Genomic DNA, 57546 nt, shown 5'->3' on the forward strand with positions numbered 1-57546 from the left:
CTCCCCCGGGAGCGTGCGCACCGAACCGCGACGCGTACGCAGGGTCCGCGCGCGAACTGCCGGTGCCTCCCTGCCGCAGCCGCGCCACCCGGACCGTCGACGCCGCCCCTTCGGGCCCCGCCCCGGCCCGCTCGGTACCGGACGTCGACGGCCTTGATGCCGGTGAATTCGACTTCGGGTTCGTCGGCACGTCCGCCGCTCTTGGAGTAGACCTCCGGGAATCCCACGGCGGTGCGGACCTGCGGTCTGCCAGACGGTCAGTTCAGGTCGAAGTCGTCGGGGTCGAAGGTGAAGTCGTCCGCGGTGAAGCCGCCGTAGGCGCCGCCGTTGAAGTACCCGGCGAGGGCCTCACCGATCACCTGGCGCACGTCGTCCTCGTTCTCGGCACGGGCCAGGGCGGCGGCCTGCTCGCCGGTGAGGTTGAGGTGGACGTCACGGGCCCGGACCGCGTCCGAGCCCTGGATCTCGAATGTCGTCGTGCGCCCGACGCGGGCGCCGATGCCGGAGATCGTCCCGCGCTGTGCCAGCTGCTTGGCCCTGCGCTCCCGGCCGCGCTCGGTCGTCTGCACCTCCAGTGTCTCGCGCAGCAGCTGCTGCTCGTGCTTGGAAGGGTTGCGGGAACCGTCGATCCAGCGCTGCACCGTCCGGGGTGAGACGCCGTACGCGGCCGCCATGGCCTTGGTGTTGCCGCCGTACTTGCGGTCGCGGACCTGCCCGGCTCGGGTGGTGGACTGCGCAGGGGCCTTCCGCGAGGGGAACAGCGCCTCGCGCACCGGTCCGAACATCCCCTGGAGCTTGCCGGCCATCAGTGACCGCCTTCCTGGTCGTCCTGCCCGGCGCCGACGCCTTCGGCGGCGGCCTGGTCCTGGTCGATGGCGGTGCCGTCGGTGGTGTAGTCGTGGGTCAGCCGGGAGGGGTGCTCCCGGCGGCCCATCGCCTCGATGGCGGCCTGGAGCGGGATCGAGGCCTCGTGCTTGTGGCTCCCCGGGGCGATACCCAGGCGCAGCGCACCGGGGACCGGGGTGCCGTCGTCCTTGACCGGCAGGAGCTCCAGCGGGGACGGGGCGTCGGTGGCGTAGAGGTAGGAGTCGACGTTGATCGCGAAGGGGGCGCGGCCGGTGAGCCGGAGGGTCTTGCGCAGGCGGCGGTGGGCGGCGATGCGGGCGGCGGCGATGATGTGGAAGCGGATCTCGGGGCGGTAGGACCAGGTGGCGGCGACCTTCTCCAGCCACTGCTCGTCGTCCAGGTGGCGGGCCGAGTCGGCCCACTTCCCGATCCCGCCCTTGTAGATGTTCTTGTAGAGCCCGGTCAGGGCCAGGGCGTCGTTGCGGGCGGGGTCGTCGCCGGCGTTCTTGTGGGCGGCGTAGGCGGCGAGGAACTCGGTCGGGCTCTGGCCGTCGACGAGGCCGAGGTCGGCGTAGGTCCGCTTGTACCCGGCCCGAAGGTGTCCGGTCCACTCCTTGAGCAGGGGCACCGTGTGGGTGGACAGGTACGCCTCGGTGATGGTGGCCGGGTCGAAGCCGTAGGTGGCGGCCATGTAGGCGACGGTCGGGGTGGCGTACCAGCCGGGCCCGGTCGGCGGGCGGCCGTGGAAGGTCGCCGGGTGCGGCAGCAGCTCGTCGACCTCGGTGGTGGTGAAGTCGCACCACCATAGGCCGGCGGTCTTGCCGCCGTTCCAGTCCGGGTTCTGCGCCTGCTCCAGCGGGCCGGAGGGCAGGCGCAGGGAGTCGGTGACGGACAGGTAGGAGGCGCAGACGTCGACCGCGACCGCCCACCGGCGTCCGGTCTCCTGCTCGGTGAGGTCGCGGGCCCACCACTTGTAGTCCTCCTCCTCGCACACCGTGCCGCCCGCGGAGAGCAGCGTGCGGGTGAGCGGGTGGCGGGCTCCGGCGGCCGGGGGCACGCAGAAGTCGCCCTTGGGGAGTGCGCCCTCGCGGGGGTGGGCGGACCACTCCCCCGTCGCCGCGTCCTTCACCCATTCCTCGCGCGGGCGCACCGCTTCCAGCAGGCCCATCCCGGTGGTGGCGGTCGTGGCGCCGGGGGCGACGCCGAGGTCGGTGGTGAAGGCTCGGAACCGGCGGGCGAACGTCGCCCCGTCGGTGGTGCCGTCGGGGGCGGTGGCGAGCGGAAGCGCGAGCGCGCTGGTGGCCTGCTGGCGGGCGTCGCCCTGGCCGAGCCAGGGTGCGACGGTGATGCTCAGCGAGGTCTTCCGGCCGCCGGCCGAGCCCTTGCGGCGGAAGGCGCGGAAGGTCGGCCCGATGTGTTCGGAGACTTCCATCCCGACCGTGGCGGCGGCCTTCGCCAGCTTGGCCTGGAGCGAGGCCAGGGCCTTCTCCGTGGCCGGGAGGGCGGCGGGCAGGCCGAGCTGCTTGAGCGCGGCGGCGGTCAGGCAGACCGTCCCGTCCCCGGCCCGGCCCGATGGGTGGGCCCGCTCGATCCGCAGCGGCAGGCCCGTGCCCAGCCACGCGAACCAGTCGCCCAGCTTCGGTCCGGCCGGGGCCGGGACCTGCGGGATGTCCAGCACCCAGGTCCCGTCCGGCGCGGCGTCCAACGCGACCACCGGCCACCACTGGGCGGCGGCCGATGCGGTGGCCGATGCGGTGGCCGCCCGGGTGGCGGGACGCGCCGCGGCGGAGCGGTTCGGGGTACCGGGCGTGGCCGGGCGCGGGGTCGGCCGGGCCGCCGGAGCCGCGGGCGTGGCGGCACGGGTCCGCGCCTCGGCGGCAGGAGCTGCCTCCGGCGCGGGCGCGGTGACCGGCGCCGGGACGGGTGTCGGCTGCTCGGTCCGGGGAGCGACGGGCGCGGGTGCCGGGGCGGCGGGGCGGCAGAAGCCGCCGAGGTGCATCGGGCGTCCCTGGGCGCGGTAGACCGACGGTTGGCCGCACTGCACGCACGGCGCGGCCTGGAACATCGCCGGCGAGCCGTCCGGGTTCTGGTCGAGCGTCGCCTGCCGGGCCACCGGCACGGCCTGCTGCTCGGTCGCGGCCGGCACCGGGGCGGCGGTGGGGTTCTGGGGCGCGGGGAACCGGGAGGCCAGGCCGTCGAGGAGCCGGTTGTAGGCGGGGGCGATGTCCGGGGCCGGGACCGCGGTCCCGTCCTCCCAGCCGCGCACCAGCGCCGAGTTCACCCGCAGCGCGACCGCCACCTGCGTGACCGTCAGACCGGCCGCCAGGCGCAGCCGCTGACGCTCCGCCGGAGCGGGCAGGCCGGTTCGCACGCTCGAGAGCAGGGCGTCGACCGAGTCGAGGATCTCGTCGGACATCAGGCGCTCCTCAGCGTCCGTTGGGTCGAGTCGGGCCGATCCGGGGATCACCGAACAGCGCGTCGAAGACCTGCTCGGTGGCGCAGGCGATCAGGCCCCGCTCGGCATGCCGCAGTGTGTAGCCGGCGCTGCGGCCGAGGTCGGCCCGTGCGATCGGGACCTGCGGGCGGTAGTAGAAGGTCAGTTCCCGGCCCGCGAACTCCGTCGGCTCCGCCGCTCGCTCGGCCGGACCGAACGGCAAGGTGAACTCGGGCAGGTCGGTCACGTCCGGCTCGTCCGCCAGGTGGAGTGCGCCGTCGTCGGTGGTGCGGAAGGCGACGACCAGGTCGACGCCGCCGCTGCGCCGGTCCCGCGGAAGACCGTGGCCCTCGAGAACCCGGCCCAGCTGGGAGGCGGACATGCCGGCCGCGACGCCCAGGGCGCGGCGGTTGGAGTAGCCGCCGGTGGAGTCCGCACGAGCCATCGCCACCTCCTTGAACACGGCCAGGTGCTGGGTGAGGCGGCTGGTGCGGGCCACCAGGGCGACCAGGTCGTCGAAGTCGACGGCCTGCGGCGGCTCCACCGGCTGGTCGCCGCGCAGCCCGGCGAGCAAGGCGGCGCCCAGGTCATCGGGCACCTCGACCTGCTCGCCGCCGATGCTGATCCTCACGAGCACACCCCCAAACAGTAGAACTTGACCAAATAGTAGAGGCGTTCACTTGGGGAGTCCAGGTGGGGAGGGCGCACGGCAGCGTACTGGTGCGCCTCCCACCGTTCTGCCGGACGGCGCCTGAGCCGCTGCCAGCGGGATGCCAGCGGTCTGCCAGCGGGGTGCGGAACCGTCGCGTCTGACGGGCGGTGCGCCGCGACCGAGGAGCGCCCGCGACTGCCCGGACCGTCGACGAAAGGACACCCGCGTGACTCCCACCTCCCCTCCCACCGGCCCGGCCGCAGGACCGCGCCGCCCCAGGGCCTCCCGCACCGCGAACCGGCGGGAGGCAGCCTGGCGGCTCGTCGCCGGTGCCGCCGCGGCCGCGCTGCTGGCCGTCGTGTGCCCGGCGACCGCGGTGGCCGCGCCGGACACCGTCCCGGTGCCGCGACTCGCCTGGGCGGCGTGCGCGGACGGCTTCGAGTGCGCGACCGCCCGCGTCCCGCTCGATCACCACGACCCGCGCGGCGCCGGGATCGACCTCGCTGTCATCCGGCACCCGGCGCAGGACCGGGCCCACCGGATCGGCTCGCTGTTCTACAACCCCGGCGGCCCGGCCGTGCCCGGCACCGCGGCCCTGCCCATGATGCTCGGCCGGTTCCCCGAAGAGGTGCGCCGGCGCTTCGACATCGTCAGCTTCGACCCGCGCGGCACCGGCGCCAGCGCTCCCGTCCGGTGCTTCGACGACCCGGCGGACGAGCAGGCCCTGCTGGCGGGCACGGCCGCCGGCTACCCCGAGGGCGCGGACCAGCAGAACGCCTGGGCCGACGCCTACCAGCGCCTCGCCCGGCAGTGCGCGGCCCGCAGCCCCGACCTGCCGGCGCACATCTCCACCGCCAACGTGGCCCGGGACATGGACCTGCTCCGCCGGGCGGTCGGCGACCGGCAGCTCAGCTACCTGGGCACCTCGTACGGCAGCTACCTCGGCGCCACCTACGCCAACCTGTTCCCCGACCGGGTGCGCGCGATGGTCCTCGACAGCGCCCCGGACCCGGTCGCCTGGTCGACCGGCCGCGGCGACCAGGCCGCCACCACGGGCACCCTGCTGCGCAACGGCAGCGACGTGGCCACCGCCCGCGTCCTGGACGCCTTCCTCGACCAGTGCGGCCAGGCCGACCCCCGGACCTGCGCCTTCTCCGCCGGGACGGCCGCCGCGACCCGGGCCAGGTACGGCGAGCTGCTCCAACGGCTGCGCACCCGGCCGGTCGTGGTCGGCGGGGCGACCGTCACCGCCGGCTCGGCCGTGGAGGCGACGATCACCTCGCTGTACGCCACCAACCCCGTCGCGCAGCTGCCCATCAGCTGGAGCCAGCTCGGCACCATGCTCCAGACGCTCTGGACCGCCACCGAGACCCCCTCCGCGCCGGGCACCCCGCTGCCGCCCGTCCCCCGCCAGTCTCCGGACCAGGCGCTGGCGGTGGTCTGCTCGGACAGCGCCAACCCGCCCGCCGCAGCCGACTACCCCGCCCTGGCCGCGTCCGCCCGGGCCCGCTCCGGCGAGGCCGGCCCGTACTTCGCCTGGGCCGACGAGCGCTGCGCCGACTGGCCCGTCCGGGACCGCGACCGCTACGACGGCCCGTGGAACCGGCCGACCGCCCGGCCGGTCCTGGTCGTCGCCAACACCGGTGACCCGGCCATGCCGTACGAGGGGTCCCGCGCGATGGCCCGCTCGCTCGCCCGCGCGCGGCTGCTGACCGTCGACGGCTACGGCCACACCGTGCTGGCCAACCCCAGCGACTGCGCCGCCGAGCACGAGACCCGCTACCTGGTCGACGGAGTCCTGCCCTCCCCCGGTACGGTCTGCGCCCCCACCCGGCCGCCGTTCAGCGGCTGATCGCCCGTCCGGCCGGCCGCGCCCCCACCCCGGGGGCGCGGCCGACGTGCCCCCGGGGGTCGGTCAGCCCGCCTCCAGGGCCAGCGACTCCGGCCGCGACAGCGCCCGGCCACGCTCCCAGGCGGACCGGAAGCCGGCCTCCCCGAGGGCCTCGGCGCAGCCGTCCAGGACGGCCCGCAGCTCCGGATCGCCCGCGTCGTGGGCCCCGCGCAGGCCGTACGCGGCGCCCAGGGCCGCCGCACCGCGTGCCGCGTCCCCGAGCGCGAGGCAGTGCTCGGCGAACCCCTCCAGCACGTCCGCCCGCACCGGCTGGTCGCCGCTCCCGGCGGCCAGTTCCAGGGCCCGGCGGTGCAGCGTCCCGGCCGCGTCCGGCGCGCCGCGCCGCTGCCGGGTGCGGGCCAGGCCGGTGTGCAGCAGGGCGAGCAGGTGCAGGCGCGCGGGGGCGCCGGGGCCGGTCGCCGGCAGCCGCTCCAGGCGCCGCAGCGTCTCCTGCTGACTGTGCAGCGCCGCCTCCAAGTCCCCTTCGCGCCGGGCGAGTTCGCCGATCTCGTAGTGGGCGGCGGCCTGCAGGTGCGGGTCCCCGGCCCGTTCGGCTGCGGCCAGCGCGCGCTCCAGGTCGGCCCGGGCCGCGGCCGGTTCGCCGCGGCGCGCCCGCAGCCGGCCGGACAGCAGCAGTGACAGCGGCGCCTCGCCGGAGCCGCCCGTCTCGGCGTCCCGTTCACCGGCCTCCGTGAGCGCCGCGAGGGCCTCGTCGGCCGCGCCGGTGACGGACAGCAGCGCGGCGAGCGTGACCAGTGCCATGGCCAGCCCCCAGCGGTCGCCCAGGGCGCGGAAGCCGTCCACCGCCGTCCGCAGGCAGTGCTCGGCGTGCCCGATCCGGCCCGCGCCCAACTCGATCCGGCCGAGCACCAGCTGGGCGGCGGCCCGCATCCACCGGTCGGGGTGATCGGCGTACCGCTGCGCGGTCGTGCCCACGGCATCCGGCGGTCCCGCCGTGGCGAGCAGCAGCGCGGCGGCCAGGGCGACCGGGTGGTCGGCCTGCTGGGCCGTGACCAGCGCCGTGCCCATCGCCTCCGGTGGGATCGCGGACTCGCCGCTCTCCCGGAGCGGGGCGGTGAGCTGGGCCAGGATCACGCACAGGGCGTGCGCCTGCTCCAGACCGGGCGGCGGGGTGTAGCCGTGGGCGGCGAGGACGGCCGCCGTCCGCTCACCGGCCTCACGGCCCTGACCGCGCATCAGCCAGGGCCAGGCCCGGGCGGCCGCCAGCCGCAGCGCGTGCTCCGGCGGGCCGACGGCGACCGCCCGGCCCAGTGCCGCGTCCAGGTTGCCCTGCTCCGCGTCCAGCCGGGCCAGCCGGCCGGTCTGGCCGTCCGTCCGCAGCCGGGGTTCGGCGTTCTCGGCGAGCTCGACGAAGCAGCGCAGGTGGGCGGCGCCGGTTCGGTCGTCCTCGCCGGCCTCGGCGAGCCGTTCGGCGGCGTAGGCGCGGACCGTCTCCAGCAGCCGGTAGCGCACCGTGCCGGTCTCCCGGCCGACGGCCGTGACCAGGGACTTGTCGACCAGGGAGGCCAGCAGGTCCTCCACGGCCGTCGGGTCGGGGGCCGGCCCGCTCGGCCAGGTGCCGGCGCAGACCAGGTGCGCGTCGGGGAGGGTCGCTCCGCCGGCGAAGACGGAGAGCCGTCGCAGCAGGACGCGCTCGTCCTCGTCGAGCAGTTCCCAGCTCCAGTCGACGACGGCGCGCAGGGTGCGGTGCCGGTCGGGAGCGGTGCGTGGGCCGCGGTCCAGCAGCCGGAGCCGGTCGTGCAGTCGCGCCGCGACCTGTCCGGGGCTCAGGGCCCGCAGCCGGGCCGCCGCCAGTTCGAGGGCCAGCGGCAGGCCGTCCAGCTCGCGGCAGATCCGGACGACCGGCCCGACGGTGTCGTGGTCCAGCGTGAAGCCGGGACGGGCTGCGGCAGCCCGTTCCGTGAAGAGGCCGACGGCCGGGTGCGCGAGCGCTTCCCGGACGGTGGATCCGGGCTCGGGCACGGCGAGCGGTGTCACCGGCCAGAGCGCCTCGCCGGTGATTCCGAGCGGTTCGCGGCTGGTGGCGAGCACGGTGAGCCGGGGCGCGGCGGCCAGCAGGCGGTGGGTCAACCGGGCGGCGTCCTCGATCAGGTGCTCGCAGTTGTCCAGGACGAGCAGGACCTCACGGCCCTCCAGGGCCCGGATGATCCGGTCGACGGGGTCCCCGGCCTGATCGCCGGCGGGCAGGCCGCCGGCCAGCACGCCGGCCTGGGCCGGCCGGCAGACAGCGGTCAGTACGGCCTGGGTCACTGCGTCGGGCCCGTCGGCGCCCGCGAGTTCGGCGAGCCGTACGTCCGTCGCGGGCGGGGTGGCGCTCGCGGCCGCGATCGCCAGCCGGGTCTTTCCGACACCGCCCGGCCCGGTCAGCGTCACCAGGCGGGAGTTGTGCAGGCGTTCCTCGACCGCTGCCAGCGCCTCGTCGCGGCCGACCAGAGCGGTGAGCCACAGGGGTAGTGCCGCCCGCCCGGCCGGGTACCGGGCGGCAGTCGGGGCCGGCCCGGGCGCCGGCGGCTTGGCGCCGGACAGCACCCGCAGGTGGGCGTCCCGCAGTTCGGCCGACGGGTCCGCACCCAGGTCCTCGGCCAGCGCCCGCCGGGTACGTTCGAACACCTCGAGCGCCGCCGCCTGCCGCCCGTCCGCGTGCAGCGCGCGCATCAGCCTGACGGCGGCCCGTTCGCGCAGCGGGTGGGTGACACAGAGTCCGGTGAGCTCGGCGACCAGCCGCGGCAGCGCTTCGGTGCCGCCGAAGGCGAGCAGGGCGTCCGCCCGGTCCTCGAGCGCCGCCAGCCGCAGCTCCGTCAGCCGGGCCGCGGGCGCGGAGGTGAAGCCGGCGCTCGCGGCGTCCGCGAACGGTGCCCCGCGCCACAGTTCCAGGGCCCCGTCCAGCAGCGCGACCGCCTCGGCGAACCGGCCCGCCGTCAGCGCCGCCCGCCCGGCGGCCACCCGCTGCTCGAAGTCCCAGGCGTCCACGCTCGCCCGGGGCAGGTCCAGCAGGTACCCGGCGGGGTGCGAACCGATCACCGTCCGGTCGCCCCCCAGCGTCCGGCGGAGCCGGGAGACCAGGGACTGCAGGGCGCCGGCGGGCTCCTCCGGCGGCGTGTCCGCCCACAGGTCGTCCACCAGGCGCTCACGGGTGACCACGCGCCCGGGGTCGAGAGCCAGCCGGACCAGCAGCAGCCGAAGCCGCGCCCCGCCGACCTCGAAGGCCGCCCCGCCCCCGCCCCGCACGACCTGAAGCGGCCCCAGAACGTTGATCCGCACCCCGCCCGCCCCTCGCCCGGCACCAGCCGGCACCCAAGATCAATCCAAGATCATTATCCCGGTGTCCCGCCGGGCCCGGACGGCAGGGCACGATCCGGGCGAGGCCTCACGGGCGTACGGGTGACGATTCAGCCGTCCCGGCGCGTGTGGTGGGCGCCGGCCTGCCAGTCACGCGGCGTCATGCCGTAGGCCGCGCGGAAGGCGCGGGTGAAGTGGCTGGAGTTGGCGAAGCCCCAGCGCCGGGCGATCCCCGCCACGCCGAGCTCCCCCGCCATCGGCCGGAGCAGGTCCCGATGGCAGCGCTCCAACCGCTGGGTCCGGATCCACCCGCCGACCGTGGTGCCCTCCTGCTGGAACAGCTTGTGGAGGAGGCGCACCGACATGAAGTTCGCCGCCGCGATCGTCGACGGTGACAGGTCCGGATCGCGGAGGTTGCGCAGGATGTGCTCCTTGACCCGTTCGAAGGAGGCCGCTGTCCGTGTTCCCTGCGGCCGGGCGCGCCCGGCCCGGTCGTCGACGAACAGCGCCAGCAGGTCGAGTGCCGTGGCCGCGGCCCGGCGCCCGACGGCCTCGTCCAGCTCCGCCGCCTGGTGCGCCATCCTCGACAGGTAGTCCGTCAGCAGCGCGGCGCTGCCCTCGGCGCCGCTGAACGCCGTGGCGGTGAGGGCCCGCAGGTCCTTCTCGGGCACGTCCAGTTCGGCGCGGGCGAAGTGGAAGGAGGTGAAGGCGAACTCCTCCTCCATCCTCTTCCGGAAGACCCGGGAGGTGTCGGTGATGGAGAACCCGCCGGGCCGGATGAGCGTCTGCCTGCCGTCCTGCTCCTTGAGGGCGGTGCCCCGTTCCTGGAGGGTGAGGACGAGCGTCGGCGAGTCGCCGTCGGCCAGGTGCCTGCACCGGGTCGCCGCCTGGGGCCCGGCCTGGACCCTGGAGATCCGCAGGCAACCCAGCCGGTCGCCGACGATCTCCCCGGGCGACGGCACCTCCTCCAGGAAGTCCACGGTCATCGGCACGAAGGTGTGGGACACGGCGTCCTGCCAACTCTCCGCCCGGTCGGCGGCGGACAGCGACGCGGTGGAGAGAGATGCGGGCACCGGGTTCCCCTCGGGTCGATCGGTCATCGGGACACCCGGCCCCGGGTGTCCCGCGGCTGGGACGGCTCGGTGCCGCCGCGGGTGTCGCGCCACCGGCTCGGTGAGATGCCGTACGCGGCACGGAAGAGCCGGCTGAAGTGGGCCGGATCGGTGAAGCCCCACCGCTGGGCCACGCCGGAGACCGTGCTGTCGCCGCCGTCCTCGCGGGAGAGGTCCTCGGCACTCGCCTGGAGCCGGCGGCGCTGGATCAGGCGGCTGACGGTGGTCCCCTCCCCTTCGAAGAGCTTGTGGAGGGAGCGGACGGAGATGCGGTGCGCGGCCGCGATCGTCTGCGGTCCGAGCTCCGGATCCCTGAGGTGCCGGTCCACGTGGGCGTGGATCTGCCGGATCCGGGTGTGGCGGGAGTCCTCCGCTTCCGGCGCGTCACGGGCGGCCTGCTCGGTGACGAGGGTGGCCACCAGGTCGGCGAAGTTGCACGCCAGTCGACCGGCGACGAGCGCCGGGCAGTCCTCGGCCGTCTCGGCCAGGGCCAGCAGGGAGTGCTTGACCAGGGCGGCCACCGGGCCGCCGGCGTCGGCCACGGTGGCCGTCACCCGTTCCAGCTGCTCGTCGCGCACGCCGAAGGCCCGGCGGGGAAGCAGGCACACCCTGACGTCCACTCCGTCCGGGTAGTCGACCACGTGGGGGGTCTCCGTGTACCAGAAGGAAACCGCTCCCGCGGGGACCTCGGCCGTCCGGCCGTCCTGTTGCACCACGGCACCGGTGGCCCCCATGACGGCGACCACGGCGAACCCCTCGGCCTGCCTGGTGCCACGGGCGATCTCCCGCGGGCCGCGGGTGAAGCGGCGGGGGCCGGCGTGGGTCGTGAGGAAGAGCAGGTGCCCCAACTGCCGGATCGTCATCCGGCCCGGGTCCGACGCGGGCTCGTACGGGGCGACCGTCACGGGCACGGCGGCGATGGAGACGGCCCGGCTCCGGCGACGACCGGTGTTCCCGCCCTTCGGGAACCCGGCCGGGTCGGTCACGGATGTCATGGGTCCTCTCCCTCCGGTCGGCACGGCATCCAGCATGGAACACCGGATGACTTACGTCGGCGGCCGAATGACTGCGAAGCGACTGTGGGTGATGTGTCGCCGGACACATGACTCTCAGCGCATTCCAGCCGTGCAATGCGTGCACCTACACTGCAAAGGTCCAGGTCAGAGCACTGGCGTAGGCGCAGAGGAAGATCGGATGTCAGGCACCACACTGTTCGGCCGGGACGAGGAGCTGGCGGTCGTCGACGCACTGGTCGACGCCCTGCCCGAGCGTGGCGACGCGCTGCTGATCCACGGGGCCCCCGGGATCGGCAGGTCCGCCCTCCTGGACCACGCCGCCGCCCGGGCGCGCGCCTGCGGATTCACCGTCCTCAGGGCCTCGGGTGTCCGGGCCGAGAGCGATCTGCCGTTCGCGGGCCTGCACCAGCTGACCCACACCGTGACGGACCTCGTCGCGCGCCTGCCCACCCCCCAGGCGCAGGCGCTGCTGGGGGCCTTCGGCATGGCGGAGCCCTCCCCCGGCGCCTCCGGGCCCCAGCTCTTCATGCTGTCCCTGGCCACCCTCGGCCTGCTCGGCGCGGCGGCCGCCGAAGCCCCCGTCCTGATGGTCGTGGACGACGCCCAGTGGCTGGACGGGCCGACCCTGGACGTCCTCGCGTTCGTCGCACGCCGCGTCGGCGCCGAACCCGTCGGCCTGCTCGTCGCCGTCCGCGAGGACCGTACGGGGTGGCGCGGCACCCCCGGCATCCGCGAACTGCACCTCGCGCCCCTGGCACCGGTCGCGGCCGACGCCCTGCTGGACGCCCGCCACCCCGCTCTCGCCCCGGGGACGCGCCGCCGGGTGGCGGAGCTGTCGGTCGGCAACCCCCTCGCACTGACCGAGCTCCCGCTCACCCTGGGGGCGGACGGGGCACCCGCGGACTCCAGGGTGCTGCCGGGGCTCGCGCTCACCACCCGGCTGGAGCGCGCCTTCTCCGTGTCGCTGTCCGACCTTCCGCCTGACACGCGGCACGCGCTGCTGGTCGCGGCCACCGCCGACGACGGCGCGCTGACGGAGGTGCTCACCGCGGCTTCGGCGCTGACGGACACCGAGATCTCCGTACCGTCCCTGGAGCCCGCCATGGCCGCGGGTCTGGTGCGCGTCGACGGGTTCCGGATCGACTTCACCCACCCGCTGGTGCGCTCCGCCGTCCTGGGCTCGGCCCCGCTCGCGGACCGTCTCGCGGCCCACGACGCGCTTGCCCGCACCCTCCGGGGACAGCCCGACCGGCAGGCGTGGCACCGGGCCGCGGCCGGCGGCCGTCCCGACGAAGCGGTGGCGCGGCAACTGGACCAGGCCGCGTTCAGCGCGAAGGAGCGCGGCGCCGCCGCGGCCGCCCTGACCGCGCTGGAACGCGCCACCGCGCTGAGCGAGGCGCCGTCGGGCAGTGTGGCCCGCCTCCTCGGCGCCGCGGAGCTGCGCTTCGAACTCGGGCAGGCGGATCGCGTGTCAGAGCTGCTCCAGCAGGCCGAATCGCTGGGCCTGGACGTGCTGGAGCGGGCCCGCGTGGTCCTGCTGCGCGAATGGCTGGAGTCGGAGTCCGACACGAGCACGTCCCGGATCCACCTGCTGGTCGCCACGGCCGAGCAGGCCGCCGAGGCCGGCGATCCCGAACTCGCGCTGCGGCTGCTGCGCGTGGCCGCGTGGCGGTGCTGGTGGGGGGACCCGGGGCGAGAGCTGCGGGAGCGCGTCGTGACGGCCGCCGAGCGGCTACCGGTCCCCGAACTCCACCCCGACCTGGTGTGCACGCTGGCGGGGGCCGCCCCGCTGGAGGCGTCGACGACGGTGATCGACCGGCTGCGGCGCCTCGAGCGCGAGGGCGGGTACGACGTCGTGACCGCCGCCACGCTGGCCAACGCGGCCATCATGGTGAACGGGTTCGACCACGTCACCGGATTCGCCCGCCACGCGGCGGACGGACTGCGTCGTCAGGGGCGCCGGGGCCCGCTGACCAAGACACTGGTGCTCCTCGCCCTCGCCACCGTGCACACCGTCGACTGGGAGACCGGACTCCCGGCGGCGGCCGAGGCCGCCCGACTGGCCGAGGAGACCGCACAGCCGCGTTGGCTGACCGGCGCGCGGGTGGCGAAGGCACAGTTCGCCGCGCTGCGCGGGGACGTGGACACCGCGCTGGTCGCGATCGGCGAGGCGGAGGGCCAGGGACTGACCGTGGTCGACCCCTCCAAGCTCGCGTACATCCAGATCACCCGCGGCCTCATCGGCCTCGCCGCGGGCCGTTTCGCCGAGGCGTTCTCCTGCGTCTGGCGGGTCTTCGACCCGGCCGATCCCTCCTACCACCCGTTCATGCAGACCCTGGCCATCACCGAGTTGGCCGAGGCCGCCACCGGCGACGACGAGCGCGCCATGGCGAAGGCCGCCCTGGGGCGGCTCCTCGCGTCCGCCGGGACGAGCGAGGTCCAGATGATCCGGGTGAGCCTGGGATTCGCCCGGGCGCTGCTCGCCGACGACGAGCACGCCGAGGAGCACTTCCGGTCGGCGTTCGACCTGGACATGTCCCGTACCCCCTTCGTCCGTGCCCGGCTGATGCTCGCCTACGGCACCTGGCTCCGGCGGCGCCGCCGGGTGATGGAGGCCCGCACCCCGCTGCGGATCGCCCGGGAGTCCTTCGCGGCCATGGGCGTGGAGCCCTGGCGTGAGCGGGCGGCCCAGGAGCTCCGCTCGGCCGGCGAGGGCAGCAGGAGCCAAGGCCGCCCCGACCGGGACCTGCTCACGCCCCAGGAGGTCCAGATCGCCCGACTGGCGGCGCAGGGGCTCTCCAACAAGGAGATAGGTCGGCAGCTGCACCTGTCGCCCCGGACGATCGGCACCCACCTGTACCGGACCTTCCCGAAGCTCGGGATCACCTCCCGCAGCCAGCTGAGCGAGAAGCTGGGCGCGGACTGAGCGCGACCGCCCGGTCGGCGGACCGAGCGTGACCCGTTCGGTCGGCGGGCAGGTGCTCGCCCGGAGCTGCTCCGGCGGTGCACCGCGACGGCCGACGGCGGGGCGACGGCGCGTTCCACGGGCCGCTCACGGCTGAACCGGCCGGAACCGGAAGGCGGCCGTGGCATCCGGCCACGGCCACCCACCACCTCTTGATCCGGAGCTACGGTCAGGCCTGTACGGCGATGAGCTGGAACTTCTCGTTCGGGTCGCCGTTGCAGTCCCACAGGATGATCGGGGTGTTGTTGTTCCAGACCGGGCCGCCGCCGGCGACGTTCAGGCAGCGGTTGCTGGCGGGGTTGCGCAGCTGGCCCTCGGCGGTCCACTCGAACTTCTCGTTGCCCGAGGAGGCGCTGCAGTCGAAGAGGATGATCGAGTTGCCGTTGTTCCACGGCCCGGCACCGGCGACGTTCAGGCAACGGTTGCTGCCGTAGTTGTAGAGCAGCCCGTCGGCGGTGAGCTGGAACTGTTCGTTGATCTGGCCGTTGCAGTCGAACAGGACGATCGGCGTGCTGTTCGGCCAGGTCGGGCCGGCGCCCGAGATGTTGAGGCAACGGTCGCTGGCAGGGTTCTTGATCCGACCGACCGGGTGGGGGATCTCGTTGTCGGCGACGAGCTGGAACTTCTCGTTCGGGTCACCGTTGCAGTCGAACAGGACGATCGGTGTGCCGTTGGCCCACGGGCCGGCGCCGAAGACGTTCAGGCAGCGGTTGCTGGCGGGGTTGCGCAGCTGGCCCTCGGCGGTCCACTCGAACTTCTCGTTGCCCGAGGAGGCGCTGCAGTCGAAGAGGATGATCGGGTTGCCGTTGTTCCACGGCCCGGCACCGGCGACGTTCAGGCAGCGTCCGCTGGTGGGGTTGCGCAGCAGCCCGTCCGGGGTGAGCTGGAACTTCTCGTTGTTGGCGCCGAGGGCGCAGTCCCAGGCGATGATCTCGGTGCTGTTCGGCCAGGTCGGCCCGGCGCCCTTGAGGTTGAGGCAGCGTCCGCTGGCGGGGTTGAGGATCTCGTACGACCGGCTCGTCTGGGCCGACACCCACGCGGCGAGGTCGTCGACGCGGGTGGCGTAGGCGCCGGTGCGGGTCTCGGTGGCGGGGGTGTCGAGGCAGCCGCCGCGCCAGGAACGGGAGGCGACGGCGAGCAGCTCGGCCTTGCCGTTGACCTCGCGGACCACGGGGGCGCCGGTGTCGCCCTGGCAGACCGCCGCGCCGCCCGTCCCCGTGATGCCGACGCCGGTCGGGTTCACGGTGTCGAGGCTGAACGAGCCGGTGTGCGCCTGGGAGGGCACCCACTCGGTCTTGGTGCGCCCGAACCCGGTCACCTTCAGCGACTGCCCGGCGACCGGCGCCGAGGTGCCGACCGTCAGCGGCGTGACGCCCTGGACGGGTGTGGCCAGGCGGGCCAGCACCAGGTCGCGGCCCTGACCCGGCACCAGCTCGACGACCTGGGTCGACTTCGCGCCGACCGTGGCGGTGGTCTTCCACTTCGGCGCGCCGGCGGCCAGCGCCTGCGGCTGCGCCGGGTCGTCGGAGAAGCAGGACGCGGCGCTGATCACCCAGAGCTGGTCGACCAGCGCGCCGGTGCAGCCGCGCAGGCTGTCACCGATCACCAGGCGCGCGGCGGTGGCGGAGGCGCCGGCCGCGGCCGCGTCGCCCACCACGGCGCCGGCCGGGGTCGTGCCGAGGGTGGACAGTGCACCGGCGGCGAGGACGGCGGTCAGCACACCCGCCCGCCGGGAACGGAACCGGGACGTGCGGGACATGGGACTTCCTGTCGTGGATCCTTCCGGCGACGCGGAGTCGGCGGTCGGGACGGCGTCGGCTGAGGCGGTGAGGGCCCTGCCCCCTGTGATGGGCCGGCGATGTATTTCTGTGCGCATTTCCTTTTCCTGGGTAAGTTTGCGTCAAAGACGGCGCAAACTAGGACAGTCTGTGGGTGATCGATATGAATTGACTTGATATCGACTTCGGTTCGACCTCGACCCGGGTTTGTCAAGCCCCCCGTTTTTCTGAGTGATCGTCATGCATGGCGGCGCAGACTCTACCTGACGTCGTGAAGGTTCTGTAGGTCGTATATGGGCCGCTCACCAGCGGACGGGCGGTACCTGATCCGATCGACAATCGGGGGTCGAAGCGGTGAAAAACGAAATACCGAAGGCAAACTACAAGGGGGCATGCACCCTGCCGCCCCGCGGCGATTCTCGCGACACTCACCGACCCCGGCGAGGGCCTTCACCGGACGGCGGGTCTGCTACGGTTCCCGGCATGTTCCTCCCCCGTGCGTAACGGACCCGCGACGACCGTGCCCCCTCTCACCGGGCACGGGCTCCGGTGTCCCCGCACGCCTCCGGGTACGGCCCCGCCCTGCCCGCCTTCGCCGAGGAACGTCTCCCTTGTCTTCGCCCGCCCCCTCCTACGCCGCTGTCCTGCGCGCCCCGCACACCGGCCGCGTCTTCGGTGCCGCCCTGCTGGGCCGGCTGTCGTACGGGATGGTCCCGTTCGCCATGATGCTGGCCGTCCAGGACGCCACCGGCTCCTACCCGGTGGCCGGCACCGTGCTGGCCCTGTTCGGGCTGGCCAGTGTCCTTCTCTCACCGGCCCGTGCCGCCCTGGTCGACCGGTACGGCCCCCGGCGCGCGCTGCCGCCGATGGCCGCGCTGTACGCCGGGCTGCTGGTCCTGGTGGCCGCCACCACCTGGCGGCCGGGCGCGCCACCGCTCCTGACGGGTGCTCTGGTGGTCGCCGCCGGTGCCTGCACCCCGCCGCTCGGGCCGGTGATGCGGACGCTCTGGCGCCGACTGCTGCCGGACCGGGAGCTGCTGCGACGGGCGTACAGCCTGGACACCGTCGCCGAGGAGCTCCTGTTCGTCAGCGGCCCGCTGCTGGTGGGGCTGCTGCTCACGGTCGCCGGCCCGACGGCCGGGGTGGCCGCGGGAGCCGGGCTCGTCCTGACGGGCACCCTGGCACTGGTCTCCTCCCCGGCCGCGCGGGAGGCGGACCGGACCGGGCCGGCCGCACCCGGAGCGCGCCCGGAGGGCGGAGGAGAGCTGCGCCGGGTGGTGCTCGCCTCGGCCACGACCGGGCTGGCGCTCGGGGCACTCGACCTGATGGTGGTGGCCTTCGCCGAGGAGCGCGGGCGGGCCGGGGCGGCCGCCTGGATCCTGGCGGCGCTCTCGGCGGGCAGCGCCGTCGGGGGCCTGGCCCACGGCGCCGTCGCCTGGTCCGCCCCGAACCGGGCCCGGCTGCCGCTGCTGGCCGCCGGGCTGGGCCTGGCGCTGGCGGGCGCGGGGCTGGCGCCGAACCTCCCCGTGCTGACCGCGGCCGTCGCACTGGCCGGGCTGTTCGTCTCACCCGTCGTCACCACCGCCTACCTGATCGCCGACGAGACGGCCGCGCCACGGGCCCGCACCCGGGCCGGCGCCTGGGTGAACACCGCCTTCAACGCCGGCTCGGCGGGCGGCACCGCGACCATCGGCCTGCTGGTCGACCGGCTGCCACTGCCGCTCTGCTTCGCCCTGGCGGCCGCCCCCACGCTGCTCTCCGCCGCGTCGGCCGCCCGCCGGCTGCGCGAATCCGCCGGCGACGAGGCGCCCCGGACGCCGACCACCGGGCCCGACCGGCCGCTCTGAGCGCGGCCCCGCCGCCCCTCCGCCCCGCCCGCCCCTCCGGCACCCGCTCGGTACCCGGCTGCGGGAGGGCCCTGCGGGTGGACGGAGCCGGAGGGCGAAGGCCTGACCGGCGGGCACGGGGCGGCGCTGCCCGGAGGCCGCGGGAGAGGAGGAGGCCCGCCGCCGCCCGATCGCCCGCTTCGGCGCCGGCCGGAGCACCGGCCGGCGATGCCGCGCAGGGCGCGCCTTCGCCCTTCCCGGCCCGGGTCGAGGCGCGGTTCGGGGCCAGGCCGGGGCGCAGCCGGCTCAGCGGACGAAGTAGTGCGGGTCGCGTTCCGCGAGGGTCGAGGCCAGGGCGCGCAGATCGGCTTCGGTGTTGTTCCTGCCGTCGGCGGACATCACGACCAGGTGGTCGCCCCGGCGGACGAAGTAGAAGACCACGTACGGGCCGACCCGCCGCCAGGTGTCCGGCGCGACCTGCTCGCAGCCCTCGGCGCGCACCGTGCTGCCGAGGTCCAGCGCGTCGCAGACCGGTGGCCGGAAGGTGGGTCCCACCGGCTGCACCGTCACCCTGACGGCCCAGTGGTTGGGGTCGTCGGCATCGGCGCCGGGACGGTCGGGCAGCAGGGTGAAGCCGAACCACCGGCCGGGCTTGCTGGCCAGCGGGGTGCGGATGCGGTAGCCGGCGACGTCCGGTGCGTACAGCGGAACGCCGGCGCCGGCGATCTCGTCGCGCAGGCCTTCGTCCGCGCGGTGCCCGCCGAGGAGCGCCGAGAGCGGCCAGCACAGGGCGAGGGCGACCAACAGGGCGATGCGCGGCCGCCACAGCAGCGGCCTGGGGGCGGTCAGGGCGGCCGCGAGTGCGAACACCGCGGCCGTGACGAAGGGCAGCAGCGCGTCCGGGAGGGTCCAGGCACCGGCCCGGTCGCCCAGCTCGCCAGCCAGCCAGAGGAGCAGGGCGGCCGTGGCGGCGACCTGCCAGGCCGGGCGGACGCCCGCCAACCGCAGGGCCAGCCAGCTCACCAGGAAGCCGACGACCGCGGCCACCCCGAGGAAGAACAGACCCACCCCCAGGCAGCTCCACCCCTGCTGCCGGTCGCACGGGAGCAGGTCGACCCACGGCAGCGCGGCCAGCGCGATCGACGACACCCCGAGGCCGGCTCCCACCGCGGCCGCCCTCGCCGTCCGGGAGGCGCCGACCGCCCGCCACCGGCCCGTCGTCCCTCGACCGCTCGTCGCCGTCCCCCCGGGTGTGGTCACCGGTGCGTGTCCTCTCCGTGCTGCTGTGCGCGTGGTCCGACGACGCGCGTGGTCCGACGACCGATCCTGTCGCACGCCGGCGGGGGCGGCATGAGTACGCGCACTCAGATTCGAACGACGGGTTTCCGCCCGCCTCGGGGGCTTCGTCCCTCGTGGGCGTCCGCGCCGCCCGAGGGCGCCCAAGGGCGTCCGATGCCGCCCGACAGGTGTGCTCGGCGAGCCCCGCCGGGACCGTGGGGGCGGAGCCGCCCGGCCGTGGCGGCGGACGGGAGTTGCTGCGACGAGGTCTACCGCCGCACCCGCCGCACCGCCCCGGGGCCCGACGGGGCGTCACCGCTCGTACCCGGCTCGATCGTTCGACGCCGCGGCCATCGGCGTCCGACCCCGCCCTTGCCTCATCTATCGAGAATCGATAGATTCCCATCGTAGATCGATGGAAGGACGGGTCATGGGACGACTGACGGTGCGCGCTCTGCGCGCCGTGCTCGTGGTGGTGCTCACCGGCACGGTGTTCGTACAGACGATGATGCTGTGGGCGATGGCCACCAAGCCGGCGGACGGGTCGCTCCCGCTCACCCCGCTGCGCGTGATCACGATCCTCGGCATGGTGTCGGCACAGGTCGCCCTGGTCTGCGTGTGGCGGCTGGTGGCGATGGTGCGACGCGGGACCGTGTTCTCCCTGGCAGCCTTCCGGTACGTGGACGGCGTGATCGGTGCGATCGTGGCGGCTGCCCTGCTGTGGTTCTCGGTGACGGCCGTCAACGCGCCCGGGCAGCGGGACGACCCGGGCGTCACGCTCATCATGGGCGGGATCGGCGTGGCCGTCCTCGGGGTGGCGCTCATCGTGCTCGTGCTGCGGATGCTGCTCGCCCAGGCCGTCGCACGCGACGTCGAGGCGGCCCGGATGAAGGCCGAGCTGGACGAGGTGATCTGATGCCCATCGTGGTCGACATCGACGTGATGCTGGCCCGGCGGAAAATGTCGGTCGGTCAGCTTGCGGACCGCGTAGGGATCACGCCCGCCAACCTGGCAGTACTCAAGAACGGCCGCGCCAAGGCGGTGCGCTTCGCGACACTCGCCGCGCTCTGCGAGGCGCTCAAGTGCCAGCCGGGCGACCTGCTGCGCTGGGAGGCCGAGGACACCGCGGGCGAATGAACCGTGCCGCGCCTGGTGCCCGGCAACGCTCGTCGCCGATCCGGCGCGGACCCCCGCACCAGCGCCGTTCCGCCCGGACGGACCCTGCCCGCCGCTCGAGCCATCGGGCCCTCGGACACCGCCGGTCAGCAGGCGGGGTCTACGCTGTGGCCCACGGCCGGCGGCTGATCTTCGTCTGTCCACACGACTGACGATGGTCAACGGTGGCCGTCTCCGCCTCCGAGCCGGCCCCGAACCGGCCCGAGCAAGCGCGGCCGTGCGGGACCTCGGCGGCCATGGGGCGGACGTGAGAGACGGCTGGGCCGCCACGGCGACGCGGATACGGGTGGGAGCGGACTTGATGGATGGCTCGGGACAGGCTGCGGTCGCGCTGGCAGTGGCCCTCCGAGATGCCCACTTCAAGCTGAAGGGGCTGGCGCGCGCCTGGGAGGAGCGCGCCTCGACAGGCTCGGTGCGCAGCCGCGAGTCACTGGGGCCGGTCTGGCAGTACTCGGACGACCCGGACCAGGCGTCCTACAGCGACGGCCAGATGATCGAGCTGGCGAACAACGCGGCGGTGGTCTTCCAGCTCTCCATCGGCTTCAGTGCCGGCGGGACGGACCTGCTGGCGGGGGTCTCCCTCGAGGACGACGGGGGGAACGTCACGGAACTGCTGTCCACGGGCCCCGAGGAGTTCCCTCCAAGCTCCGAGGCCCTGGTCACCGAGATCGGGCTGTGCCTGGACCGCATGGAGGCGCTCGACCTCTCTGGCGTGATCGGCTGACCCAGCCGTTCGGGAGGTACGTCCCGAACTCGCCGTCCCGCTGACCTCGGACAGTCCTGAACCGCGCGCCGGGACGGCGAACCTGTCGGCGTGGTTCGCCGTCAAGCCCGCCCGTCGGGAACGGCGGCGAGGCGGCCGAGCAGCGCGATCACGGTGATCCGCGTCCTGCTGTCGTTCGTCGCCGCGCAGTGGGCGTCGACGCCTCGCTCGTCCGGTGCCTCGTTCGGATCGGCCAGGCCCAACCGGATCAGGTCGACGGCGTACTCGTGGCACCGGGAGTAGTCCGCTGCGGCGTTCACCGCTTCGGCATGGTCGATGCGGCCGGGATCCGCGGCGCGCAGCAGCGCCGGGGTGGGCGGCGGGCCCAGGACCTCCCCGATCCACCCCGAGACGGCCTCCCGGGGGCAGCCCCGTTCCAGCTTCGAGGTGGTCGCGGCGGTGAGGGCCAGGTGGATGAGGAGCGTCCCGAACCAGGCCGCGACCTCGGCCGGGGGCGTTTCCGTGCCTGCCGGCGGCATCACGGCCCGGTACAGCGCGGCTGGGTCGTCGGCGTGCGCGGCGGCGACGACCGCCTTCATCGCGCTGCCGAGGGCAGCCTGATCGATGCTCATGTCGGTGGTTCTCTTCCCCTGGTCGGCGGCCGTCAACGTACCGCTCCGGCGCGGTGCACGGCTGGTGAAGGGCGGATTTTTCCCCGCTACGAGCGGTAGCCGGTTGACCGGCTTGACGGCCGGGACCGGTGCGCATCCGCCTCCCACGTGGTCGACGACGTCCTCCGTCGTCCCATGTCCGACGCCCCGGCCGGCTCGCCGACCGCCTGCGACCACCGACGCTTCGCGTCACCCGTCCGGGCCACGGGTCCCGCACGGGAAGTCGGCGGGGCCGATGTCTCATGCCCGCCCGGGGCGCCGGCCACGGGCGGTGTCGAGGAGGCGGCGTGCCAGGGGCCGGATCCGGGGCGGGCCCAGCAGCGGTGCCCGGACGACGCACAGGGCGAAGAGGAGCTGGCCCAGCAGCAGGACGGGCAGCAGCGGCGGGAAGAACAGCAGGAACCAGAGCGGCAGGAGCAGCAGCCCGGCCAGCGGGCCCCGGAACGCCGCGCCGGTCCTCGTGCTGAACAGCGAGAAGAGGAAGCAGATCACGACGGACGGGAGCCCGACGAAGGCCGCGATTCCCAGCATGTCGCGCGCTGTCATCGCGGCGGTGCCCGCCATCGCCCCCGCCAGGAGCGCCTCCGTGACGGCGAGGGTGGCGGCGTAGCGGATCACCAGGTCGGCGAGCCGCAGTCCGATGAAGCCCAGGTTCCGCCACGGCGTGCTCGGGTCCACGGGGAGCTCCTTCGTCACATGTCCGGGTGGCCGTCGCGGGAGATCATGCCAGCAATATTGAACGCGTTCAATTGCTGCGATCGCCGCCGGACGCACGGCGGGGCGCCCCCGCGCCACCGGCCGAAGCGGCACGAAGTGACGGGGAAGAAGTGATGGAGCGTCACATCGCCTATGGACAAGGGGAGTTCACCGACCACCGGCCGTTCGACTCCCGACGGGCGTGCCGAACCCCCGGCCGGCCGTCAGTCCTGCATGCGCAGGTAGTCCTCCAAGGGGACCGCGCCCATGCTCCTCGTGACGATCGGCTGGAACAGCGCGGCGCTTGCGCCGGCGATCGCCCCCAGCGGCGCGACGAGGGACCGGTCGACTCCCGACAGGTCGCCGGTGCAGAGGTACGCACCGGCGATGGCGCTCGTCAGCACCTCCTTGGGGTCGACCGCGGGGGACTCGGAGTCCGCTCCGCTCGGGACCACCGAGACGATGGCGACGGCCAGCGGGCTCGCATCGGCCCGCCCCGCGATCTTGGCGCCCACGTCGGCCGCGGCGCCGTCACCCAGGAAAACGAGCCGGACGAATTCTCCCAGCTCGTCGACCTCCTGCTCACTGAGCGGGGCGATGGCCCCGAGCCGGAGCAGGTGGTAGCGAATCCTGTGGATATTCGCGTCCTCCATGAAGAATTGCCTGGACTCGTTTACGGCCTGTGCGGCATCCCTGAAATCAGACATCGTTTCGCACTCGCATGGGAAGGCTCCGGGCCGTTCCACCACCGGGGGGCGTCCCGGCGTGAACCGGTGCTGGAGATCGATTGGCCAGTGCCCCCTCCGTCGGGCTGCTTGACGGAGATGCGGGAAGCGATCTGGCCGTTCACCGGAACCATCGACGCCTTGCGTCACAACGCATCTGCCGAATTCTGGACACGGTCCGGCGTCAGGAGATTCAACCCCGCGGGGGATCGCTCTGCTTTTGTCGTCTCACACAACAGTAGTCCTGCGTCTTGCCGCTCCGCCAGTACCTGTCGCGCCCGGAGGGAGCACCGAGGGCTCCTGGACTCCAGGCCTCGTGACGCTCTGTAGGCCGTCTCGCGTGCGCCACGAGGGAAGGTGTGCGCGGCGCCGGTCTACTCCCGGTGACCGGTTTCCGATGCCCCCCGGGTCCACGTCCGCCGGGCTCGCTCGGCGAGGTCCGGGACGGTGACGGAGGGTCGGCGCGTGGCCGGCGGCGGGACGGTCACGGCGAGTGGCAGCAGGGCTCCGACGAGGACCGCGCGGGGAACCTTGCCCTCCGTGCGATGGAATCGATGGTTCTAGAGACCGCCGCCGAGGACGACGCGGTAGACGATCGTGGCGCCGTCGGTGCTGACATCGGTGCAGAGTTCGCGGCGGTCGATGAGCCAGCCGTTCGTCTCGCACCGCTGCCGGGGCCGGAGCCGGTCGGCGGCCTGCGCCGTCGGCACGTCGGGCGGGCCCGTCAGGTAGAGCGTGCGCCAGCAGGTGGCGCCGTGGCCGTTGCCGCAGGACTGGCCGGTGCCGACGGTGGTGTAGCCGGGCGGCGGCTGCGGCACGGCCTTCGCGGACGGGAGGTCCGCCTCGTGGAAGAACACGAGCGCCAGCAGCGGGGTCGCGGTGAGGACGAGGGCCAGCTGGCTGTGGAAGGCGATGCCCACCGCCCGGGACCAGCCGCCCGGGCGCTCCGTACGCGGGTCGGCGATCTGTCGCTCCAGCCACAGGCCGACCAGGACGGCCAGTTCGGCGAGTGGTGTGTACAGCAGGTACAGCTCGGCCTCGCTCCGCAGCTGCAGCAGGTCGAGCGCCAGCGCGAGCACCAGCGCCAGCCAGAGCAGCAGCACGGCGGCGACGGACACCCTCAGCGGCGTCGACCGGGCGCGCAGCACCCAGTGGACGAGCGGCAGCAACGCGAACAGCACCCCGACGACGGCCCACACCACGATCCGAAACCCTCCCGACAGCGGACGACGACATCCCGGGAAGACCGGACGCCCGGGTACCGGTCCTCGGTTCCGGCACGAAGAGAACCGCTGGACGGGTGGCGGAGGCGAGGGGCGCAGCACCGGCCCGGCCCTCCCCCGCCGTCTTCGGGCCCGGCGGCCGCGGCGGCCTCTCCCACCTGCGGATTCGACGGAATGTGACGCGGACACATCCGTCTGCTGCGGGGGCGTTTCGTCTTCGTGTCGACATGCCTTGATCCCTGGTGCCGGGTGTCGCTCGCACACAGACTGGTCTGCGCACGGTCGTGCAACCACCCCTTGGATCGAGAGAGTTCCACCCGCATGCCCAGTTCCTCCAGACCCGGCGCTCCCCAGGCGCACCCGCCGCACCCGGTGGGGAGGTGGCGTCCGTGCTCCGGTACGTGACACGCAGGGCGGCGGGCTGGTTCCTGGTGATCGCCGTGGCCACCAACGCCACGTATTTCCTGGCCAGTTGGTTCCTCGACCCGCGCTCGAACTTCAAGGAGCTGCGCCCGGTCCGCACCGAGGAGCAGATCTCCCGGGCCCTGGCCCCCTACAACCTCGACCCGCACGAGCCGCTGCTCCACCGCTGGTGGGACTGGCTGACCGGGGTGGTCCTGCACTTCGACTGGGGCCGCTCCCCGGTCGGGGTCCGGGTGAACGGGGAGATCGGCTACCGCTCCCTGGTCAGCGCCGAACTGGTGATCGGCGCGACGGTCCTGTCCGTCGTCGTCGGGGTCGCGCTCGCGGTCCACACCGCCTCGCGCCAGTACGGCTGGCGGGACCGGGCCGCCCAGGCCCTGTCCATGGCGCTCTTCAACGTCCCGGTGTCCATCGCCGCCCTCGCCCTGGTGCTGCTGGCCATCCGGCTGAACGAGCAGGCGGGTTGGCACTTCCTGTACGTCGCGGGAGAGAACTCGCCCGACGTGGAAGGGTTCTGGGCGACGGTCGGCGACCGGCTGCTGCACCTGATCCTGCCGACGCTGACACTCACCCTGACGGGGTACGTGGGCTACCACCTCACCCAGCGCTCCCTGCTGCTGGACGTCATCGGCTCCGACTTCGTGCGCACCGCCCGGGCCACCGGGCTCACCCGCGCCCAGGCGATCCGCCGGCACGCCCTGCGCACCGCCCTGATCCCCACCGCCCAGTCCGTGGCCTTCAGCATCCCGGCCGTCTTCACCGGCGCGGTCCTCACCGAGACGATCTTCGGCTGGAACGGCATGGGCCAGTACTTCATCCAGACCATCAGCAAGAACGACGTGCACGGCACCGTGGCGACCGCCGCCTTCGCCGCCGCCCTGACCGCGATCGGCGCGATCCTCGCGGACGTCGCCACCGTTCTTCTCGACCCGAGAGTGCGGGTGAGCTGAGATGGGCACCCCTGTGAGTTCCGACGCCGTGAGTTCCGACGCCGTGAGTCCCGACGCGGTGAGTCCCGACGCGGCCCCCGAAGGCGTCCTCGCCACCGCACCCGGGCCGGCCGCCGGTCCGCTGCCCACCGAGCAGGCCGGGCAGGACGCGCACGACGGGCACGACGGGCGCTACCTGGGCCGGCACCGCCTCTACCTGCGGCGCTTCCTGCGCAACCGGATCGCCGTCGCCGGCGTGGTGATCCTCCTGCTGCTCGTGCTGTTCAGCGCGCTCGGCGACCTGTTCACCCCGTACGGCTACACGGACGCCGACTTCTCGGCCCTGACCCAGCCCCCCGGCGCCGAGCACTGGTTCGGCACCAACCAGGGCGGCAACGACGTCTACGCCGCCGCCGTGCACGGCCTCCAGCGCTCGCTGGTGATCGCGGTGAGCGTGTCCCTGCTGACCGTCGCCATCGCCGCGGTCGTGGGCGCGGGCGCCGCCTACGTCGGGGGCCGGGTGGAGAAGGCCACCCTCGCCCTCGTCCACTTCCTGCTGATCGTGCCCTCCTTCCTCGTCCTCGCCCTGGTCTCGCACCGGCTGGCGGGCGACTGGCGGGTCCTCATCCTGGTCCTGACGGTGTTCGGCTGGATGTCCACCGCCCGCGTGGTCTGGTCGGTGTCGACGTCCCTGCGCGAACGCGACTACGTGCGCGCCGCGGAGTTCATGGGCGTGCGCCCGCTGCGCATCGTGGTGCGCCACATCATCCCCAACCTGGGCTCCCTACTCATCGTCAACCTCACCCTGGGCGTGGTCTCCACCGTGCTCAGCGAGACCGCCCTGTCCTTCCTCGGCTTCGGCGTCCAGACCCCGGACGTGTCGCTGGGCACGATGCTCGCCGACGGCGCGGGCACCATCACCAGCGCCCCCTGGCTCTTCGCCTTCCCCGCCGGGCTGACCGTGCTGCTCACCGTCTCGATGACCTTCGTCGGCGACGGCCTGCGCGACGCCCTCGACCCCACGTCCACCACCGCGGCGGCAGGAGGCCGACGATGACCCTCGCACCCGAGCGCCGCACCGCGCCCGCGGCCGGTCCCACCGGGCCCGCACCCGTCCTGTCCGTACGCGACCTGCGCGTCTCCTTCCCCTCCGAGGCCGGACCGGTGGAGGCCGTGCGCGGCGTCGACTTCGACCTCCTGCCCGGGCGCACCCTGGGCATCGTCGGCGAGTCCGGCTCCGGCAAGTCCGCCACCGCCCTCGCCGTCATGGGCCTGCTGCCGCCCACCGCGCGGCTCGGCGGCCGGATCCTGCTGGGCGGCCGCGACCTGGCGGCGCTGGACGACAAGGAGCTCTCCCGGGTGCGCGGCAAGGACATCGGCATGGTCTTCCAGGACCCGATGTCCGCGCTCACGCCCATCTTCAGCGTCGGCCGGCTGCTCTCCGAGGCCCTGCGCGTGCACCGGGAGCTGTCCAGGAAGGACGCCTGGGAGCAGGCGGTGGAACTGCTCGACCTGGTCGGCATCCCCGACCCGCGCGAACGCGCCAAGGCGTTCCCGCACGAGTTCTCCGGCGGCATGCGCCAACGCGTCGTCATCGCCCTGGCCATCGCCAACAGGCCCTCGGTGCTCGTCGCCGACGAGCCCACCACGGCGCTCGACGTCACCGTCCAGGCCCAGATCCTCGACGTGCTGCGCCTGGCCCAGCGCGAGACCGGCGCCGGTCTCGTCCTGATCACCCACGACCTGGGCGTGGTGGCCGGCCACGCCGACGACGTCGCCATCATGTACGCCGGACGGATCGTCGAGCACGCGGGCGTCGACGAGCTCTTCCGCCGTCCCACGATGCCCTACACCGCCCGCCTGCTGGCCGGCGTCCCGACCGTGGACAGCGGCGTCCAACGGCCCCTGATCCCAGTCGGCGGAGAGCCGCCGTCCCTGGTCGGCCTGCCCGGCGGCTGCCCCTTCGCGCCCCGCTGCGCGGTGGCCCTGGAGGTGTGCCGGACCACCGAACCGGACCTGACCACGCCGGACCCGAACGCACTGGCCCCGAACGCACCGGACTCGAACACACCAGGCCCGACCGCACCGGCCGGCCGACCCGGCCGCGCCGCCTGCCACCGCGCGCGGGAGATCGCCGACGGAAGCCTCGACCCGGCCGGGGAGGCCGTCCCCGTACCCCCGGCCGGCTCCGGGGAGCGGACCGCCGGCGACGTGGTCCTGCGCGTCGAGGACCTGGTCAAGACGTTCCCCGCCACCAAGGGGGCCCTGCTCAAGCGCCGGGTGGGGACCCTGCACGCGGTCAACGGCATCAGCTTCGAACTGCGCGCGGGCGAAACCCTGGGCCTGGTGGGCGAGTCCGGCAGCGGCAAGACCACCACGCTGCGCGAGGTGCTGCGGCTGCGCGCCCCCGAAGGCGGCCGCATCGAGGTGGCCGGCACCGACGTCGCCACGCTGCGGTCGGCCGCCCAGGTGCGCGAGCTGCGGCGCGAGGTCCAGATCGTCCTCCAGGACCCGACGGACGCCCTGGACCCCCGGATGACCGTCTTCGACCTGCTGGCCGAACCGCTCCGGGCCGCCGGCGCCGACCGCACGGCCGTCCGCTCCCGGGTCACCCGACTCCTGGACCTGGTGGGCCTGGACCGCGCCATGGGCGACCGCTTCCCCGCCGCGCTGTCCGGCGGCCAGCGCCAGCGCGTCGGCATCGCCCGCGCCCTGGCCCGCGAGCCGAGGCTGCTGGTCCTGGACGAGCCGCTGTCCGCCCTGGACGTCTCCGTGCAGGCCGAGATCATCAACCTGCTCGCCCGGCTGAAGCGCGAACTGGGCCTGGCCTACCTCGTGGTGGCGCACGACCTGGCCGTGGTGCGCTACTTCTCCGACCGCATCGCGGTGATGTACCTCGGACACATCGTCGAGTCCGGCGCCACCGAGGAGATCTTCGCCCGGCCCCGGCACCCGTACACCAAGGCCCTGCTGTCGGCGATCCCGGTGCCCGACCCGCGGCGCGAGCGCCACCGCGAGCGCATCGTCCTCGAGGGCGAGCAGCCCAGCGCCGCCCGGCTGCCGCGGGGCTGCGTGTTCGTCGACCGCTGCCCGCTCCACCGGGAGGCCGACGAGAGCGTACGGACGCGCTGCCGCACCGAGCGGCCGGCGACCGTCGGCGCCCCGGACGGCTCCGACCACCACTACGCCTGCCACGCGGTCTGACACCCGCGCCGCCCCACCCCTTCCCGTCCTCCCTCCTTCCCGTTCTCACCCCTTCTCACCGATTCCCGCCAAGGACATCCCATGCGTCGCAAGCTCGCCCTGCCCCTCGCGCTCGCCGCGGCCGTCTCGGTCGCCGCCACCGCGTGCTCCTCCCCGTCCCCATCCGGCGGCTCCTCCGGCGGCTCCCCCGGGCAGGACGCCAGGAACGCCGCCCAGGTCGCGTCCTCGGTCACCGACTACAACCCCCAGCCGTACGAGAACATCAAGGACGGCGGCACCTACACCACCGCGGGGACCTTCGACGAGCAGGGCAACCCCTTCAACGTCAACGGCACCCTGAACGCCCTGCGGATCTGGTCCTGGTACAACGCCGACGCCATCACCTACTCGCCCACCGGCGAGGTGCAGTACAACCCGGACTACTACAGCGACGTGAAGGTCTCGGTCGAGGGCGGCGACCAGAAGGTCGTCATCACCCTCAACCCCAAGGCCGTGTTCAACGACGGCACCCCGATCGACTGGCGGGCCATCGAGGCCACCTGGAAGGCCAACAACGGCTCGGACAAGGAGTACGCGGCCTCCTCCACCGACGGCTACGACCGCATCACCTCCGTCACCCCGGGTGCGGACGACAAGCAGGCGGTCATCACCTTCAAGGGCGTCAACGCCTCCTGGTCCGCGCTGTTCACCACCTTCCTGCACCCCCAGGCCGCCACCGTCGACAACTTCAACAAGGCGTACGTCAAGACGGCCCACCCCGAGTGGGGCACCGGACCGTACACCGTGGGCACCTGGGACGCCCACTCCGGCAACATCACCTTCGTGCGCAACCCCACCTGGTGGGGCCGGACGGGCAAGCTCGACAAGCGCGTCTACGTCAACCTGGAGAGCGCCGCCTCGATCAACGCCTTCAAGAACGGCGAACTCGACTACACCTCCGCCGTGGCCGCGGAGAGCCTCAAGCAGGTGAAGACGGTCAAGGACGCCGAGGTCCGCCGCGGCGGCAGTCCCTTCGAGTACTCGCTGTACCTCAACACCAAGTCACCCCTCCTCGGCGACATCCAGGTCCGCAAGGCGGTGCAGGAGAGCATCGACCGCACGCAGATAGCGAAGATCCGCTTCCAGGGCCTCGACTACACCGAGCCGCTGCCCGGCTCGGCGGTGCTCTACAGCTTCCAGCAGGGTTACCAGGACAACGTCGCCGCCGTGCTGAAGTACGACCCGGAGGAGGCGCGGAAGACCCTGGACGCGGCCGGCTGGAAGCCCGGGGCCGACGGCATCCGCACCAAGGACGGCAAGCAGCTCGAACTCGGCTACACCCTGCTCGGCGACGACCCCATCGAGAAGGCCACCGCCGGGGCGTTCACCGCGATGCTCAAGGCCGTCGGCGTGAAGGTGGACGTCAACAAGGTCTCCGAGAACGACTTCTCCAAGGTGCTCAGCGACCGCCGCTTCGACCTGTTCATCTCCGGCAACCGCTCGACGGACCCCTTCGGCGCGCGCTACCTGTGCGACTTCTACTGCTCGGACCGTGACTCCAACATCACCGGGTCCGGCACCCCCGAGCTGGACCAGGAGATCCGCGCCACCGGGGAGATCGCCGACCTCGGCCGGCAGATCGCGGCCGTCAACAAGGTCGAGCAGAAGGCCCTCCAGCAGTACGCCTTCCTGCCGCTCTACAGCGGCCCCTCCACCTACGGCATCCGCAAGGGCCTGGCCAACGTCGGCGCCACCATCTTCTACAGCCCGCTGCCCGAGACCATCGGCTGGCAAAAGTAGCGGGGACCGACGGGAGCGGCCCCGGGCCGCTCCCGCGCGGTGCGGCCCGCCGGGCACTTCCGGCCTCGGCGGGCCGCACCCCCCGGGGGGGTTACAGGCTGTGGGTGAGGCGGTCGGTCAGGAGCCGGGTGAAGCGGGCCGGGTCGCTCAGGTCACCGCCCTCGGCGAGCAGGGCGCTGCCGTGGACGAGCTCGGCGATGTCGACGAGCGACGGGTCGTCGGGCTTCGCCCGGTGGGCCTGGTGCAGGGCGGTGACGAGGGGATGGGTCGGGTTGAGCTCGAGGATCCGCTTCACCGCCGGGAGGTCCTGGCCCATGGCCCGGTACATCTTCTCCAGGGTGGGGGTCAGGTCGTGGGCGTCGCCGACCAGGCACGCGGCCGAGGTGGTGAGCCGGGTGGAGAGGCGAACCTGCTTGACCTGCTCGGCCAGGGTGGTCTGCAGCCACCCGAGAAGGGCGGCGAAGTCCTGTTCGCGCTGGGCCTTCTCCGCCTTCGCCTCCTCACCGCCGTCGGCGTCGCCGTCGCCGTCGAGGTCGACCTGGCCCTTGGCGATGGACTGGAAGCGGTGGCCCTCGAAGGCGGGGACCTGGTCGGTCCAGACCTCGTCGACGGGGTCGGTGAGGATCAGGACCTCGTAGCCCTTGGCGGTGAAGGCCTCCATGTGCGGGGAGTTCTCCACCATCTGGCGGTTCTCGCCGGTCAGGTAGTAGATGGTGTCCTGGCCGTCCTTCATCCGCGCCACGTACTCGCGCAGCGTGGTCTCCTTCTGCGCGTCGTGGGTGGAGGCGGCCGAGACCAGGTCCAGCAGCGCGTCGGTGTTGTCGTGGTCCTCGAGCAGGCCCTCCTTGATCACCCGGCCGAACTGCTCCCACGACTTCGCGTAGGCCTCGGCGTTCGCGGCCCGCATGCCCTTGAAGGCGGCGAGGACCTTCTTGACGAGTCGCCGGCGGACCGCGGTGATCTGGCGGTCGTGCTGCAGGATCTCGCGGGAGACGTTCAGCGACAGGTCGTGGGCGTCGACGACGCCCTTGACGAAGCGCAGGTAGTTCGGCATGAGCGCGTCGCAGTCGTCCATGATGAACACGCGCTTGACGTACAGCTGCACGCCCCGCTTGGTGTCACGGGAGAACAGGTCGAACGGGGCCTGGGCGGGGATGAACAGCAGCGCCTCGTACTCGAAGGTGCCCTCGGCGCGCATGTGGATGGTCTCGGCCGGGGCCTGCCAGTCGTGGCTGATCTGCTGGTAGAAGTCGTGGTACTCGGCCTCGGTCACCTCGCTGCGCGGGCGGGCCCACAGCGCCTTCATCGAGTTCAGCGTCTCCGGCGCGCCGACGGCCTCGTCCGCCGCCTCGTCCACCGCGCCGTCCACCACACCGGAGTCGGCGTCCGTGCCGACGGGTTCGGCGGCCATGCGGATGGGCCAGCGGATGAAGTCCGAGTACTGCTTGACGATCTGGCGGATCTTCCACGCCGCGAGGTAGTCGCCGAGCCCGTCCTCGCCGTCCGCCGGCTTGAGGTGCAGCGTGACCGAGGTGCCCACCGGCAGGCCCTCGGCCTGCGCGATGGTGTAGGTGCCCTCGCCGTCGGACTCCCACGCGGTGCCCTGCTCGGTGCCGGCGCGGCGGGTGTGCAGGGTGACCTTGTCGGCGACCATGAACGCCGAGTAGAAGCCGACGCCGAACTGGCCGATCAGGCTCTGCGCCGCGTCCGCGTCCTTGGCCTCCTTGATCTTGGCCAGCAGGCCGGCGGTACCGGACTTGGCGATGGTGCCGATCAGGTCGACGACGTCCTCGCGGGTCATGCCGATGCCGTTGTCCCGCACCGTCAGGGTGCGGGCCTGCTGGTCGACTTCCAGGGTGATGTGCAGGTCGGAGGTGTCGACCGCGAGGTCGGTGGCGGTGAGGGATTCCAGGCGGAGCTTGTCGAGGGCGTCGGAGGCGTTGGAGATCAGCTCGCGCAGGAAGATGTCCTTGTTCGAGTAGATCGAGTGGATCACCAGCTGCAGCAGCTGGCGGGTCTCCGCCTGGAACTCCAGCGTCTCGGTCGGGCTGGCCACGGGAAGTGTCTCCTTCATGTTCGTACGGACGCGGAAGCGCGGCGAACGGGCGCACGGAACAGCCCCGTCACTGACCACCCCGCCCCCTGTCGTGAAACCGACATCCTTTCACGGGACGAACCGGCCGCCGGGTCGATGGCTCCGACCGGACGGGCCCCGGCGGGGACGGGGGGCCGGCGCGGAGGTGACCGCGGTCAGCTCGTCGTGCCGGTTGCCGCCCGTGCCCGGAGGGCGTCGACGGCGAGGCGGGCGGTGGTTCCGATGGCGGCGTCGGCGGCGGGCAGGGTGATGGTCGTGGCGGCGGCGCGGGTGAAGACGGCGAGGGCGTAGCGGCCGCCGTCGGGGTACTCGACGACGCCGACCTCGTGGCGCAGCGTGGGGAGGGTGCCGGTCTTGCCGTGGACGCGGACGTCGTCGTACGGGAAGCCGGAGGCCAGGCGGTGCGGCCAGACCTGGAGGCCGAGGAGGCGGCGCAGGGCGGCGCCGTGGTCGCCGGGGCAGGCGTCGCCGTGCCAGAGGGCGGCGAGCAGGGCGGTCATGTCGCGGGGGGTGCTGTGGTTGGTGAAGGCGGGGTCGAGGACCCTGAGGCGGGCGACGACGGCGGGGTCGACCGGGGAGTCCGGGCCGGTGTCCTCGGCGAGGGCGGCGATGAGGTCGCGGAGCTTGTGGACGGCGACGGTGCGGCTCAGGCCGAGGTCGGCCATGGTGCGGTTGACGGTGTCGAGGCCGATCTGGTCCCAGAGGGTGTCGGCGGCGGTGTTGTCGCTGACGGCCGCGGTGAGGTAGGCGAGGTCGCGCAGGGAGAGGCGGGCGGTGTCGAGCATGGCGGCGAGGCCGGTCCCGCCGGGGGTGCGGCCGGCGGTGGGGACGTCGACCTGCCGGGTCAGGTCGATCCGTCCGGCGGCGGCCTCGCGGTACAGCGTCACGAGCAGGCAGACCTTGTGGACGCTGGCGGTGCTGACGGCGGTGTCCGCGCCGAGGCCGATCTCGGCGCCGGTGTCGAGGTCGCGCGCGTGCAGCCAGCCGGTGACGCCCGCGTCGGCGAAGGCCGCGGCGATGCGGGTGCGCGCGGCGCGGCTGTGCGGGGCCCGGTCGGCTGTGGTGCGGTCGCCTGTGGTGCGGTCTGCGGCCGTGCGGTCGGCTGGGGTGCGGTCGGCGCCGGTGCGGTCGCTGGTCATAGCGGGAACTCCATTGCGGGCCGGGGGTAGAGCGGTCGGTTGGGCGGCTGGGGCAGCAGGCCGCCGGGGCCGGTCAGCGCCTCGTGGGCGGCCTGGGCGAACAGCCGGACGGCGGGCCCGCCCCGCCCGGCCGGCCAGGCCGTGGAGGTCCGCCAGGCCAGCGGGGTGCCGGTGAGCGGACGCCAGACCGTACCCGGTGGGGGTGTGGTGCGCGGTACCAGGGCGATGGCGCTGCCGGTGAGCACGAGCGCGCCCACGACGTCCGGTCCCGGCGGGTCGACGACGGCTCCGGGGGTGCAGCCGTGCCTGGTCAGCGTGGTGAGGACCTCGTCGTACAGGGCCGGGGCCGTGGCGCGGGGGAAGAGGACCAGGCGCAGGCCGGTCAGTTCGGCCACCGCGAGCTCCGGGCGGTCGGCGTGCGGACCGCGGGCGGCGAGCAGGGCGCCGAGCGGCTGGTGCAGGACGGGGCCGAAGGCCAGTCCGTCGGCCGGGCAGGGGTGGCGGACGACGGCGACGTCGACGGTGTGCTGGGCGAGTTCGCGCACCACGGCCGCGACCGGCAGTTCCCGCAGTTCGAGCCGGGTGCCCGGGGAGGCGGTCTCGAAGCCGGTGAGCAGCGCGGCCAGGGCGGCCGGCCCGAGTTCGGGCGGGACGGCCGCGCGCAGGGTGCCGGCCCGTCCGCTGCGCAGGTCGGCGGCGGTGGCGAGGAGGCGGGCGGCGCTGTCCAGCGTCTCCTCGGCTTCGACGAGCAGCAGCCGGCCCGCCGGGGTGAGGTCGACGCCGCGCGGGCCGCGGTCGAACAGGGTCACGCCGAGTTCGCGTTCGAGGCGCTGGATCCGCTGGGAGAGCGAGGGCTGGGCGATCCGCAGGCGCTCGGCGGCGCGGCCGAAGTGCCGTTCCTCGGCGACGGCGCGGAAGTGGCGGAGGTGCCCCAGCAGGTCCATGGCCAGCAATCATAGGTGTTTTCCTATCGCCCGCTTCACGATTGCGGTCTTGGACTGGGGGGTCGGCGGCCTGATTGGCTGAGCGTGACGGCGCGACCGCGACGGCGCGGACCCCGCCGCGAGGGCCCGACCGTGACGGTGCGACCTCGACGACACGACCTCGGCGACACGAACCACCTGGGAGACCACCGATGACGCCCGACCTCCGCCGCACCCGCACCGCGCTGCCCGCGGTGGCCCTGCTCGTGGCCGCGCTGATCGGCGGGTGCGGCCGGGCGAGCAGCGCCTCGACGGCGACGGCCCCCGGCACGTCGGCCCCCGGCACGACCGTGGCGAGCGTGCCCGCGGCCGGCTCGGCGGACGCCTCCTTCGCGGCACTCGAGCAGCGGTTCGGCGCCCGGCTCGGCGTGTTCGCGGTGGACACCGGCAGCGGCCGGGAGATCACCCACCGGGCCGACGAACGGTTCGCGTTCGCGTCCACGATCAAGTCGCTCGCCGCCGGGGCCCTGCTGCGGAAGGCCTCCGACGCGGACCTGGACAAGGTCGTCCCCTACCGTCAGGAGGATGTGCTGGCGTGGGCACCGATCACCTCGCAGCACGTGGCGACCGGCATGAAGCTGCGCGATCTGGCCGCCGCCTCCATCCAGTACAGCGACAACACCGCGGCCAACCTCGTCACCGCCGAGCTCGGCGGCCCGGCGGCCGTCCAGCGGTCCCTGCGCGACCTGGGCGACTCGACCACCAGCGTCGACCGCACCGAACCCACCCTCAACGAGGCGACCCCGGGCGACACCCGCGACACCAGCACGCCGCGCGTCCTCGCCGCCGACCTGCGCCGCTACGTGCTCGGCGACGCCCTCGCCGCCGACCGGCGCGGGCTGCTGACGGACTGGCTGGTCGGCAACACGACCGGCGGCCCGTACGTCCGCGCGGGGGTGCCCGCCGACTGGAGGATCGGCGACAAGACCGGCAACGCGGGCTACGGCACCCGCAACGACGTCGCCGTGGCGTGGCCGTCGGGCGGGCGCAGCCCGATCGTGATCGTCGTCCTGTCCGACCGCGGGAAGGAGGGCGCCACCTCCGACGACGCCCTGATCGCCCAGGCGACGAAGACCGTCGTCAGCGCCCTCGGCTGACCCGCCCGGCCGCGAACCCCTTCCTCCTCGGCGGCCGCCACGCGCAGCGGTACGTGGCGGTCATGGACGCGATGGTGCGCGGCCGCATCGCCGACGCGGAGGCCTGCTGGTGCAGGGCCGGGGCGTCGGCTTCAGGCGAGGTCGGTGGCGGGCTCGGTCGCGTAGCGGCTCATCGCGTCGCCTCGGTGGTGACCTCGACGAACGGCGTCAGGCCCAGGCGCAGGCCGAGGTCGACCAGACGGCCCAGGGTGGCGCGCGGCAGCAGCGCGGTGGTGAGCAGGACCGCGGACGCGCCGTCCTCGCGGGCCTGGTGCAGTTGGCACGGCCGTCACCGACCTGCTTCATCCCACCGGGGACGACGTCCCCGTGGTACATCGGAGCCGGTGGGCCCGCCGGGGTGCCCCGCGGCGCGGTGCTCCCGTCCTCGGCGCAGGTTCTTCAGGTGTCCTCGCCGGTCTCGGGAGGTCCCCGGCCGGGGCGGGCCCGGCCGGGGGCGCGAGCGGCTACAGGTGGACGTCGGAGACCTCGAAGGTCTGGACGCTGTAGGCACCGCAGTCGGACCAGAACCGACCGCCGTCCATCACGGTGTCCGCGTAGTACTGGTAGCGCTGGCCGTCACCGGCGCCGACGCCGGTGACCCAGCGCTTGACCGGGGCGCCGTGCACGCCCGGCTGTGAGAACGCCGACAGGTCGAACGTCAGCCACTGCGCGTCCTCGCGGAGGTAGGCGACCACGACCAGCTTGTGGTTGGCGGCGTCGTAGGCCGCGACCGCGTTGTTGTGGCCGGTGTCCATGATCGTCATTCCCGGGCGGATGTGCCGCATGTACTGGGCGAGCACCCAGTACTTGGGGTTGACCTCGACCAGCGCCCCGTTGTCGAAGTTGATCGCACCGAAGCCGTGCCAGTCGAGGATCTGCCAGGCCACCCAGGCCGTCGGGTGGAGCAGGCGCAGGTCGGCGTGCAGGTTCTCGGCGAGGGCCAGGCCGTGCGCCCACCCGTCGCCGTACTCCGAGTTCCAGATCCGCTTGCCGTCGGCGGCGACGGCGTCGTACAGCCCGACCCGGTCGCCGCCGAGTTCGTCGTAGCCGTGCACGTTGACCCGGCCGACGGCGGCCTTGGTCGCGGCGTCGAACTCCGGGCTGGTCCAGGTGTTGCGGGCCAGCGCGGTGCCGTTCTCGTCGAGGCCCGCCACCAGTGTTCCGGTCAGGCCCCGGACGTCCAGGTGGGCGCGGGTCCGCCGGATGAGGTCGGCCTGCTGGGCGTGGGTGTAGAAGCAGCCTTCCTGGGTGGTGTCCATCACCGCCTTGTTGCCCCAGTTCAGGCCCGGCTCGTTGAACGGCTGGACCGAGGCGAAGTCGATGCCCCAGTGGTCGTGCGCGTACCGGGCCACCGTCGCCAGGTAGGCCGCGTGGCGGTCGAAGTTGCCGTCCTGGAGGTTGCACAGGCCGTCGGCGGCGCCCTCCGGGTTGTCGTTCTTGAGCATCCACCACATCGGCGAGTTGGCGAAGAGCTCGAAGGTGTCCACGCCGCGGGCCTTCGCCTGCTGGAGCACGCCCCGCTGCTTGGCGTCCAGGGTCCAGTCGAAGCTCGACGAGGACGGGTCGGAGGAGTTCCAGTCGAGCTGGAAGCCCTCGATCTTCTTGAACCCGTCCAGCTGGACCGCCATCTTCCGGGAGCCGATGGTGTTGCTCCCGGACCCGCCGGCGCTGTACCGGACGATGTTCATGCCCAGACCCGGCAGTCGGTGCCCGAGGAACGGGACGGTGTCGCGGGTGAAGAGCAGGTCCGCCAGGTCGTCCCGGGGCCCGGGGCGGCGTGGCCGGGTACCTACCAGCCGTTGCCGATCTTGACCGGTGGCACGCTGCTGTAGCCGCGGAGGCTCTCCCCCGGGTACAGCCGCAGATCACCGCTGGCGTCCTCGCGGGTGACGATGTCCTGATGGCCGTCGTTGTCCCAGTCCGCCAACCCGAACGTCGAGTAGCCCACCCAGCCGTTGCCGATCTCCACGCGCTGGGCGCTGCTGTAGCCGCGGAGGCTCTCACCCGGGTATAGCCACAGTTTCCCGCTGTCGTTGTCCCGGGCGATGATGTCCTGGTGACCGTCGTGGTCCCAGTCGGCCAGCCCGAACGGCGAGTAGGGCAGCCAGCTGTTGCCGATTTCCACTGGTTTCGCGCTGCTGTAGCCGCGGCTGCCGTCGCCCGGGTACAGCAGCAGAGCACCGGTGGCGTCGTTGCGGGCGACGATGTCCTGATGGCCGTCGCCGTCCCAGTCCGCCACCCCGAACGGGGTGAAGCCCTGCCAGCCGTTGCCGATCTTGACCGGCTGAGCACTGCTGTAGCCACGGCTGCCGTCGCCCGGGTACAGCCACAGATCACCGGTGGCGTCGTTGCGGACGACGATGTCCTGATGGCCGTCGCCGTCCCAGTCCGCCACCCCGAACGGGGTGAAGCCCTGCCAGCCGTTACCGATCTTGACCGGCTGAGCACTGCTGTAGCCACGGCTGCTCTCACCCGGGTACAGCCACAGATCACCGGTGGCGTCGTTGCGGGCGACGATGTCCTGATGGCCGTCGCGGTCCCAGTCCGCCACCCCGAACGGCGAGTAGGGCAGTTTGGTCATCTGGCTCAGCAGCCAGTCACGGTTGGCGCCGGCGCCCACCTCGCTGTACGAGGCGGCACCGCCGCAGCTGGCCCCCTTCAAGACACCTGCCTGCACGACGTCACCGCCGCCCGGCGGGGCCACCAGCAGCGGGCCGCCGCTGTCGCCCGGGCACGGCCCCTGACTGACCATGATTCTCTTGATTCCGAGATTGTCCGGTTGCGGCGGGGTGATGAAGGTGACGGCGAACTGCAGTCGAGTGGGCAGGACACCGGCCGCGTTCAGCCCCCAGCCGGTGACGGTCCCTTGGTCGAACTGGGTGAACGGCCCTACGGCCACACCGTCCCACAGGGAGGCCTGATCCGGTGTGGCCAGCTGAACCGGTTTCACATCGGTCACCGGGGAACTGAGTTCGAGCAGGGCGACGTCGTTGTGCCCGCCCGTGTAGGCGGGGTTCCGCAGGATCCGCTTGAGTCTGCGGAGCTCACCGCCCGTGGCCGCCACGTTGTTTCCGACCCGCACCGTCATGTCTCCGACCGAGGTCGGCACTGAGCAGTGCACCGCGGTGAGGACCCAGCTGGGATGGACCAGGGAACCTGTGCAGAGGCCGCCGATGGCGGTATTGCGGACCTCGGCCACGAACTCCAGATCACCGTTCGCGACCGGATTGCCACCGGTGATGGCGTGCGCCGCCGGTGGGGACAGAGTCGACAGTACGGTCACGAGCGCTGCTACGAGGAAAGTGCTGCCCGTCCCCTTCATCGAACCTCCAGGGGGATCAGCCTTCGAGGTGGATCTCACGAAAGCAGGTTTTGCCACGCGCGCACACCGTCACGCTAAGCCCTCGATTCGGCGACGGCGCGGATACGGCGGGCGGCCTGCTCTGATCAGGTGAGCACGCCTCGACCGGGTCAGCGGGGGCAGCCGGGCTAGCGGGGGCAGCCGATTCCCCAGGCGGCGGCCCGGGCGGCGGCGGCCGCGCGGTTGGGGAGGTCGAGCTTGGCGAGGATGTGCTCGATGTGGGTCCCCACGGTGCGCGGCGTGACGTACAGCCGCTCGGCGATCTCCCGGTTGGTACGACCGGCCGTCAGTTCGGCCAGCACCTGGAGTTCCCGGGGCGAGAGTCCTCCCGGCCGGGTCGCGGCACCCGGGCCGGCCGCGCCCGGGCCCACCGCGGCGGCCTCCTCGGGCCGCGGGCCCGCGTGGGGGGCGACGGCCGCGGCGAGCGCCTCGCTGAGCAGGGTGACCACCGCACGGGCGGGTTCGGGCGCGCACCGCGGCCGGCGGGTGCTCACGTTCAGCATCCCGACGTACCGGCCGTCGACGGCGAAGAGGCACTGGGCCACGCCGTCCTCGACGCCGAGCGGGCGCAGCACCTCCCGGAAGCCCGGGGAGGCCGCCAGGAGCCGTCCGGGGACGTCCCCGAGCCACAGGCCGCCCCGGGCCGGGCTGCGGAGCACGGGGAACACCGGATCGCGGTGCAGGCGGGTCTCGATGTACGCGGTGGCGTCGTCCGGGTAGCTCCCGGCCAGGGTGGTGTGGCACCCGCGCTGCGGATCCCACCGGGCCAGGGAGGCGTGGTCGTACTCCATCACCCCCGACAGTGCCGCCAGGACCGCGTCGAGGCCGGCCGTGCCGGCGACGGCGCTCCTGGCGGCCTCGCGGACGCCGACGGCCGCGTCCAGGATCTCCGTCACGCTCCGCTCCGCTGCCACCGTCCAAGAATGATCATGTGCCCGGATCGCGTCAAACGCGCGCGCCCGGGGCGGGGACCTCGTGCACGATCCGCCCGTCCATGACGGTGAGGACGACGGGCATGGTCGGGATGTCCCGGGGGTCGGCGGCGAGCAGGTCGCCGTCGAGCACGCACAGGTCCGCGGCCTTGCCCGGCTCCAGGGAGCCCTTCCAGTCGTCGGCGAAGTCCTGCCAGGCCGCGTCGATCGTGTAGGTGCGCAGCGCCTCGGCCAGGCCGATGCGCTGCTCCGGGCCGCTGACCCGGCCGGCGGCCTTGGACTCGCGCAGCATCATGGTGGCCAGGCCCTGGCGCCAGTCGGGGTGGGTGACCGGTGCGTCGGATCCGCTCGCGACCCGCACGCCGGCGTCGATGGCGTCGCGGTACGGCCATGCGTAGGCGGCCCGTTCGGCGCCGACGAGTTCCTCCTCCATGTCGGCGACGGTCCACTTGATGGTGGGGTTCATGTTGACGCCGAAGCCGTGCGCGGCCAGCACCTCCATGCTGTGCGCGGTGAGGAAGTCGCCGTGGATGACGTAGTGGCGGGCGTCGGGCCGCGGGTGCTCGGCCATGGCCGCGGCGAAGGCGTCCGCGACGGTGTCGATGGCCCGGTCGCCGGTGACGTGGACGCCCAGCTGGTGCCCGGCGGTGTGGGCGAGCCGGATCATGGCGTCGATCCCGGAGGTGCGCTCGGTGTCGGTGTCGCCGCCGACGCACAGGGAGCCGCAGCCGCCGCCGACGTACGGCTCGTGCATCCAGGCCGTCTTGTTGGGGACGATGCCGTCGGCGAAGACCTTGACCCCGTGGACGGCGAGGCGGCGCGGGTCCGTGTCGCCGGGTCCGTCGAGGTCCGCGAGGCCGCGGGCGAACTCCGCGGTGGTGCTCGCCATGCCGGTGGGCAGCAGCAGGACGCCGACGCGGGCGGTCAGTTCGCCGTCGGCCAGCAGCCGGCGGTAGACGTCGAGGGTCTCCTCGCCGAGCGCGCCCCGCATGATGCCCTCGCCGCCGGGGCCGAGCCCGGGCTCGGTGTAGCTGGTCACGCCGAGCCGGGCGAGGGTGGCGAGGGTCGCCCTGATCGCGTCGGTCCGCTCCTGCCGGCTGAGCGGCGGCAGCGCGTTCTGGACGAGGGCCTGGGCCCCCTCCTGGAGCAGCCCGGTGGGCTCCCCCGTCTCGTCCGCGACGATGGCTCCGCCGGGCGGGGCGACGGTGCCCCGGTCGATGCCGATGAGCTCCAGGGCCTTGGAGTTGACCCAGGTGGCGTGTCCGGAGAAGGAGTACAGCACGACGGGGTGGTCCGGGCTCACGGCGTCGAGGTCGCGCCGCGAGGGTGTGCGCGACGGGTCCAGGCGGCACTCGTCGAGGTATCCGGTGTCCCAGCCGTGCCCCGTGATCCACTGCCCGGCCGGGGTCCGACCGACCGCCTCCCGTACCGCTTCGGCCACGTCCCCGAGCGAGGACACCGCGGGGTGGCCGAGGTCGAGGGAGAGCGGCGGCGTGGCCATGCCGAAGGCGCATCCGTGCAGGTGGGAGTCGTTGATGCCGGGGAGCAGGGTCGCCCCCCGCAGGTCCACGACCCGGGTGCGGGGCCCGATGAGCGGTGCGACGTCCTCGCTCCGGCCGACCGCGCTGATGACCCCGCCGGTCACCGCCAGGGCCGAGGCGACGGAGAAGTCCGCGTCGACCGTGACCACCTGCCCGTCGAGAAACACCAGATCCGCGTGCGTGTCCACAGAACGACCTTTCGGGAACCGGGCGCACCGCGGCCGTCCGCGGGCGCTCCTGGGAGGACTATGGCCGCGCCTGCGCCGCCCGCGCATCGGTCATCCCACCGATGCGCGGCTGCCGGGGGCCGGTGCCGGAGCGGGGGCCGGTGCCGATGACGTGCGCCGGGCCGCGGCGGCGGCCCCCGGCCGTCCGTGCCGGTGCGCCGCCGGTGTGGTCAGGTCACCGCCGAAGTGCCGCCGAATCATTGATGGTTGGTGAACGGCGGGATAGCTTTCACTCCTGTACCACCCGTCCTGTCTCTGCCCGGCCGGCACTCCGTCCTCGGCCGGTCCCCCACCCGGATGATGTGGAGAACCCATGGCTCAACTGCGTTCCTTACTGCGGCTCGGCCTGGCCGTGCCGGTCGCGCTGTCGCTGACCGCCTCGCTCGGATCCCTCGCCGTACCGGCCTCGGCAACACCCCTGGCCGGGGCCGCCGTTCAGGCCGGGGACGCGCGACTCCAGGCGTACGTCGTCAACACCGGGACCGACCGTCGCACGATCGCCGAGGTGCAGCGGGCCGTCACCGCGGCCGGCGGCACCGTCGTCGTCACGTACGACGCGATCGGCGTCGTCGTCGCCCACTCGGCGAACCCCGACTTCGGCAGGCGGATGCGCGCGGTGCGCGGGGTGCAGTCCGCGGGTGCCACCCGGACCGCGCCGCTGAGCGCGGTGGGGACGACGGACCGGGGTGCGGTGCGGTACCTCTCCGGAGCCGGGGCCGGGGCCGCCGCGAACGCCGCGAAGGCGTCCGACGGCGGCAGTCCGGGCGCCGAGCCCCTCGAAGCCGAGCAGTGGGACCTGCGGGCGATCGGCGCGGACCGGGCCGCGGAGGTCAACCCGGGCAGCCCCGACGTCACGGTCGCCGTGATAGACACCGGCGTCGACGACACCCACCCGGACCTCGCCGCGAACTTCTCCCCGTCGCAGTCCGCGAACTGCGCCGATGGCAAGGCCGACACCACGTACGGCTCCTGGCGGCCGGCGGACCCGGACTACTTCCACGGCACCCACGTGGCGGGCACGATAGCCGCGGCCCGCAACGGCATAGGCGTCGCGGGCGTGGCACCCGGGGTGAAGGTCTCCGGCATCACGGTCTCCCAGCCCACGCCGCGCCAGCTGATCTACGCCGAGAGCGTCGTCTGCGCCTTCGTGTTCGCCGCCGACCACGGCGTGCAGATCACCAACAACAGCTACTACGTGGACCCTTGGCAGTACAACTGCCTGGACGACCCCGACCAGAAGGCCATCGTCGACGCCGTCGACCGCGCCCAGCTCTACGCGCAGCGCAAGGGCACCCTGAACGTCGCCGGGGCCGGCAACGCCAACCACGACCTGGACTCCGACGGTTTCGCCGACGGTCGCAGCCCCAACGACTCCACCCCGGTGAACCGGACGGTCGACCCGCACCGGTGCTGGGACCTGCCCGCCCAACTGCCGGGCGTCGTCACGGTCAGCGCGACCGGCGCCAAGGGCGTGAAGTCGTCCTACTCCAACTACGGCCTCGGCGTGATCGACGTCGCGGCACCGGGCGGCGACCAGTACCAGGCCTCGGACACGCCGTCCCGGCACGGCGGTGTCCTGTCGACGCTGCCGAACGGCCAGTACGGCTACGAGCAGGGCACGTCCATGGCCACTCCGCACGTCTCCGGCGTGGCCGCGCTGCTGAAGTCCGCCCACCCGCACGCGACCCCGGCCCAGTTGCAGGCGCTGCTCAAGGCCCAGGCGGACAACCCGGGGTGCCCGGCCGTGCCGGAGGGCGGGACCGCGGACGCGGTCTGTGCGGGCGGCAAGCGCGTCAACGGCTTCTACGGCTTCGGCATCGTCAACGCACTGCGCGCGGTCGAGTAGGCGAGAACGCCCCCGGCCGTTTCGGCCGGGGGCGTTTCGTCGCGCCCGGTCACCGACGCGCAAGCGAACCGGCCGGTCGCGTGGGGAGGCGGGCGGTCCGCTGCGGGAGGATCCGCCCGGACCGGTCGGGTCGGGCGCGCAGTACGATCGGCCGATGAGTGAGGACTATCCGTTCGAGGACGGCCGCAACGTCGTGTGGGAGCTGGAGGGATTCGGCCCCGACGAATGGCTCTGCTCGTCCGTCACGCTGACGCGAGAGCAGTTCCTGCAGGTGAGGGGCCTGTTCGAACTCGGCGATGACGAATGGATGATGGCCGGCGTGTACCCGGTCCCCGTCGAGGCCCAGGGCCCGCTGCGGGCGGTCGTCGAGACGGCGCTGTTCGAGGAGGGGGTGGACTACTTCCTCGGCGCTCGCCAGGACCTCCCCTCGGGAGAGCTCTGGCCTCCCACCGGGGTCCGCGGGCCGTTCCAAGGCCCGGTTCCCGCGCCGTAGCACGGGCTCGCGCCGTGCCACGGCAACCGGGGCCGCCGGGGCGGCGTGGGTGCTCAGTCCCCCTGGGACCAGGCGGCGCTCGGCAGGGACAGGTAGACGCCGAAGTCGACCAGCCCGGTCGCGGCGCTGATGTTCGCGTGGAGCGCGTCCACGCGCTCCTGCCGGTCGGCCGCCCGGCTGGCGAACCACTTCGACTTGATCTCGATCACCACCGCCAGGCCGCTGCGGTCCAGCGGGCCCAGCTGCCGGAAGCGGATCTCGACGTCCCCGGGCTGCAGGTCGCCGTCGTACGGCTCCTCGGGGCACTCGACGGCCAGCGACACCAGATGCGGCAGCACCGAGCCCAGTTCGCGCAGACGGGACTCGGGCACGGTGGGCGCATGGGTCACCTCGACGAGCGGCATACCCGACACCTTAGGCGGGCCGAAGTCCCGCCGGGGCAGCGGACCCCCATCTGACGATCCGTCACCATCCGTTACGGAGCCGGGATGACGGCGGCGCCCGGAACAGGCCCCACCGGCGCGGGATCCCGCCAGATCGGCTCCCCCTTCACCCGCCGCGCCGGCGGCCCTCTCTACGATTCTCACAACTCGCCCGACCGCAGCGGGAGTTGTGAAGCACGGAACCCGTTCGCCGGAGCAGGGAATCGATCACGATGCGCGTCCAACCTTCGCCCCGCTCTCCACACGAGGAGCCGCAGATGAAGAAGATCGCCGCCATCCTGGGCACCGCCGCACTGTCCGCAACCGCCCTCTTCGCATTCTCCCCCACCGCCCACGCCACCACGAACGCGACGTGCTACGGCAGTTCGTGCTACCACAAGGACCCCTCGGCCACCGGCTGCGGCAATGACGCGATCACCGCCAAGAGCGCGCGCGCCGCGGACGGCACGCTGGTCGAGCTCCGCTACAGCGCGACCTGTCGCGCCGCGTGGACCCGCATCAGCAACACCCACGTCGGCGCCGAGGCCTTCATCAGCAACACCGCGGGCCAGTACGACAGCGTGAACGTCGCCTACGGGAGCGACGTCCACACGTCCATGGTGAACGACGTCAACATCCAGGCCCACGGGTGCTACGCGAAGAACTCCGGCTCCGACTTCTCGGCCTGCACGGGCTGGTACTGATCCCGCCGGGGGCACCGCGTAGAGGCGACCGCCGCCGGTCACCGGCATCCTCGGTCCGCATTCTCCCGCGCGGCCGGCTGCACGCCGCCGAGGTTCCCTCGGAGGGCAGCTGACCGAGCAACAGGTCGAGGGCGGCCCCACGCAACGGCTCGCACCGCATCGACGGCATCCCCGTGGCCGCGGACGGGGCGTCGTTTGAGCCGGATAGGCATACCGGGTATACATACTCGGTATGCCTATCAGTCATGGCCTGCGCGCCCTGCTCGGCCGGGGCCCGCGCCACGAGCGCCGGTCGAGGACCGCGGCGCACGCCGGCGCCACCCGGCGGCTCGGCGCCGGCTTGAAGATCGCCTTGGCGAGTCCCGGTGCCGGTCTGGCGTTCGGCGCGACCGCCTCCCTCGTCAACGCCCTCTCCTCCCCGTACGGGAAGCTCGGCAGGCCACTCGCGGGCACCGCCTGGGCGGGCGCCGCGAGAGTGCTCAGCCTGCTCTCGGGAGCCGGTTGGGCATGGGCCGCGCTGGCGGTCGCGGCGGGCTGGGCGGCCGGGACATGGGGTCGCGGCGCCCTCGCCGGCGCCATGTCGCTCATCGCCGCCACGGGGGCGTACTACGTGACGGACGCGTGGCTCCGGGACGAACCACTGGCCCTGTACAGGGGTGAGCTGGCCCTGTGGTGGGCGGCGAGCGTGCTGTTCGGCCTCGCCCTGGGCGCGGTGGGCACGGCGATCAGGCGGCCCGGGACGGTCGGCCTGCTCGCGGCGCTGACCGTGCCGGTGGGGGCCGGCGCGCAGATGGTCCTGCTTCCGCCCCGGCCGCACCTCACCCCGACACCGGCCACTCTTCTTGCCGAGACCATCGTCTGGACCGTCGCCGCGCTGGGGGCCGGCTGCGCCGTCCGGCGGTTCCGGGCCGCAGGGCGCGCGGCCGAAGGCGGTCGATCCGACGCCGGCAATCCGACGCCGGGCGGATCCGGGCCCGTGAGTCCTTGACCGTCGGGAGCGCCGGCCCGACGACCGCACCGTCCATGCCGTTCGGGGCGGCGCTCCATGGCCGATCGTCAGGGCCGGCGACAGCCACAAGGGGGAGCCCCGCCGCCCGGGGGGCGGGGCTCCGAACAACGTGCGGGTCGCGGTCAGCCGAGGCCGCGAGCGTCCTGCTTCAGCGCGGTGTCCACGGTCAGCGCGGTCGCAACGACGAGGCTGATCAGCGGGTCGGGGAGCGGGCGGTGGATCTGGAGCACGTAGTTGTCGGCCGTGGTGAACATCGTCTTCGCCAGGCCTTCCCAGGTCTTGGTGATCCGGGCGACCTCGGTGTCCGTCTCGTCGACGATGGAGAAGTTCCAGGCCCGCCAGTTCTCCGCCTTGATGGCGCCGACCTTCCGGCCGCCGACCTCCAGCGCGAAGTTGATCTTCCCGATGACGTTCTGCTGGATGATCTGGCCGACCTCCTGGCCGTCCGGCCGCTGCACGATCACCCGCGACTTGATGATCTTCGCCGGGCGGGTCAGCAGCAGCACCGGGGTGCCGTGCGCGTCACGGATCTCCAGCTTGTGGGTCAGGTACTGGTCGATGGAGGAGAGCAGCCGGAGCACCTTGCGCAGGCTGCTCTGGCCGACCTGGACCACCGAACCCAGCGAGGCGCCCTGCTGGTCGAAGACCGCGTACTCGTTGGTCAGCTCGATCAGCTTGGCCTTCTGGTTCACCACCAGGACGGGCTCGGAGAAGAGGGTGCCGCCGCCACCGTAGACCGGTCCGACGCCCGCCTGCTGCTGCACCTGGCGCTGGATCCTGGCGGAGTCGCCGACCGGAGCGGCCGGCTGCCCGGGGAAACCGGGGGTGTTCGTGTTCTGGGACATGGCGGGCAGGCTAGGGCCAACCCTCGGTGGGGAGCTAGATCGTTTCGTGCGGCCGCCGGGCTCGCGCGGGACGTCGGGTCGTCAATCCGACCTGCGGGTTTGGGTGTTGCGGACGCCTGTCGGCCGGCACCCGGCGGAAGGGATGTGTCCGATGTCACATCCGCTGATCGTGCGTGGGCGATGGCCCGGCTCGTAGCAAGGGCACCCCGGCCGTCGCGACCTGGCGGTGTGCCGGGCGGGGCGGTCGGGGGTGCGGTCGGGGGTGCGGGAACCGGGTGTCGGCGTGGCGATGAGTTTTCCGGCCCCGGCAGGTCTACATCTCGACGGGGACGACCAACTCACCGGGAGTACGGACATGGGCCTCATCGACATCGAACTGTTCGCGACCCTCGACCTCGTCGGGCAGGCGCCCGGCGGCCCCGACGAGGACCCGGTCGGGTTCCCGTTCGGCGGCTGGCAGGCGCCCCTGATCGACGAGGCCACCGGGGCGCAGATCCTCGGCGCGTACGAGGGCACCGACGCGCTGCTGCTCGGCCGGCGGACGTACGACATCTTCGCCGCCTACTGGCCGCACCAGAAGGAGGGCGAGATCGCCGAGCTCTTCAACCGGATCCCGAAGTACGTGGCCTCCCGCGGCACGCCCGACCTCCCGTGGGCCGGGTCCACGCAGCTGGGGCCGGACCTGGCCGCGGCGGTGCGCGAGGTGCGGGAGCGGCACGCGCAGGTGAAGGTCGTCGGGAGCCTGGACCTGGTGCAGACCCTCCTGCGGGAGAAGCTCTTCGACCGCCTCGACCTGTGGGTGCACCCGATCGTGCTCGGCGTCGGGAAGAAGGTGTTCGACGGTGGCGCGGTGCCCACGAACCTCACGCTCCTCGCACCGCCGGTGGCCGGTCCGCAGGGCACCGTGTACCTGCGCTACGGGCTCGCCGGCGGCACGCCCGCGACGGGCGACATGAGCGCGCCCGACCGCGGTCTCGGGCGCGACGAGGCCCGGTGATCCGATGACCACCGTCGACGCCGGCGGGATCGCCCTGGGCGTCGAGTCGTTCGGGGACGGGCGCCGCGTCGACGCGCCGCTGGTCCTGCTCGTGGGCGGGCCGACGATGCTCTCCTGGCCCGACGCGCTCTGCGAGCGGCTCGCCGCCGGCGGGCGCCGGGTGGTGCGCTACGACCTGCGCGACAGCGGGGAGTCGACGACGGCGGACCCGCAGGAGCCCGCCTACACCCTGCGCGACCTCGCCGCCGACGCCGCGGCCCTGGCCGACGCGCTCGGCGGCGCGCCCGCGCACCTGGCGGGGATCGGCGTCGGCGGGATGGTCGCCCAGGTGGCCGCGCTCGACCGTCCGGGCTCGTTCCGCGCGCTCACCCTGGTCGGCACCCGCCCGGTCGCCCCCGGCCCGCCCGACGACGACCTCCCCGACCACGACCGGGCGGCGATGGGCCGGCTGTTCGCGCGTCAGCCGCCCGACTGGACCGACCGCGAGGCGGTCGCGGAGTTCGCCGCCGCCGGCGCGGAGATCCTCGGCGACGACCCCGTCGCCGCGCGCGCCCTCGCCGGGCGCGTCTGGGACCGCACGCCCGGCACCGCTCCCCCGGTCCAGATGGCCAACCAGACGGGCCTGGTGTTCTCCAGGCTCGACTGCGAACCCCGCTGGCGCGAGCGCCTGCCCGGGATCGCGGTCCCCACGCTCGTCGTCCACGGCCGCCGCAACCGGTTCTTCCCCGTCGGCAACGGCGAGGCGCTGGCGCGCGAGATCCCCGGGGCACGGCTGCTCGTCCTCGACGAGGCCGCCACGGCGATCCCCGACGCGGCGGTCGGCGAGGTCGCGGAGGCGATGCTCACGCTCGGACAGACGCTCTCGTAGCGTCCGGGCGGGGGGTACGGCCGGTCAGTCCCGGGCGGGGGCCGCCGCGACGCAGAACTCGTTGCCCTCCGGGTCCGCCATCACGACGTGGTGGCCCTCGAAGGTCTCCAGGACGCTCCCGCCCGCTCGCACCAGCCGCGCGGATTCCGCCCTGATCCGCGCCCACCGCTCGGCCGGGCCGCCGTGTCCCGGCACCCGCACGTCCATGTGGAGCCGGTTCTTGGCGGTCTTCGGCTCGGGGACCCTGAGGATGCACAGCCGGGGCCCGACGCCGTCGGGATCGCAGAGCCACGCACCGTCGTCCGCGCCGTCGTCCTCCGGCAGGTCGAACTGCGCGAGCCACTCCTCACGGGTCCTGAAGGGGGCGGGCGGAGGCTCGTCCACGTACCCCAGGGCCGTCTTCCAGAACTCCGCGAGGACCTTCGCATCCGCGCAGTCAAGGGTCAGATCGATCACGGCTGCCATGGCAGGACCGTACTCCAGCCCCGGACGAAAGCGCCGGGACCCCGGCGGGGCCGCACCCCGGGAGGTCTCTCCCCCCGACCAAAAGAGCGCGTCGGCTTCAGTGGTCAGCGCCTCCGTTTCCACGGCGCCCCGGCCACTCGGCCTCCATGGCGACAGGACGGTCCCAACGTGGATGCCACGCTCGCACGGCAGCGTCGCGCGGCGTGTCCCGGGTCGGCACTTCACGCCCGGCGGCGGTCGCTCAGCGCTCGTTGAGCCAGCCGCAGATCCAGTAGTTCCCGTCCGTGTCGCGCTCGGCCATCCACTGGTACGTGACGTCGCCGGCCAGCTGCCCGGTGCCGGGGTCCCGCTGGGTGATCAGCACGTCCACGCTGAATCGGTCGGTGGCGTCGGGGATCGAGTACGGAAGGACCTTCCAGCGGGCGACGTAGTAGTTGTTGAGCGCGAACCCCAGCAGCGTGGCGCGCAGCCGGGGGCAGGTTGCCCGGCGGAGGGCCGTCATGTCGTGGCTGACCAGGGCGTCGAGGTACTCCCGGAAGGCGCGGTCGACGGCTCGCCGGTCGAGCGGGGCGGATGCCGGCGGGGACGGTGGGGTCGGGGACGGGGACAGGACGGGCGCCGAGGAGGCCACGCCACCGGCGCCGGCGTTCGCGTCGCGGGACGAGACCTCCCCGTGCAGCCACGTGATCACGACCACGAGGACGGCCACGGTGGCCGCGAGGCCCCCGACGAGGTAGGCACGCCACCGGGCGGTCCTGGTGACGTTCGTGATGCCGCTGCCCTGCACCTGGCTGTGGGTGAAGTGCGCTCCGCGGAAGTCGTTGTGGACCGTTCCGCCCGTCGGCTCCCGCTTCTCCCCGTTCCGCCCGTTGCGCCCGTTCCCGTGGCGCGCGGTGCCGTCGGTCCCCACCGGCGGTGCTACTCGGCGTGGTTGTTCGTCACGTTCATCGTGCCGCTGCCCTGCACCTGGCTGCGGTCGAACCGGGCGCCGCGGAAGTCGTTGTGCACGGTCTCCGCCGGCCGGGCGGCTTCGGCCAGGACGGCCAGGCGCTCCAGTTCGGACACCACCTGTCGGCGCTCCGCGTCGGGCAGTTCTTCCAGGAGGACCTCGAAGCGGGTCTGCCAGACGGCCGTCTGAGCGGCCCGCACCCGCTCCGCCTCGTCTTCCGCCGCGGCCTCCAGAACGGCGCGGGTCCGGTCGAGCCGCTCGGACTCCGCCTGTTCGCGCCGGGCCTCGCTGCGGCCGAGCAGCCGGGCCACGGCGTCCCTGACCCCGTTCCAGGCGTCCGTCCCCGCGGCCTGCACGATCGCACCGCCCCCGGCGGCCGCGGCAGCGGTGAGCAACTCGGGCAACATGGCTACCCCCATGGCGCAGGAAACGGGCCGACAGCCTTGAGTGTGCCATGCAGAGCCTTCCGCGGTGGCGGCGCGGGGCCATGTTCCGCTACGGCCTGGGATCGGTGCGCAGCAGGCCGTACATCAGCCCGTCGCGCCATTCGCCGGCGCGGAAGGTCACCGCGCGGTGCAGTCCTTCCCGGGTGAAGCCGATCTTCTCCAGGGCACGCTGCTCGGCGATGTTGCCGACCTCGGTGTCCGCCTCCACCCGCATCACCGGGGTGTGGGCGAACAGGTAGTCCACCAGCAGGCGTTGGGCCTGTGTTCCGATCCCCCGCCCGCGTGCCCGCGGCGCCAGCTGGATGCCGATGTTCCAGTACGGCATGGTCGGCAGCAGGCCCATCCGGTCGGCGGCGACGAAGCCGCAGAACTCGTCGCCGCGGACGACCGCGAAGATCCATTGGTCGTCCCCGAGCAGCCCGTGCTCCTCCCACCGGCGCCGGAGCCGTTCCGGATCCCGCCAGCCGTGCCACTCGAACTCGCCGGTCGCTTCCGGATCGTTGATCAGACGGCCGATCGCGGGAAGGTCGGCTTCGGCTACCGGGCGCAGGGAGACCGCTTCATCGCTCATCCGGTCACCCTAGCCATCCGGGCATCGGGATTACTGACGGCTCGTCAGGTTGGTCGAGGGCATGTCCGGCACGGCGCGGCACGGTACAGCACGGGCACACCCGGGCGGGCTGCAGCGCAGTCGTATCGACGGTCATATGACGCATGCCCGCACGCCGGGCTCCTGCCAGGGTGGAGGACGTGAGGCCGCCGCCCGTGGCGGCGGGTCCTGATGCCGGGAACGGCCGTCGCGGGGCTCGCCCACCGTCACGCCGGTGTTCGACGGGGGCGCACCGCACCGCGTGCGTGCCGGTCCCGCCGCCCTTCCGGGCCGCAACTCGAACCGAACCGGAGAAACCCCGTGACCACGATGTCCTGGCAGATCCAGGCTGTCTCCCCACCGCTGCCTTCGAGGAGCGAGGAGTTCTTCCATCTGGCGCTGGCGGCCGACGATTCGGTGCTGGTCACCGGTGAGGGCGACGAGATCCCCTTGGAGGCCGGTGACCTCGTTTTCTGTGATCCGGGCCGGCCCCGTTCCCCGCGGTTCGCCGATGAAGGACGGGTGACCGTCTTCCGTCTGCCCCGCCGCTGTCTGGAGCTGTCGGAAGCGGACTGCGACCGCCTCGCGGGGATGACCGCGAGGGGCGGTGACGGCTTGGGTGCACTGGTGTCGGGTTTTCTGGCCGAGATCGCCACGGGGACGCGGGACCACAGTCCGAACGTCCTCCACCGGCTCACCCGCACCGCCATGGACCTGCTCGTCGTCCTCGTCATGGAGCTCCTCCAGACGGAGCGGGAGGATTTCTCGACGGCTGCCCGTGACGAACTGCTCGCACAGGTCCGGAACTACATCGAGGACCACCTGGCGGATCCGGACCTCTCGCCGCAGGCGATCGCCCGCGCCAACCACATTTCGGTCCGCTATCTGCACCGGATCTTCCAGCGCGAGGGCGTCACGGTGGGTCAGTGGTTGCGGCAGCGCCGGCTGGAGTCCTGCCGGCAGGACCTGCGGCGCACACCGAACCGGAGGATCACCGTGTCGGCGGTGGCGAACCGTTGGGGCTTCGTCAGCGCGTCGCACTTCAGCCGCGCCTTCCGGGACGAGTTCGGCATGAGTCCCAGCGAATGGCAGGCCCTGAGGTGATCACGAGTGGTCGCGACGGCCGCGGCCTTGGGGGCGCATCGTCGTCGGGCGGCGCGTCGGGGTGCTGGCGGGCGGGAGGGCGCGGGGGCTATTCGCCGCCGAGGTCGGCCAGGTGCAGCTGGCCGCGGGAGGTGATGTCGAGCTTCTGGAAGATGCGGCGCAGGTGCTGGCCCACCGTGCGGTGGGAGATGAACAGGCGGGTTCCGATCTCGCGGTTGGTTATCCCGGTCGCCGCCATCCTGGCGATCTGCAGTTCCTGCGGGGTGAGGCTGTCCGCGGTGGACGGCGTGGCCCTGCGGGCGGCTTCGCCCGCCGCGCGCAGTTCGGACCGCGCGTCCTGGGCGAACACGGTGGCGCCCAGTGCGTCGAAGCTGTCCACGGCTGCCCGCAGGGGCCGGCGGGCCTCCAGGATGCGGCGCCGGCGGCGCAGCCACCGGCCGTAGGACAGCTGCAACCGGGCTCGGTGGTAGGGCCAGTTGACCAGCAGCCTGTCGTCGAGGGCCCGCAGGTAGGAGGCCTCCGTCTGGTCGGGGGCGACGACCAGGGGACGGGTGCAGGCGGCCATGACCCTCAGGAGCGGGGCGGTCGTCTTCTCGGCCAACGCGCTGAGCCGGGCGTGGTGGTGCGCCGCCTCGTCGGTGCGGTCGGTGCGGACCGCGGCCTCGATGAGGTCCGCGGCACCGAAGACGCCCAGGACCGGGTGGTAGGTGATGTCGGCCGGATCCAGCACCCGCGTCAACTGCTCGTAGGCGTCGTTGTACCGCTTGTTGGCCGTGGCGTGGCGCCCCTTGGCGAACTGGGCGAATCCGAGCATCGAGTGCGCTCCGGCGGAGAGCAGTTCCGCCTCGGCCCTCCGGATGAGTTCGTCCGCGGTGTCGGACTCCCCGCGTTCGCTCGCCAGGGCGGCCAGGACCAGGTCGGCGGCGCACGCCCACAGGGATCGGCCAGTGTCACGGGACAGCCGCCGGGACTCGTCCGCCGCGGTGTGCGCCAGCCGGTGCTTGCCGAGGTGGAGCGCGGCCCACGCCTGGCAGACGAGGGCTTCGCCGAGCAGTCCCAGGCGTCCCTGCCTGCGCAGGCCGTCGACGGCGGCACCGTGGTAGGGCCAGGACAGGTCGAGCGCCCAGATCCCGGTGAGCGAGGAGCCCAGGGCGTGCTGTTCGGCCGGGTCGTCCACGGCTCCCGGGGCGATCCGGGTGGTCGTGTCGATGATCCGGGCCGCTTGACCGACGGGGTCGCCCAGGGCGGCGACGGACAGGGCCATCGGGTCGCTGTCGTGCCGCTGCAGCCGCCGTGCCGCCTGGACGAAGAGGTCGCGGGTCTCCTGCGTCGGGTTGTCGTGCCAGCACCTGATGGACAGGGGCCACAGCGCGTTGAGCGCGAGTGCGGCGCCCGCGGTGTCGGCACCGGCCAGCTGGTCCGCCACGTCGGCGAACGCCCTCACCCGCTCGGGACTGAGCCAGCTCTCGTGGTTCAGCACCTCGCTCCACAGGGTGAGGCGGAGCCGCTCCTCGGTCCGGAGTTCCGCGGACTGTGCCTCGGCGAGCTGCCGGTGTGCCGTGGCGGCCTCGCCGAGTTCGAAGTTGATCTCCGCGGACCGCAGCAGGAGCCGGCCCCTGTGCGTGTGGGGGAGGCTGCGCAGGGCCGCCCGCCGCAGCGCCTCGGCCGCGGCACGCGGGGCGCCTCGGGTCAGTGCCCTGAGGGCGGCCTGTTCGAGGTCGAGCGCCACGTCGTCGTCCGCCCCCGGGGTCGCGGCCGCACGGTGCCAGGCCCTGCGTTCGGGCTGCCCGGCCAGTGCCTTCGCCAGGGCCGCGTGGGTGCTCAGCCGACGGGAGGGGCCGGCGGCGTGGTAGATGGCCGAGCGGACCAGGGGGTGGCGGAAGTGCACGTCGTGCCCGCGGATCTCGAGCAGCCCCGCGTCGACGGCCGGTTCCAGGGCGGCGACCGAGAGGTCGCCGCCGACCAGCGCCTTCGCGGCCTCGATGATCTCGGCGAGGTCGGCGCCGTCGTCCGCGGCGGCGACCAGCAGGACGGTCTGGGTGAGCTCGGGCAGGTCCGAGGCGCGGGCGAGGAAGGACCGCTCCAGGCGGCGGGTGGTCGGCACCAGGGGCAGCAGTGCCGACGGGACGTTCCCGTCTCCGCGCAGCACCGTCGGCAGTTCGACCAGGGCCAGCGGATTGCCGGCGGCCTCGGCCAGGATCCGTTCGCGCAGGGAGGGGTCGAGCTCGGGCGTGCGTGCCCGCAGGAGCGCCGCCGACGCGTCGTCATCGAGCCGGTGGAGCTGCATCTCGGCCAGGCCGGCGTCGTTCAGCACGCTCTCGTGGCCCTCGCGGACGGCCGTGAGCAGGGCGACCCGCTCGCCTTCGAGACGTCGGGCGACGAAGGCGAGCACGTCGCTGCTCGCCCGGTCGATCCACTGGATGTCGTCGATCAGCAGGGCGACGGGGGCCCTGTCGGCCAGGCTGCTGATCAGCTCCAGCGAGGCCAGCCCGACGGAGAACATTCCGGGCGCGGCGCCGTCGTTCATGCCGAAGGCCGTGTACAGGGCCTGCCGCTGGGGCTCCAGGAGGGACGCGGCGTGGTCGGGCAGGACCGGAGCGAGCAGCTGGTGGAGCCCGGCGTAGGGGACGGAGGCTTCGGACTGCACACCGAGGGCCGACAGGACCCGGCCACCGCGGGCGAGGGCGGCTTCCCTGGCGGTGCCGAGCAGGGCGGTCTTCCCGATTCCGGCCTCGCCGCGCAGCAGCAGCGCGTCACCGGACCCGTCGAAGCAGCGGGAGAGGAAATCGGACACGAACCGCAGTTCGTCGTCACGCCCGTACAAGATGTCCCCGTCCGAAGTCACCGTCGCGGGAGCGCCGCCCGCTCGGGCGCGAATGACTTCACTCCCGGGGGCACGGGCCCTCGGCACACCTTCGCTCGGCTGAGAACGAACTCCCGCCTTACCGCCCGACGGTAACATAACCCCAGGTCAGGTCGGTCAGGGACGCTTGCTCACCATCTGCTCACCATCTGCTCACCGTCGCCCCCCGGCCCCGCGCGGCGGGCCGTCTGCCGGGCGCGGATTCCCGGGGGTAGGCCGGTCGGAGGAGCTTCGGCGGTGGGTGCCCCGGGAGTGCCGGATGGTGGGTGCGAGGAGAGCGCACGAACAAGGGAGCCGAGGTGGGCAAGGCAGCGGCCCGTTCAGGCCGTCGAGGCGGCTCGACCAAGCGGGGCAAGACCCGCGAGCACACGATCATCGTTGCGCTGATCGTCGCGGTGGGCGGGATCGTCGCGGCCGTCATCACCACCCGCTGTCAGGCGTCCCCGCCCAACGCCGTGCCCTCGGCCTTCCAGGGAACCTGGCAGGGGTGGACCACCCAGCGCGACAGCGGTGCGAGCGACCGTACGACGATCACCGTCAGGACGGGGGACATCCACCAGGAGGTCGGCGAGAGCGCCTACGACGTGGCCGCCGGGAGCTGCCGCGGGGTGCTCACCCTGTCCAGCGCGGCGTCCACCACGCTGGAGATGGTCGAGCGGATCGAGACCGGACCGTGCGTACCGACCGGCTCCGTCACGCTGACCCTCAAGACGGCGAACGAGGTCGCGTACGTGTACACGGGTGACAAGAAGTCCGGGACGAGGCAGACGGCCGACGGGGTCCTGCGGAAGATCGGGTGAGCGGCCGTCAGGCTCCGGGACGGCGCCGCTCGCCCTGCCCCGCCGGGCGGGGCAGGGCAGGGCCGGACGCGGCCTCACGGGCCAGAACAGCTAGGACAGCAGCTGCGCGGGGACGTCGGTGGCCCGGGTGAACACCGAGACCGGGAACTGGGTGTCGCAGTACTTGTTGCCGGTGGAGACCACGCCGATCACCACACCGCCGGCCACCAGCGGCCCGCCCGAGTCGCCCTTGCAGACGCTGTCCGTCGTCCCGGCCCGCGGCAGGCCGCAGACCTTGAGCAGCGGCGAGTCGTCGGGGAAGGTGTACGGGTCGCAGGAGGCCGGCGGAGCCAGCGTCAGCTGCGCCTGCTTGAGGTGCGTGCCGGGTCGCCCGTCCGAGTCGGTGCGCCCGAACCCCAGCAGCGTGGCCGTACGGCCGTACCCGTAGAGCGCCTCGTCCCCCTGCCGCGCCACCCGGATCGGCTTCTGCGGCAGCGGACGGTCCAGGGTGAGGACGGCGGAGTCGTGGACCAGGCCGGCGGCGTGGCGCGGGTCCACCTGGTAGCCCTTCACCCGGCGGACCTGGCCGCCGGAGCCGGTCAGGTCGGTCCGCCCGGCGATCACTCGCAGTGAGCCCGGGTCGTCCGCCTCGCTGACGCAGTGACCCGCGGTGAGCACCTTGGTCGGCGCGATCAGCGCGCCGGTGCACCACTGCTCGCCCGTGGCGGTCTCCAGGGCCACGACGAACGGGTGGGACCTGGTCGTGGTGTCCGATCCGCCGTGGACGGCGGCGGCCGGGGTGGCCGCGACGGCCAGCAGTCCGGCGGTGGCCAGCAGGACGGCGAGCGGGCGTCGGTTCGAGGTGCGCATGGCAGGGCTTCCTTCTGAGGTTCGGGTGGTACGGGTGGGGGCGTCGGGTGCGGTGGCCGCGGTGGGTGCGGTGGCCGCGTCGGCCGCGGTGGCCGCGGTGGGCGTCCGGGTGCCGGCCGGACAGGCACGGGAGTCACGTACGGATGCGTGTCTCCGCGGCGGCTCGGCAGGTCGGGCACTCCCCCGGGGGGCTTGGCGCCGATCGCCGCCGGACCACAGACTGCCCCGGCATCCGTCCCGCCCGCCAGCACTGCCC

General features: G+C 73.4%; 46 protein-coding genes. 19 read left to right on the plus strand and 27 right to left on the minus strand.

Annotated features, from left to right (window positions below; all coding sequences use genetic code 11):
- Positions 1–257: 257 nt before the first annotated feature.
- Genes ACFWP2_RS29785 through ACFWP2_RS29795 form a run of 3 tightly spaced genes read right to left on the minus strand, consistent with a single transcriptional unit; the run spans position 258 to position 3911 of the window.
- On the minus strand, positions 258–806 hold the full coding sequence (locus ACFWP2_RS29785; RefSeq protein WP_380457089.1) for a hypothetical protein: 549 nt from the start codon (positions 804–806) through the stop codon (positions 258–260).
- Positions 806–3262, minus strand: coding sequence for a hypothetical protein (locus ACFWP2_RS29790; RefSeq protein WP_380457091.1), 2457 nt, complete (start codon positions 3260–3262; stop codon positions 806–808). Before ACFWP2_RS29790 ends, ACFWP2_RS29785 begins: the two co-directional genes overlap by 1 nt.
- Before the next feature lie 10 nt (positions 3263–3272).
- Complete coding sequence (locus ACFWP2_RS29795; RefSeq protein ID WP_380457093.1) at positions 3273–3911, minus strand: hypothetical protein; 639 nt, start codon at positions 3909–3911, stop codon at positions 3273–3275.
- Positions 3912–4158: 247 nt separating this feature from the next.
- On the opposite strand from ACFWP2_RS29795, the gene ACFWP2_RS29800 reads away from it, so the two are divergent.
- Entirely contained in the window at positions 4159–5784 is a 1626-nt protein-coding gene (locus tag ACFWP2_RS29800) for an alpha/beta hydrolase (RefSeq protein ID WP_380457095.1), read from the plus strand.
- Positions 5785–5847: 63 nt separating this feature from the next.
- Here the strand turns inward: ACFWP2_RS29800 and ACFWP2_RS29805 are convergent, their stop codons facing one another.
- The 3 genes from ACFWP2_RS29805 to ACFWP2_RS29815 form a co-directional block, all read right to left on the minus strand.
- Entirely contained in the window at positions 5848–9105 is a 3258-nt protein-coding gene (locus ACFWP2_RS29805) for a BTAD domain-containing putative transcriptional regulator (RefSeq protein WP_380457098.1), read from the minus strand.
- A 128-nt stretch (positions 9106–9233) separates the two neighbouring features.
- Positions 9234–10223, minus strand: a complete 990-nt coding sequence (locus tag ACFWP2_RS29810) for a helix-turn-helix domain-containing protein (protein WP_380457100.1) — start codon at positions 10221–10223, stop codon at positions 9234–9236.
- Positions 10220–11230: a helix-turn-helix domain-containing protein gene (locus ACFWP2_RS29815; RefSeq protein WP_380457103.1), complete on the minus strand. Its 1011-nt coding sequence runs from the start codon at positions 11228–11230 to the stop codon at positions 10220–10222. Before ACFWP2_RS29815 ends, ACFWP2_RS29810 begins: the two co-directional genes overlap by 4 nt.
- Before the next feature lie 199 nt (positions 11231–11429).
- Here ACFWP2_RS29815 and ACFWP2_RS29820 point away from each other — a divergent pair, with 199 nt between their 5' ends.
- Entirely contained in the window at positions 11430–14177 is a 2748-nt protein-coding gene (locus ACFWP2_RS29820; protein ID WP_380457105.1) for a helix-turn-helix transcriptional regulator, read from the plus strand.
- Positions 14178–14385: 208 nt separating this feature from the next.
- On the opposite strand, the gene ACFWP2_RS29825 is transcribed toward ACFWP2_RS29820, so the two are convergent.
- Entirely contained in the window at positions 14386–15975 is a 1590-nt protein-coding gene (locus ACFWP2_RS29825) for a ricin-type beta-trefoil lectin domain protein (protein WP_380457107.1), read from the minus strand.
- A gap of 630 nt (positions 15976–16605) precedes the next feature.
- On the opposite strand from ACFWP2_RS29825, the gene ACFWP2_RS29830 reads away from it, so the two are divergent.
- Complete coding sequence (locus ACFWP2_RS29830; RefSeq protein WP_380457109.1) at positions 16606–17841, plus strand: MFS transporter; 1236 nt, start codon at positions 16606–16608, stop codon at positions 17839–17841.
- Between the two features lie 285 nt (positions 17842–18126).
- Here ACFWP2_RS29830 and ACFWP2_RS29835 read toward each other — a convergent pair whose 3' ends face one another.
- A complete protein-coding gene (locus ACFWP2_RS29835) occupies positions 18127–18969 on the minus strand; it encodes a hypothetical protein (RefSeq protein ID WP_380457111.1) in 843 nt (280 codons plus the stop codon).
- A 559-nt stretch (positions 18970–19528) separates the two neighbouring features.
- On the opposite strand from ACFWP2_RS29835, the gene ACFWP2_RS29840 reads away from it, so the two are divergent.
- The 3 genes from ACFWP2_RS29840 (at position 19529) to ACFWP2_RS29850 (ending at position 20998) form a co-directional block, all read left to right on the plus strand.
- The gene (locus ACFWP2_RS29840) at positions 19529–20014 is read left to right on the plus strand and encodes a DUF2975 domain-containing protein (protein WP_380457113.1); all 486 of its coding nucleotides are present in this window, start codon (positions 19529–19531) and stop codon (positions 20012–20014) included.
- Positions 20014–20235 carry a helix-turn-helix domain-containing protein gene (locus ACFWP2_RS29845; RefSeq protein ID WP_380457115.1) on the plus strand — a complete coding sequence of 74 codons (222 nt, stop codon included), beginning with the start codon at positions 20014–20016 and terminating at the stop codon, positions 20233–20235. The genes ACFWP2_RS29840 and ACFWP2_RS29845 overlap by 1 nt, the downstream gene beginning before the upstream one ends.
- Before the next feature lie 340 nt (positions 20236–20575).
- Positions 20576–20998, plus strand: a complete 423-nt coding sequence (locus ACFWP2_RS29850) for a hypothetical protein (RefSeq protein ID WP_380457117.1) — start codon at positions 20576–20578, stop codon at positions 20996–20998.
- Between the two features lie 101 nt (positions 20999–21099).
- On the opposite strand, the gene ACFWP2_RS29855 is transcribed toward ACFWP2_RS29850, so the two are convergent.
- From ACFWP2_RS29855 to ACFWP2_RS29870, 4 genes are all read right to left on the minus strand, one after another.
- On the minus strand, positions 21100–21609 hold the full coding sequence (locus ACFWP2_RS29855) for a hypothetical protein (RefSeq protein WP_380457119.1): 510 nt from the start codon (positions 21607–21609) through the stop codon (positions 21100–21102).
- 279 nt (positions 21610–21888) lie between these two features.
- Positions 21889–22326 carry a hypothetical protein gene (locus ACFWP2_RS29860; protein WP_380457121.1) on the minus strand — a complete coding sequence of 146 codons (438 nt, stop codon included), beginning with the start codon at positions 22324–22326 and terminating at the stop codon, positions 21889–21891.
- A gap of 242 nt (positions 22327–22568) precedes the next feature.
- Positions 22569–22997, minus strand: a complete 429-nt coding sequence (locus ACFWP2_RS29865; protein ID WP_380457123.1) for a hypothetical protein — start codon at positions 22995–22997, stop codon at positions 22569–22571.
- A gap of 632 nt (positions 22998–23629) precedes the next feature.
- The gene (locus ACFWP2_RS29870; RefSeq protein ID WP_380457125.1) at positions 23630–24271 is read right to left on the minus strand and encodes a hypothetical protein; all 642 of its coding nucleotides are present in this window, start codon (positions 24269–24271) and stop codon (positions 23630–23632) included.
- A 410-nt stretch (positions 24272–24681) separates the two neighbouring features.
- Between ACFWP2_RS29870 and ACFWP2_RS29875 the strand changes: the two genes are divergently transcribed.
- From ACFWP2_RS29875 to ACFWP2_RS29890, 4 genes are all read left to right on the plus strand, one after another.
- Positions 24682–25665: an ABC transporter permease gene (locus tag ACFWP2_RS29875; RefSeq protein WP_380457127.1), complete on the plus strand. Its 984-nt coding sequence runs from the start codon at positions 24682–24684 to the stop codon at positions 25663–25665.
- 175 nt (positions 25666–25840) lie between these two features.
- Positions 25841–26701 (plus strand): ABC transporter permease, encoded by an 861-nt coding sequence (locus tag ACFWP2_RS29880; RefSeq protein ID WP_380457207.1) that lies wholly within the window; start codon positions 25841–25843, stop codon positions 26699–26701.
- Positions 26698–28848 carry a dipeptide ABC transporter ATP-binding protein gene (locus ACFWP2_RS29885; protein WP_380457129.1) on the plus strand — a complete coding sequence of 717 codons (2151 nt, stop codon included), beginning with the start codon at positions 26698–26700 and terminating at the stop codon, positions 28846–28848. The genes ACFWP2_RS29880 and ACFWP2_RS29885 overlap by 4 nt, the downstream gene beginning before the upstream one ends.
- A gap of 81 nt (positions 28849–28929) precedes the next feature.
- Positions 28930–30627 carry an ABC transporter family substrate-binding protein gene (locus tag ACFWP2_RS29890; protein ID WP_380457131.1) on the plus strand — a complete coding sequence of 566 codons (1698 nt, stop codon included), beginning with the start codon at positions 28930–28932 and terminating at the stop codon, positions 30625–30627.
- A 91-nt stretch (positions 30628–30718) separates the two neighbouring features.
- Here the strand turns inward: ACFWP2_RS29890 and htpG are convergent, their stop codons facing one another.
- From htpG to ACFWP2_RS29905, 3 genes are all read right to left on the minus strand, one after another.
- Positions 30719–32683, minus strand: a complete 1965-nt coding sequence (gene htpG / locus ACFWP2_RS29895) for a molecular chaperone HtpG (RefSeq protein ID WP_380457134.1) — start codon at positions 32681–32683, stop codon at positions 30719–30721.
- Between the two features lie 194 nt (positions 32684–32877).
- Positions 32878–33861: a serine hydrolase gene (locus ACFWP2_RS29900; RefSeq protein WP_380457136.1), complete on the minus strand. Its 984-nt coding sequence runs from the start codon at positions 33859–33861 to the stop codon at positions 32878–32880.
- Positions 33858–34805, minus strand: coding sequence for a LysR family transcriptional regulator (locus ACFWP2_RS29905; RefSeq protein ID WP_380457139.1), 948 nt, complete (start codon positions 34803–34805; stop codon positions 33858–33860). Before ACFWP2_RS29905 ends, ACFWP2_RS29900 begins: the two co-directional genes overlap by 4 nt.
- 191 nt (positions 34806–34996) lie before the next feature.
- Here ACFWP2_RS29905 and bla point away from each other — a divergent pair, with 191 nt between their 5' ends.
- The gene (gene bla, locus ACFWP2_RS29910) at positions 34997–35941 is read left to right on the plus strand and encodes a class A beta-lactamase (protein ID WP_380457141.1); all 945 of its coding nucleotides are present in this window, start codon (positions 34997–34999) and stop codon (positions 35939–35941) included.
- 503 nt (positions 35942–36444) lie between these two features.
- On the opposite strand, the gene ACFWP2_RS29915 is transcribed toward bla, so the two are convergent.
- From ACFWP2_RS29915 to ACFWP2_RS29930, 4 genes are all read right to left on the minus strand, one after another.
- Positions 36445–37776 (minus strand): glycoside hydrolase, encoded by a 1332-nt coding sequence (locus tag ACFWP2_RS29915; protein WP_380457209.1) that lies wholly within the window; start codon positions 37774–37776, stop codon positions 36445–36447.
- The gene (locus tag ACFWP2_RS29920) at positions 37770–39263 is read right to left on the minus strand and encodes an FG-GAP-like repeat-containing protein (RefSeq protein WP_380457143.1); all 1494 of its coding nucleotides are present in this window, start codon (positions 39261–39263) and stop codon (positions 37770–37772) included. The genes ACFWP2_RS29915 and ACFWP2_RS29920 overlap by 7 nt, the downstream gene beginning before the upstream one ends.
- A 206-nt stretch (positions 39264–39469) precedes the next feature.
- The gene (locus tag ACFWP2_RS29925) at positions 39470–40237 is read right to left on the minus strand and encodes a response regulator transcription factor (protein WP_380457145.1); all 768 of its coding nucleotides are present in this window, start codon (positions 40235–40237) and stop codon (positions 39470–39472) included.
- A gap of 49 nt (positions 40238–40286) precedes the next feature.
- Positions 40287–42002, minus strand: coding sequence for an amidohydrolase (locus ACFWP2_RS29930; RefSeq protein WP_380457147.1), 1716 nt, complete (start codon positions 42000–42002; stop codon positions 40287–40289).
- A 352-nt stretch (positions 42003–42354) separates the two neighbouring features.
- Here ACFWP2_RS29930 and ACFWP2_RS29935 point away from each other — a divergent pair, with 352 nt between their 5' ends.
- The gene (locus ACFWP2_RS29935) at positions 42355–43887 is read left to right on the plus strand and encodes a S8 family serine peptidase (protein ID WP_380457149.1); all 1533 of its coding nucleotides are present in this window, start codon (positions 42355–42357) and stop codon (positions 43885–43887) included.
- 154 nt (positions 43888–44041) lie between these two features.
- The gene (locus ACFWP2_RS29940; RefSeq protein ID WP_380457151.1) at positions 44042–44380 is read left to right on the plus strand and encodes a hypothetical protein; all 339 of its coding nucleotides are present in this window, start codon (positions 44042–44044) and stop codon (positions 44378–44380) included.
- Positions 44381–44433: 53 nt separating this feature from the next.
- Here ACFWP2_RS29940 and ACFWP2_RS29945 read toward each other — a convergent pair whose 3' ends face one another.
- Entirely contained in the window at positions 44434–44784 is a 351-nt protein-coding gene (locus ACFWP2_RS29945; protein WP_380457153.1) for a hypothetical protein, read from the minus strand.
- Positions 44785–45080: 296 nt separating this feature from the next.
- On the opposite strand from ACFWP2_RS29945, the gene ACFWP2_RS29950 reads away from it, so the two are divergent.
- A complete protein-coding gene (locus ACFWP2_RS29950) occupies positions 45081–45506 on the plus strand; it encodes a DUF2690 domain-containing protein (protein ID WP_380457155.1) in 426 nt (141 codons plus the stop codon).
- Positions 45507–45738: 232 nt separating this feature from the next.
- Positions 45739–46494 carry a hypothetical protein gene (locus ACFWP2_RS29955; RefSeq protein ID WP_380457157.1) on the plus strand — a complete coding sequence of 252 codons (756 nt, stop codon included), beginning with the start codon at positions 45739–45741 and terminating at the stop codon, positions 46492–46494.
- Between the two features lie 143 nt (positions 46495–46637).
- Here ACFWP2_RS29955 and ACFWP2_RS29960 read toward each other — a convergent pair whose 3' ends face one another.
- Positions 46638–47360 (minus strand): LURP-one-related/scramblase family protein, encoded by a 723-nt coding sequence (locus ACFWP2_RS29960; RefSeq protein WP_380457159.1) that lies wholly within the window; start codon positions 47358–47360, stop codon positions 46638–46640.
- Positions 47361–47715: 355 nt separating this feature from the next.
- On the opposite strand from ACFWP2_RS29960, the gene ACFWP2_RS29965 reads away from it, so the two are divergent.
- Positions 47716–48357 (plus strand): dihydrofolate reductase family protein, encoded by a 642-nt coding sequence (locus tag ACFWP2_RS29965; protein WP_380457161.1) that lies wholly within the window; start codon positions 47716–47718, stop codon positions 48355–48357.
- Positions 48358–48361: 4 nt separating this feature from the next.
- Positions 48362–49225 (plus strand): alpha/beta fold hydrolase, encoded by an 864-nt coding sequence (locus ACFWP2_RS29970; protein ID WP_380457163.1) that lies wholly within the window; start codon positions 48362–48364, stop codon positions 49223–49225.
- 24 nt (positions 49226–49249) lie between these two features.
- On the opposite strand, the gene ACFWP2_RS29975 is transcribed toward ACFWP2_RS29970, so the two are convergent.
- From ACFWP2_RS29975 to ACFWP2_RS29990, 4 genes are all read right to left on the minus strand, one after another.
- Positions 49250–49690: a VOC family protein gene (locus tag ACFWP2_RS29975; protein WP_380457166.1), complete on the minus strand. Its 441-nt coding sequence runs from the start codon at positions 49688–49690 to the stop codon at positions 49250–49252.
- 241 nt (positions 49691–49931) lie between these two features.
- Complete coding sequence (locus ACFWP2_RS29980) at positions 49932–50600, minus strand: hypothetical protein (RefSeq protein ID WP_380457168.1); 669 nt, start codon at positions 50598–50600, stop codon at positions 49932–49934.
- An 8-nt stretch (positions 50601–50608) separates the two neighbouring features.
- Positions 50609–51046 (minus strand): hypothetical protein, encoded by a 438-nt coding sequence (locus ACFWP2_RS29985; protein ID WP_380457170.1) that lies wholly within the window; start codon positions 51044–51046, stop codon positions 50609–50611.
- An 88-nt stretch (positions 51047–51134) separates the two neighbouring features.
- Entirely contained in the window at positions 51135–51656 is a 522-nt protein-coding gene (locus ACFWP2_RS29990) for a GNAT family N-acetyltransferase (protein ID WP_380457172.1), read from the minus strand.
- A 348-nt stretch (positions 51657–52004) separates the two neighbouring features.
- On the opposite strand from ACFWP2_RS29990, the gene ACFWP2_RS29995 reads away from it, so the two are divergent.
- Complete coding sequence (locus ACFWP2_RS29995; protein ID WP_380457211.1) at positions 52005–52778, plus strand: helix-turn-helix domain-containing protein; 774 nt, start codon at positions 52005–52007, stop codon at positions 52776–52778.
- Positions 52779–52866: 88 nt separating this feature from the next.
- Here ACFWP2_RS29995 and ACFWP2_RS30000 read toward each other — a convergent pair whose 3' ends face one another.
- The gene (locus ACFWP2_RS30000; protein WP_380457174.1) at positions 52867–55740 is read right to left on the minus strand and encodes an AAA family ATPase; all 2874 of its coding nucleotides are present in this window, start codon (positions 55738–55740) and stop codon (positions 52867–52869) included.
- Positions 55741–55940: 200 nt separating this feature from the next.
- Here ACFWP2_RS30000 and ACFWP2_RS30005 point away from each other — a divergent pair, with 200 nt between their 5' ends.
- Complete coding sequence (locus ACFWP2_RS30005) at positions 55941–56441, plus strand: hypothetical protein (protein WP_380457176.1); 501 nt, start codon at positions 55941–55943, stop codon at positions 56439–56441.
- A gap of 90 nt (positions 56442–56531) precedes the next feature.
- Here ACFWP2_RS30005 and ACFWP2_RS30010 read toward each other — a convergent pair whose 3' ends face one another.
- Complete coding sequence (locus tag ACFWP2_RS30010) at positions 56532–57290, minus strand: S1 family peptidase (RefSeq protein ID WP_380457178.1); 759 nt, start codon at positions 57288–57290, stop codon at positions 56532–56534.
- Positions 57291–57546: the final 256 nt, after the last annotated feature.

The sequence above is a fragment of the Kitasatospora sp. NPDC058444 genome (genome assembly GCF_042721415.1).
Lineage (GTDB): Bacteria > Actinomycetota > Actinomycetes > Streptomycetales > Streptomycetaceae > Kitasatospora.

Excerpts from the sequence above, each read along its gene's own strand:
- ACFWP2_RS29785 (WP_380457089.1), bottom strand. The coding sequence starts at position 806 with ATGGCCGGCAAGCTCCAGGGGATGTTCGGACCGGTGCGCGAGGCGCTG.
- ACFWP2_RS29790 (WP_380457091.1), bottom strand. The coding sequence starts at position 3,262 with ATGTCCGACGAGATCCTCGACTCGGTCGACGCCCTGCTCTCGAGCGTG.
- ACFWP2_RS29810 (WP_380457100.1), bottom strand. The coding sequence starts at position 10,223 with ATGACCGATCGACCCGAGGGGAACCCGGTGCCCGCATCTCTCTCCACC.
- ACFWP2_RS29815 (WP_380457103.1), bottom strand. The coding sequence starts at position 11,230 with ATGACATCCGTGACCGACCCGGCCGGGTTCCCGAAGGGCGGGAACACC.
- ACFWP2_RS29820 (WP_380457105.1), top strand. The coding sequence starts at position 11,430 with ATGTCAGGCACCACACTGTTCGGCCGGGACGAGGAGCTGGCGGTCGTC.
- ACFWP2_RS29825 (WP_380457107.1), bottom strand. The coding sequence starts at position 15,975 with ATGTCCCGCACGTCCCGGTTCCGTTCCCGGCGGGCGGGTGTGCTGACC.
- ACFWP2_RS29840 (WP_380457113.1), top strand. The coding sequence starts at position 19,529 with ATGGGACGACTGACGGTGCGCGCTCTGCGCGCCGTGCTCGTGGTGGTG.
- ACFWP2_RS29845 (WP_380457115.1), top strand. The coding sequence starts at position 20,014 with ATGCCCATCGTGGTCGACATCGACGTGATGCTGGCCCGGCGGAAAATG.
- ACFWP2_RS29850 (WP_380457117.1), top strand. The coding sequence starts at position 20,576 with ATGGATGGCTCGGGACAGGCTGCGGTCGCGCTGGCAGTGGCCCTCCGA.
- ACFWP2_RS29855 (WP_380457119.1), bottom strand. The coding sequence starts at position 21,609 with ATGAGCATCGATCAGGCTGCCCTCGGCAGCGCGATGAAGGCGGTCGTC.
- ACFWP2_RS29865 (WP_380457123.1), bottom strand. The coding sequence starts at position 22,997 with ATGGAGGACGCGAATATCCACAGGATTCGCTACCACCTGCTCCGGCTC.
- ACFWP2_RS29885 (WP_380457129.1), top strand. The coding sequence starts at position 26,698 with ATGACCCTCGCACCCGAGCGCCGCACCGCGCCCGCGGCCGGTCCCACC.
- ACFWP2_RS29890 (WP_380457131.1), top strand. The coding sequence starts at position 28,930 with ATGCGTCGCAAGCTCGCCCTGCCCCTCGCGCTCGCCGCGGCCGTCTCG.
- ACFWP2_RS29900 (WP_380457136.1), bottom strand. The coding sequence starts at position 33,861 with ATGACCAGCGACCGCACCGGCGCCGACCGCACCCCAGCCGACCGCACG.
- ACFWP2_RS29905 (WP_380457139.1), bottom strand. The coding sequence starts at position 34,805 with ATGGACCTGCTGGGGCACCTCCGCCACTTCCGCGCCGTCGCCGAGGAA.
- bla (WP_380457141.1), top strand. The coding sequence starts at position 34,997 with ATGACGCCCGACCTCCGCCGCACCCGCACCGCGCTGCCCGCGGTGGCC.
- ACFWP2_RS29935 (WP_380457149.1), top strand. The coding sequence starts at position 42,355 with ATGGCTCAACTGCGTTCCTTACTGCGGCTCGGCCTGGCCGTGCCGGTC.
- ACFWP2_RS29940 (WP_380457151.1), top strand. The coding sequence starts at position 44,042 with ATGAGTGAGGACTATCCGTTCGAGGACGGCCGCAACGTCGTGTGGGAG.
- ACFWP2_RS29945 (WP_380457153.1), bottom strand. The coding sequence starts at position 44,784 with ATGCCGCTCGTCGAGGTGACCCATGCGCCCACCGTGCCCGAGTCCCGT.
- ACFWP2_RS29950 (WP_380457155.1), top strand. The coding sequence starts at position 45,081 with ATGAAGAAGATCGCCGCCATCCTGGGCACCGCCGCACTGTCCGCAACC.
- ACFWP2_RS29955 (WP_380457157.1), top strand. The coding sequence starts at position 45,739 with ATGCCTATCAGTCATGGCCTGCGCGCCCTGCTCGGCCGGGGCCCGCGC.
- ACFWP2_RS29960 (WP_380457159.1), bottom strand. The coding sequence starts at position 47,360 with ATGTCCCAGAACACGAACACCCCCGGTTTCCCCGGGCAGCCGGCCGCT.
- ACFWP2_RS29965 (WP_380457161.1), top strand. The coding sequence starts at position 47,716 with ATGGGCCTCATCGACATCGAACTGTTCGCGACCCTCGACCTCGTCGGG.
- ACFWP2_RS29970 (WP_380457163.1), top strand. The coding sequence starts at position 48,362 with ATGACCACCGTCGACGCCGGCGGGATCGCCCTGGGCGTCGAGTCGTTC.
- ACFWP2_RS29975 (WP_380457166.1), bottom strand. The coding sequence starts at position 49,690 with ATGGCAGCCGTGATCGATCTGACCCTTGACTGCGCGGATGCGAAGGTC.
- ACFWP2_RS29985 (WP_380457170.1), bottom strand. The coding sequence starts at position 51,046 with ATGTTGCCCGAGTTGCTCACCGCTGCCGCGGCCGCCGGGGGCGGTGCG.
- ACFWP2_RS29990 (WP_380457172.1), bottom strand. The coding sequence starts at position 51,656 with ATGAGCGATGAAGCGGTCTCCCTGCGCCCGGTAGCCGAAGCCGACCTT.
- ACFWP2_RS29995 (WP_380457211.1), top strand. The coding sequence starts at position 52,005 with ATGTCCTGGCAGATCCAGGCTGTCTCCCCACCGCTGCCTTCGAGGAGC.
- ACFWP2_RS30000 (WP_380457174.1), bottom strand. The coding sequence starts at position 55,740 with ATGTTACCGTCGGGCGGTAAGGCGGGAGTTCGTTCTCAGCCGAGCGAA.
- ACFWP2_RS30010 (WP_380457178.1), bottom strand. The coding sequence starts at position 57,290 with ATGCGCACCTCGAACCGACGCCCGCTCGCCGTCCTGCTGGCCACCGCC.